The following is a 57483-nucleotide window of genomic DNA, read 5'->3' as shown; positions in this document are numbered from 1 at the left end:
AGAGCGGGCTGCTGATGAGCGTGTACGGAACGTCCGGCAGGAGGGCCAGCTGCCGGACATCGGAGACCAGCATGGACACGTCGGCGATCTTCGCCGTGGCAGCAATCAGGCTTGCTCCGTAGCGGCTGATGCCGTCGTGGTGGTCGGTGCGGGTGAAACGTGCATCGATGACAATCTTCACGCGGGGTGGTCCTCCAGGAAGCTGCGGATGTAGCGGGCGGCCGGTTCCGGCGTTTCGTAATGGATCAGGTGTCCGACGCCGGGGATCACCTTCAGTTGCCCGTCCGGCAGCAGAGCCAGGAGGCGGTGCTGGTTGGGAAGGGTGGCAATTTCGTCCTTTTCGCCGGCGATCAGCAACACAGGAAGGTCCAAGCGGTCCGCCACCTCCGCCACATGGTTGCTGACGGAGGCCGTGAAGGACTCCAGCAGGCTGTCCCGGTCGGCGAAGGAACTGAAATAGGCGTGGTGCTGTCCGTGGATGTAGGCGCGCAGCTCCCTGTCGCGCGTCTTGGCCATGGTTTCGCTCATCACCCGCACAATCAGCGGATTGCGCAAAAGCGCCAGCCCGGGCTTCCGGGGAAGCCGGGCCGCCAGCCGGTAGTAGAGCACGGCCAGCCGGGTCATCACGCCCTTGGGTCCCTCCAGCGCCGGGGCGGCGATGGGGTTGATGAGGATCAATGGGTTTACGCTGTCCGGGTTGTTGGCCACGAAGTGTGACGCCACGATGGAGCCGAAGGAATGTCCCAACAGCACGGTGTCCGGCCCCAAGCCCTGGGATGCCATGAAATCGGTGATGAACTGTCCGTAACGCTCCACCGAGTGCGGGTCGCTGGCGAAAGCGTCGGAACCGCCAAAGCCTGGCAGGTCCGGCATGATGACACGCATGTCCGGGAGCTGGTCCGCCACGCGCAGGAGCCCGTGGTGGTCGCCGCGGAACCCGTGGACCACCAGGATGGTCCGGGTATACCGCGTCTCTTGGAGGGGTTCGTAGGTCCAGAAGGCCACCGTTCCGCCGTCGAGGGTCACGGTTGAGGCGGACGTGCGGGCGGCAAGGCCGGGGCTCAGGTACGCCGGCGCAGGGGCGGTCTCCGGGTTCACAGTATTCATGCCCGGCCTAGTTGACGTTGTCCGGGTGGGACCCGGTCCGCTGCCCGCGGTCCAGCTCCTTGATGGCCGCCAGGTCACGCTCTGAAAGCTCGAAACCGAAGACGTCGAGGTTCTCCCGGATCCGCGCTTCGGAGCTGGCCTTGGGGATGGCGATGTTTCCCAGCTGCATGTGCCAGCGGAGGACCACCTGCGCCGGCGTCCTGCGGTGCTCCGCGGCGCAGGCCTGGATGACGGGGTCGGCAAGGACCTGTCCTCGGCCCAGCGGACTCCATGCCTCCGTGTGGATTCCGAGTTCCGCGTGCTTGCTGCGCAGTTCTTCCTGCTGCAGCCAGGGGTGGAGTTCGATCTGGTTGACGGCGGGGACCACTTCGGCGCTTTGCAGCAGGCGGTCGAGGTGCGCCGGCTGGAAGTTGCTCACGCCAATGGCACGGACCCTGCCTTCACGGTAAAGCGTCTCGAGCGCGCGGTAGGTTTCGGGGAACAAGCCGCGGCGGGGGCAGGGCCAGTGGATCAGGTACATGTCCACGTAGTCCAGGCCCAGGTTGACCATGGAGTCGTCGAATGCCCGCAGCGTGGCGTCGTAGCCGTGGTGGTCATTCCACACCTTTGTGGTAACGAACACGTCTTCGCGGCCCAGGGGCGGGAAGAGCTCCCCGGAACCACCGCTGCCGGCCCCGGCGCCCAGCTGGGAACTGATGCCCCTCGCCACGCCGGTTTCGTTGCCGTACATGGCGGCCGTATCGAAGTGCCGATACCCAACGGCGAGCGCGGTGGCCACCAGGCCTTCCGCGTCTGCTGCCGGCACTTTGTAGAGCCCGAAGCCGAGCTGGTCTATCAGCACGCCATTGTTCAGGCTGAGCCGGGGTGAGGTTCTCATGGCACCGACTCTACCCACTTCAGCTGGTCAGCCCCTCGTAATCGACCAGGCGGCGTGCAGTTGCTTCATCAAGGATCAGATCGGTGGCGAGCCGCGCCGCCAGGGCTCCGCGCAGGCCGTTGATCTTGGACACCCCCGACACCACGCAGATCCTGCGGCGGACCTGCCGCAGCTGGGCCAGCGCAGGGCCGGTGGACCGTTCGTTCAGGACGATCCCGTCGGAGGAACCGTCGGCCCGGAAGAAAACGGTGGCCACGTCACCCACGACGTCGGAGTTGGCGAGCGCGTTCAGGTCGTCCTCGTCCAGGTACCCGCCTGCGTAAACATGGCTGGGGTAGTCGGCGTGCACGGAACCGACACCGAAAATGGCGATGCTCATCTTGGCCTGCAGCTCCAGGACGCGCTGTACGCTGCGTTCATTCCACATGGCCGTCTTGGTGGCGGCGTGGTCAAAAAAAGCCGGGACGGGAAACTGCTCCACCCGGGCCCCGTAAGCGCTGCCGAACCTGCGCATGATGTCGCTTGCATAGGTAATGCCGGTGGTGTGCATGTTGCCGGCACCGTTGAGCTGGACGATGACGCTGTCATGCGTGATCTTCCTGGTGAGGTGCCTGCTCACCGCACTGAGGGTTGACCCCCAGGCCACCCCGATGATGGCGTTGGAGTCCACCAGGGGCCCGATGGTCCGGGCCGCCTGCATGGCTACCCGGTCCAGGGTCTCCGCCTCGTTGAGCGTCCCGAGGATCGGAACCACATGGACATCCAGGTTGTACCGGCGTCGGATCATCCCCTCCAGCTCCGGGCCGGTGTCCAGGGGGTTGCGGATTTGGATCTGCACCAGGCCGGACTCCCTGGCTGAGGACAGGAGGCGGGAAACAGTGGACCGGGAGGTGCGCAGTTCACGTGCTATCGCATCCATCGTCAGGTCCTGCAGATAATACATTTGTGCAGCTCGGAGGGCATCTTGGTCGCGGGAAAGTGCCATCTCAGTTCCGTTCTGCACGTTTGTGCATAGTCCTTGACTCCATTTTCCATTTCTCCGAACAATAGAGCAGAACGGCGGCGCCACCAAGCGGTGTCCGCATCACACAAAGCCCCAAGGGAGTAGTTTTGGGACCCAAGGATTCATCTGCTCAACCCTCTGTCAGCGCGCCCCTTCCAGGGGCCGAACGCCCCTCGGTCCACAGCCTGCGGCGCCGCCCCCACGCGAAGGTGCTGGTAGTGGGAGGTGGCATCAACGGCGTTGGCACGTTCCGTGACCTGGCCCTGCAGGGCGTGGACGTCGCACTGGTGGAGCGCGGTGACTACTGCCAGGGTGCAAGCGGCGCATCCTCGCACATGATCCACGGCGGCATCCGCTACCTCGAAAACGGTGAATTCCGCCTGGTCCGTGAGTCCGTGGTGGAACGCAACCGCCTGCTGAAGATTGCCCCGCACTACGTCAAGCCTTTGCAGACAACAATCCCGATTTTCAGCACCTTCTCCGGGATCCTGTCCGCACCGCTGCGCTTCCTGACGCACAAGCAGCAGGGCAAGCCCAAGGAGCGCGGCGCGTTCCTCATCAAGGCCGGCCTCAGCCTCTACGATTCGTTCTCCCGTGACGGCGGGACGGTGCCGCGACACCAGTTCCGCACCCACAAGGCGGCCCTCCAGGAGCTCCCGGATCTCCGCCCCGACGTCAAATACACGGCGACCTACTTCGACGCCTCCGTCCACAACCCGGAGCGGCTGACGCTCGACGTCCTGCAGGACGGCGAAAAGGCGGGCCGCGCGGGCAATGCCCAGGCCGCCGGAGCGCAGGGGAACACTGCCCGGGCCAGCAACTACCTCTCACTGCAGTCGATGTCGTCCGCACCCAACCCGGGGACTGGCCGTGGCAGCACGGTCCGGCTTCGCGACGAACTCACCGGGGAAGAATTCGACTTCACGGCTGACATCATCGTCAACACCACCGGGGCATGGGTGGACCTCACCAACGAGTCCATGGGCGCTGCATCGTCCTTCATGGGCGGCACCAAGGGCTCGCACATCGTGCTTGACCACCCCGGCCTCCTCGCGGCCTGCCGCGGACGCGAAATCTTCTTCGAGCACACCGACGGCCGGATCGTCCTCATCTACCCCATGGGCGACCGCGTACTGGTGGGCACCACCGACGTGGATGCGGACATGACGGAGGACGCCATCTGCACGGATGAGGAGATCCAGTACTTCTTCGACCTCATCGGCCACGTCTTCCCCTCGATCGCGGTGACGCCCGACGACATCGTCTACACCTTCTCCGGTGTGCGCCCCCTGCCGAGCCACGACGCCACGCAGCCCGGCTTCGTCTCCCGCGACTACCGTATTGAACGCCGCGCCTCCGGCGACAACGGAAGCGGTGCCATCGTCCTGAGCCTGGTGGGCGGCAAGTGGACCACCTTCCGTGCCCTTGCCGAGCACCTGACCAACGAGGTCCTCTCCGAACTCGGCGTACAGCGGAAAGTGTCGACGGCGCAGCTCCCCATCGGCGGCGGCGCCGGCTTCCCGGCCGATGAGGCCGGCGAACAGAAATGGATCAAGGCACACATGGGCGCCGGCCGTGACGCAGACCGCACAGCCGGACTGCTGACCCGCTACGGGACACGCGCCGAAGCAGTGATCTCGTACCTCGATGCGGAACCCGACCAGCCACTGCGCTCCACCCGCGAACTCACTGTCCGTGAACTGGGGTTCATGGCGGCAAATGAGCAGGTGGGGCACCTGGTGGATGTGTTCATCCGGCGCACCTCCCTTGCCTTCCGCGGACTGGTCACCGGCGAACTTCTCAATGAAGTGGCAGAGGTGTTGTCCGTCCCGCTCAAGTGGGACGCCGCAACCCGCGCTGCTGAGATCAAGCACGCCCAGGACGTGCTGCAGCGTTTCCACCGCGTGGAAACGCACAGCCTGGTCTCCTAAGGCCGGGCAGCCGGCCGGGACGCGCCAGCGTCCCGGCCAACGGTTCTTCACCCACGGAGAACCGACAACTAAACAAAGAAGGAGTCAAAGATGTCTCTAGGAATAGTCTTCCTCTCCGAAGTCTTTGGCACGGCAATGCTGACCCTGTTGGGTTGCGGCGTCGTTGCCAACGTGGCTTTGCGGGGGACAAAAGGCAATGGCGGCGGTTTCCTGATGGTCACGTGGGGATGGGGTATCGCCGTGTTCTGCGGCGTATTCGTTGCCGCCAAGTCGGGCGCGCACCTGAACCCGGCTGTCACTCTTGGCCTGCTGCTCAACGGCAAAGCCGAGTATGCCCCCGGCGTCGCCGTGGATTTCGCATCTACCCTCACCTACTTCGGGGGCGAGATGGTGGGCGCTTTCCTTGGCGCAGTCGTCTGCTGGCTGGCGTACAAGCAGCACTTCGATGACGAACCGGAACCCGCCGGCAAGCTTGGAACCTTTTCCACCGGCCCTGCCATCCGATCCACCTCATGGAACCTCATCACCGAGATCATCGGCACTTTCGTCCTGGTTTTCGTGATCCTCACTTTGGGCGGCACCCCCTCCGGCCTGGGCCCGCTCGCCGTCGCCCTGCTGGTGGTCGGCATCGGTGTTTCCCTTGGCGGCCCCACCGGCTACGCCATTAACCCCGCCCGTGACCTCGGCCCCCGCATCGCCCACGCTGTGCTTCCCATCAAGGGCAAGGGTTCCAGTGACTGGGCCTACTCCTGGATCCCCGTCGTCGGACCGCTGGTCGGCGGCGCGCTCGGCGGCCTGGTGGCCCGCATTGTTCCCATCATCGTCACGGCTGCTGCCTGACCCACACCCATTCCAACCAACAAAGACAAGGACGTCATCATGAACCAGTACGTAATCGCTATTGACCAGGGCACCACCAGCACGCGCGCGATCATTTTCGACCACAGCGGCGCCATTGTCTCCAGTGGACAGATGGAACACGAGCAGATCTTCCCGCAGGCCGGCTGGGTGGAACACGACGCAACGGAAATCTGGAACAACACCCGTGAGGTCATTGGCTCGGCCCTCTCCAAGGCGAACCTGACGCGGCACGATATCGCCGCCGTCGGCATCACCAACCAGCGTGAAACGGCCGTGGTGTGGGACAAGACCACGGGCAAGCCCGTGTACAACGCCATTGTCTGGCAGGACACCCGCACCCAGGACATCGTGGACCAGCTGGCCAAAGACGGCGGGGCAGACCGCTTCAAACAAAAAGTGGGCCTGCCGCTGGCCACCTACTTCTCCGGCACCAAGATCAAATGGATCCTGGACAACGTTGACGGCGCCCGGGAAAAGGCCGAGACCGGGGACCTGGTCTTCGGCAACACCGACGCCTGGGTCCTGTGGAACCTGACCGGTGGCGTTGACGGCGGCGTCCACGTCACCGACGTCACCAACGCTTCCCGCACCCTGTTCATGGACCTCGAAACCCTGCAGTGGGACGACGAAATCCTCGGCATCTTCGGCGTACCGCGCAGCATGATGCCGGAAATCAAGTCCTCCTCGGAGGTTTACGGCACCGTCCACAGCTCCCAGCTGCTCCGCGAGACGCCGGTGGCCGGCATCCTTGGCGACCAGCAGGCCGCAACGTTCGGCCAGGCCGCCTTCGACGCCGGTGAAGCCAAGAACACCTACGGCACAGGCTGCTTCCTGATCTTCAACACCGGCGAGGAAATCGTCCACTCCAAGAACGGCCTCCTCACCACCGTCGGGTACAAGCTCGGCGACGCCAAGCCGCATTACGCCCTCGAAGGGTCGATCGCGGTCACCGGCTCCCTGGTGCAGTGGCTTCGGGACAACCTGGGCATGATCAGCAGCGCACCGGAAGTGGAGACGCTGGCAGCGGCGGTCAAGGACAACGGCGGTGTCTACATCGTCCCGGCCTTCTCCGGCCTGTTCGCCCCGTACTGGCGCTCCGATGCCCGCGGCGCAATCGTCGGCCTGACCCGGTTCGTGAACAAGAACCACATTGCCCGGGCCGCGCTGGAAGCCACCGCGTTCCAGACCCGCGAGGTCCTGGATGCGGTCAACGCGGACTCAGGCGTGCCGCTGAGCGAGTTGAAGGTCGACGGCGGCATGGTGGCCAATGATGCCTTGATGCAGTTCCAGGCGGACATCCTTGGCGTCCCGGTCATCCGCCCCAAGGTCATCGAGACCACCGCGCTGGGTGCTGCCTACGCGGCAGGCCTGGCCGTCGGGTTCTGGAAGGACCTGGGCGAATGCTCCGCCAACTGGTCCGAGGACAAGCGCTGGGAACCGCAGATGGACCAGGCCGAACAGGACCGCCAGATGCGGCTCTGGAAGAAGGCGGTCACCAAGTCCATGGATTGGGTCGACGAGGACGTGAAGTAGCCCGCAGCTGGCCCTGAGAGGGGCCGGAGACTCCCGCCCGCCCGCTTCGCGGTGCCCACCACACCATGGCGGGGAGTCTCCGGCCCCTCTCTTCCGGCTGCTGCCACCTCAGCCGCTCGTTGCGACTTACGCTGAGGGGGTGTGCAGGTGCGCTAAAGTAGATTCATGCGTGCGATCCTTCTGCTTAGTTAGCCGCCGGCTCCGATTATCGGACAGCTGAGCGGCAGCCCCTCCCTTCGTGAGGGGCTTTTGTGTGTCCGGGGCTTTGCGCCGGACCGGCAGCAGGGGGATCAGGCCGTTATGGCAGCACAAATGCCGTAACAGAACAGAAGAGGGCAGCAGTGGGCGTTCAGCCGGAGACAGAGACCGGAACAGCAACAACAGTATCGGCGGAGCCTGAAGAGGGCACCTACAGTTTCACCGCCATTGAGGCCAAATGGCCCCAGGTGTGGGAGGACCTCAAGGTCTTCACCCCTGTGGACGACGGGTCCCGGGAGCGCCGCTACGTGCTTGACATGTTCCCGTACCCCTCAGGTGACCTGCACATGGGCCACGCGGAAGCGTTCGCCATGGGCGACGTGGTGGCCCGCTACCTGCGCCAGCAGGGCTACGACGTGCTGCACCCAATCGGCTGGGACTCCTTCGGCCTGCCCGCGGAAAACGCCGCCATCAAGCGCAACGCCCACCCCAGTGAGTGGACCTACGCCAACATCGACACCCAGGCAGCGTCCTTCAAGCGGTACGCCATCTCCGCCGACTGGTCGCGCCGCCTCCACACCTCCGACCCCGAGTACTACCGCTGGACCCAGTGGCTGTTCAAGCGGTTTTACGAGCGCGGACTGGCCTACCGGAAGAACTCCCCGGTGAACTGGTGCCCCAAGGACCAAACCGTCCTGGCCAACGAGCAGGTTGTCAACGGGGCCTGTGAGCGCTGCGGCACCACGGTCACCAAGAAGTCCCTGAACCAGTGGTACTTCAAGATCACTGACTACGCGGACCGCCTGCTGGACGACATGGAAGAGCTGCGCGGCCACTGGCCCGAGCGCGTCCTGGCCATGCAGAAGAACTGGATCGGCCGGTCCGAGGGTGCCCACGTCAACTTCGTGATCGAGGCCGACGGCGGCAAGCCCGCCAAGGAGGTCACGGTCTTCACCACCCGCCCGGACACCCTCTACGGGGCAACGTTCTTCGTGGTGGCAGCCGACGCGCCGCTCGCCGTCGAACTCGTTACCGACGAGCACGCCGCCGCCCTGGACGAATACCGCGAACGGGTCAAGGCACTCTCCGAAATCGAACGCCAGTCCACCGAGCGCGAAAAGACCGGCGTCTTCACCGGCCGCTACGCCGTCAATCCCCTGAACGGCGAGAAGCTGCCCGTCTGGGCCGCCGACTACGTCCTGGCGGACTATGGCACGGGCGCCATCATGGCCGTGCCGGCCCACGACCAGCGCGACCTCGACTTCGCCCGCGCCTTCGGCCTGCCCGTCCGGGCCGTCCTGGACACGGGCGAGGAGGACCCTGCTGTTTCCGGCACGGCCACCGCGGGGGAGGGCACCCTGATCAACTCCGGCGAGCTCAACGGCCTGCCCAAGGCCGAGGCCATTCCTGCCGCCATCGCCATGCTGGAGCGGCAGGGCACGGGTGAGAAGTTCGTGAACTTCCGGCTCCGCGACTGGCTGCTGAGCCGCCAGCGCTTCTGGGGCACTCCCATCCCCATCATCCACTGCCCGTCCTGCGGCGAAGTTCCGGTTCCTGATGAGCAACTGCCGGTCACCCTGCCCTCGGACCTCCGCGGCGAGGACCTGGCTCCCAAGGGCACCTCGCCGCTGGCCGCCGCTGAGTCCTGGGTCAACGTCGAGTGCCCCACCTGCCACGGCCCCGCCAAACGGGACACCGACACCATGGACACGTTCGTGGACTCGTCCTGGTACTTCCTGCGGTTCGTATCGCCGCACTACACGGAGGGCCCCTTCGATCCGCAGAAGATCAACGACTGGATGCCTGTCGGCCAGTACGTGGGCGGCGTGGAGCACGCCATCCTCCACCTGCTGTACGCGCGGTTCTTTACGAAGGTCATTCATGACCTGGGCATGATCGATGCGGACGAACCCTTCAGCGCACTCCTCAACCAGGGCCAGGTGCTCAACGGCGGCAAGGCCATGAGCAAGTCGCTGGGCAACGGTGTTGATCTCGGCGAACAGCTGGACAAGTACGGTGTGGACGCTGTCCGCCTGACCATGGTGTTCGCTTCCCCGCCCGAGGACGACGTGGACTGGGCCGACGTTTCGCCGTCGGGCTCCGCCAAGTTCCTGGCGCGGGCGTGGCGCCTGGCCCAGGACGTCACCAGCGGGCCCGGTGCCGATTTCGCCGCGGGCGACCGCGCACTGCGTTCGGTCACGCACCGCACCATCGCGGATGCAGCCGAGCTCCTGGACGCCAACAAGTTCAACGTTGTGGTGGCCAAGCTGATGGAACTGGTCAATGCCACCCGCAAGGCGATTGACTCCGGGGCAGGAGCATCCGACCCGGCAGTCCGCGAGGCGGCCGAGGCAGTGGCCGTGATCCTCAGCCTGTTCGCGCCGTACACGGCCGAAGACATGTGGAACCTGCTGGGCCACCCCGCCTCCGTTGCCAATGCGGGCTGGCCGGCGCACGATCCCGCGCTCCTGGTCCAGGAGACGGTCACTGCCGTTGTCCAGGTCCAGGGCAAGGTCCGTGACCGGCTGGAGGTTTCCCCGGATGTTTCCGAGGACCAGCTGCGCGAGCTGGCCCTGGCGTCGGAGAACGTGCAGCGTGCCCTTGACGGCCGGGGCATCAGGACAGTGATCGTCCGTGCCCCTAAGCTGGTGAACATCGTCCCGGCATAGCCGCATCCGCAGCATGGGCCGGCCGTCGGGGGTTGTCCTCCGGCGGCCGGTCCTGGCTGAGCCGGTCACCGTCTCCAGGAGGCCCTTTGCCTGACAGTAACGCCGCCGCCTGGCCGTGGGTGCGCGCACGGCTCTCCGGCCTCCGTCCCGCGGCCCGGCAGGGCACGGGACGCGGCGGAGGCGCTGTGGTCCGCACCGCCGTCGTGACCGACTCCGCTGCCGCCCTCCCTGCGGACTATCCACGCGGGCTACCGTGCGACGGGATCCTGACGGTGACGCCCATGCCCGTCATGGTGGGTGCGGAAATTTACGGCGAAGGTGAAGACGACATCCTGGAGACCATCGCCCTGGCATTGGCCGCGGGGACTCCGGTCAAAACGTCCAGGCCATCACCGGGACAATTCGAGCAGGCCTACCGCGCCGCTCAGCTTCATGGGTTCGATGCGGTCGTGTCCGTCCACATCTCCGGCGAGCTTTCGGGTACGGCAGATTCCGCACGCCTGGCTGCAGCCAGGGTAGGAATCCCCGTCGACGTAGTTGATACGCGGACCGTCGGCATGGCGCAGGGGATGGCGGTTCAAGCCGCGGTGAACTCGGCGGCCGCTGGTGCGGACCGGGCGGCGGTGGCCGCTGCGGCGGCCACCCAGGCGGACCGCACCAAGGTCTTTTTCTATGTACCCAGCCTGGAACAATTGCGGCGCGGCGGGCGGATCGGAGCCGCTGCGTCGCTGCTGGGCACCATGCTTGCCATCAAACCCATCCTGGCACTCGACGGCGGCAGGATCGTGCCGCTCGAAAAGGTGCGGTCCGCTTCCAGGGCCGTGGCGCGCCTTGAGGAAATTGTTGTGGCCGCAGCCGCACCCCATCCGGGTCAGTCCGTGCGCCTTGCCGTCCATCACTTCGGCAACCCGGAGGAGGCTAAGAGCCTGGCGGCGAGACTGGAAGCCGCTCTTCCGGATTGTCCCCCCGCGCAGATCAGCTCCCTGCCGGCGGTCCTGGCGGCCCACGCCGGGCTGGGTGTCCTGGCGGTCATTGTGGGCAGGGTGGAAATCGAGTAGCGGCCCGCAACTGACGGGCAGGCGCAGCGCCTGAAATGAGGCAGCAGTTCCGGCAGGGAATTCTTTCGTTGGGCTGTACGTTGCAGGACCGGTAACACCCATCAAGCGAAAAGAGATGTACCTTCGTGGCAACCGATTACGATGAACTCCGCACCGACGTCAAGGAATCCCAGGAAAACTCGCTGGAGGCACTGAAGTCCGCCAAAGCGCCGGACGCGCAATCCGTGGTCCAGGAGCTCGACGAGGCTGACACCCTGGACGGGCTCACCCCCGGCGGGGAGTTCATCGCCGAAGAGCTCGTCGTCCAGGTGATTCCCCAGGCTGACGACGAGTTCACCTGCTGGTCCTGCTTCCTGGTCCGCCACCGCTCCCAGAAGGCGCGGGAAAAGGACGGCCATGCCTACTGCACTGAATGTGAGGGCTGAGCGGCTCCGGTCGGAGGCCCCGCAACTTACTGGTTTTCTGTCTTCACCAAGCTTTTGTCTGCGCTTGGTCCTGGAGTAGGGCCCTCTGGCCCAGGTCCTGCGCCTCCTGTTTCCGTAGCATTGGCGGCAGCGACGTATCGGAAGGGACAGTTCGATGACCATGCAGCAGCCCCCGGACGCTTCGCGGAACGCAGTCCCGGGGCTGGATTTCCCCTACTACGGCGCTCCGCCCGTCGAGGCAGTCAAGCGTGTATTCCAGAAGTACGCCGTCTTTACCGGACGAGCCAGTCGCAGTGAGTATTGGTGGTGGTTCCTCGCCTCCGGACTGGCGTCCGCCGTGTTGAACTCGATCAGCCCGACAGTCGTCAATGGGCAAGTGACGGGGTCCAGTGCGCTCGGGGGTATCTGGTTCCTCGCCACTGTGGTCCCTTCGCTCGCTGTGGCGGTCCGGCGCCTCCACGATGCCAACCTCAGCGGCTGGTTGTTGCTCCTCGCCCTCATACCGGTGCTCGGATGGATTATCCTCATCGTGCTGCTCGCGCAGCGTGAGAACCCGCTGGGGCAACGGTTCGACAGGTACTCCCGAGCCGGGTATTGGCAGGCTCCAGCAGGACCCCGATACAACTCCCCGCCTGCGCCTCCGGGTTCTGACGGACTTACCCCCTCATAAGCTGCCCCCGCTGCACGCTGCCGTCGGCATGTTTCCACATAGGGCCACCGGTTCCTCGCCGTTTAACCGACTGGGTTCCTAAGGTGGAGCTATGTCACGCCGGGATGCTGGAACAGCAGGTCAGCAGGCGCGGCACGCACACGCCAGGCTTCAAGCGACCATCGGTAAGGCACCTCCCGGACTTCTGGAGCATGGCCCGGGTCAGACGGGTTTTGAGTTCCGGGGCTCCGGCGAGGGGGATGGAGCTGAAAGTGAATCCCGCCGGTCACCTTCCCTACGAGGGCGGGTCGGCCTGCGCGTCGCCGTGCTGCTGGCCGCGCTGGCCGCGGCGGCCGGGGCGTGGTTCTGGTGCCAGGCAGGATCGGCAGCTCCGGAGGTTTTGCCGCTGAGCGGGATGGATTCCGGGGGACTCTCAGAAGAATCCAAGGGTGACGCCGCTGCGGGTTCGGCCCCTGACCCTGCTTCAAGCCAGGGGGAGCCCAGCAGTGCGGTACTGGTGGTAGTCCATGTCGCCGGAGCTGTTGCCAAACCTGGGGTCATCCGGCTGCAGCAGGGCAGCCGCGTAGATGACGCGATTGCTGCAGCGGGTGGCGCTTTGGCTGACGGCGATGCCAACCGGCTCAACCTTGCGCTTATGGTGGAGGACGGCCAGAAGATCTACGTCCCACAGCATGGGGAACCCCTGCCCGCCGAGTCGGATGCTGCAGCTTCGGAAGGCACAGGACCGGATGGATCCGGGGCCAGCTCCTCCGGGACAAGCGGTACCGTGCAGCAGGGGACCCAGGGCGCGAAGGTCAACCTGAACACCGCCGGCGCCGCTGAACTGGACACGCTGCCAAAGGTCGGCCCGGTGCTGGCACAGCGAATCGTGGACTGGCGGAAGGAACATGGTCCTTTCAAGAGCGTCGAAGAGCTGGACGCTGTGGACGGTGTTGGCCCCAAGATGCTTGAGGCCTTGCTTCCCTTGGTCACGGTCCAGGGGTAACCGTGGCCACCAGTCCGGGCAGGAGAAATACGAACCGGCGGCGGGAGGGGACCGTCCGGAATCCCAGGAGTGGGAAAGGAATGCTGCGTCCTGAGGCGGAAAGTCAGGGAACGCGACCGTCAGTAACCCGGCGTCCAGGAGCAAAGAGCCCGTGGAGCCGGTTCATTGAGTCGGCCGTGCAGGACATGGACGCAGTGCCGGCCGCCCGGGAGACAACGCCGACATCCGGCCTGGACCGGGTGCGCGCACGGATTGTGGACGCCCGCAAGGCCCAGGAAGAAGCCGACTCAAGTCCTGGCCAACTACAGAAGCGTACTGACCTCCGGCTTGCCCTGCCGGCAGCGTCGGTGTGGGCTGCCTCGGTGGCGGGGCTTTGGCTGCCGCCCACGGAGTTGGCGGCCCTCTGCTGCGCCCTGGTGGCGCTCGGCGGCGCGTTCCTGGCCATTGCAGCCAGGGGCGGACGGAAACGCAGAGCGCATGGTGGCACCGGGCCTGCTGCAGTTCCCACCTTCCGCAGGGCGCGGGGACGCAGCTATCGGGCGGCAGCGGGCGTCTCTTTGATATTGGCTGCTGCTGCCGCAGCACATTCTGCAACAGCGTCCAGCCAACGGTCCGATGGGCCGCTCGCGGAAGCGGTTGCGGCCGGGAAATCGGCCGTTGCCGTGGTCGAGGTGGCAGGAAATCCGCGCGCCATCGGCGGCCGGGGAGGAACGGGGGAACGGTGGTCGGTGCCGGTGTTGACCCGTGAAGTGACGACGGGCGGTGTTCTGGTCCGGATACGGGCCCGGTTGGTCGTCATGGGCGGACAAGGCTGGGGGAATGTCGTTCCCGGGCAGACACTGCGGGCAACCGGCAAGCTGCGGCCCGCAGAGCCCGGTGGCCAAGAAGTGGGGAACCTCAATGCCTCGACAGGCCCTGGTAACGCTTCAGGCAGCTCGCTGTCGGATAACGGTTCCTTGTTGGAGGCGGGAGCGAGGGACCTGCGCGGGCGTTTTGTTGCCGCCTCCGCGTTCCTGCCACCCGACGCCCGCGGACTGCTTCCGGGAATGGTCACCGGCGACACCAGTGCATTGGACGAGGGCTTGGGCAACGCGATGAAGGCCGTGGGCATGACCCACCTGACAGCTGTCAGCGGCGCAAACTGCAGCCTTGTCCTGGGCGCGCTGCTGGTGATGTGCCGTCGTATCCGGCTGCCCCGCGCTCCTGCTGCTGGAGCCGCCCTCGCCGGCCTGGCCCTGTTCGTTGTCCTGGTGGGACCTGATGCGAGCGTCCTGCGCGCGGCGCTGATGGGTGCCATTGGTGTCGCGTCCCTGGCGGGCGGCCGCTCGGGACGGGGCCTGAGCTTCCTGTGCCTCGCTGTTATCGGGCTCCTGCTGTCGGACCCGGAGCTGGGCTCGAGTTTCGGATTCCTGCTGTCCGTCCTGGCCACGCTGGGCATCATCCTCCTGGGACGGCGAATCGTCGGGTGGATTCCCGCGGCAGTGCCGCGGTGGGTGGCCGCGGCAGTTGCGGTTCCGTTGTCGGCGCAGTTGCTGTGTGGGCCAGTGATCGTCTTCCTGCAGCCGCAGTTTGCAACCTATTCCTTGCTGGCCAACGTGGCCGCCTCACCTCTTGTGGCTCCCGTGACACTGCTGGGTACCGCTGCTGTACCCTTGGTGGTTCTGCTGCCGTGGCTGGCCACGGGGCTGATAGCAGTGGCAGGGATGTTCAGCGCCGGAGTAGGCGGCATCGCCCGGTGCGCGGCTCAATTGCCGGGGTCAGCCCTTCCCTGGCCGGAGGGGATACCCGGACTGTTGTCCATGGTGTTGTTGTCGGTGGTGACACTCGCCACCGTTTGGGCGGCGGCCCGGCCCCTGCAGGTCGTCCGCAAAGTTCAGGAAGCGCACGCCGCCACTGTGGTGCTGATCGGGCTGGTGGAACTGCGGCTGCAACAGTTCTGCCGCGCCTGCGGCTTGGACCGGGGGCACAGACATGGCAGGCTGGGATACTGCAATAACACCTCCGGAAGGGACCTTCGATGGCCGCTGCGCAAAAGCGAGCAACCCGCTCCCCGGCATCGAACGCGGCCTCCTGGCGGGATGTAACTCCGGACAGGATCGTCCTGGTGAGCGGGCCGGAGGAGTATCTGGGCATCAGGGCCATGGACAGGATACGTTCGCAGGTACGGGCAGCTGCACCGGACGTTGAATTGAGCCGCATGAACGCTGCCGGCTATGAGACCGGCGCCCTCACCATGCAGGTGAGTCCCTCGCTTTTCGGTGAAAACAAGCTCATCGAAGTGGAAGCAGTGGAGGGCATGAACGACGCCTTCCTCGCGGATGCCCTCGCTTACCTCCAACACCCGGAGGAGGACGCTGTCGTCGTGCTCCGGCATGCCGGGGGAGCGCGCGGCAAGAAGCTCCTCGACGCCATCAGGAAGGGCGGCTGGCCGGTGGTGGATTGCCAGCCGCTAAAGAAGGATGCGGACAAGGTCCAGTTTGTGGTCGCGGAGTTCAAGGCAGCCGGCCGGCGGATCAACCAGGATGCAGTACAGGCGTTGGTGAACGCCGTGGGTGCAGACTTGTCGGAACTTGCCGCCGCCTGCGCACAACTGATCGCGGATGCGGGAAGCACCGTCACCACGGAAACCGTGGACAAGTACTACGGTGGCCGGGTCGAAGCCACCGCTTTCAAGGTGGCCGATGCAGCAATGGCGGGAAACGCGCCGGTGGCACTGTCCACCCTCCGCCATGCCCTTGCTACCGGCGCAGACCCGGTGCCACTGGTGGCAGCCCTGGCATCCAAGCTGAGGACGGTGGCCCGGGTGGCAGGTGCTTCTGGATCACCAGCGCAGATTGCCGCGGACCTGGGAATGCAGCCCTGGCTGGTCGAGCAGGCGCAGCGGGATGTCCGGCGCTGGACGCCCGAGGGCTTGGTGCGCGCCATCCAGGCCACGGCGGAGGCTGACGCGCAGGTCAAGGGCCTCTCCCGGGACCCGGTCTACGCGGTGGAGCATGCCGTGACCGTGATTGCCATGTCCGTCCAGGGCAGGTAGCGCCGGCACGGCATCAGCTCCTGCCGCCTTATGGCCTCACGCAGCAGACGAATAAGGCGTTTCAGGTAACCGTCGACGGCGGGCTGCCGCGGCTCCCGAAGAAGACGCGTTAAAGGCGTGTGGCCGGCACCCGAGGGTACCGGCCACACCATCAGTTCGTGGGAACTGGAAACCTTAGAGTGCGTTGACCTTCTTGGAGATCGCCGACTTGCGGTTCGCTGCGTTGTTCTTGTGCAGAACACCCTTGCTGACAGCCTTGTCCAGCTTACGGCTGGCAGAAACGAGCGCAGTAGTAGCAGCTTCCTTGTCAGCGGACTCAACAGCGGTGTTGACGGCGCGGATGGCCGTCTTCAGCTCGGACTTGACTGCGTTGTTGCGCAGGCGGGCCTTTTCGTTGGTCAGGATGCGCTTCTTCTGGGACTTGATATTCGCCACGTGTGAACTCTCTTTGTAATGCGGAAATGGTCTAGAGGGCTTTCAAGCTGGCCTTGACTGAGCGGCGTGGGGATACCTATGGCGGCCAGCTATCAGTGACCGTCGACCTGCACGGACACACAGCAATAAAGAATAGCAGGTCAGCGGCGCCACTGGCCATTTGCGCCGGTCAGCTCCATCCGTGTCGCCTGCGGAGCCCGGCCGCCACTTTTTCGAAGCGCGCCCTGTCCAGTACCGCGCCTTCACGCCGGATGCCGTCGGGTCGGATCTGGAGGATGCGGTCCAGCCGCACCTCGCTCGCCCGGCCCTGCCTGTCCCAGCCGCCGGCCCCAAGGTCCACGTACTCGGCCGATGTGGAACCCGCGGGCACCCTGTCCCTGCTGGTGAGCATCAGTCCCAGGAGGTAGGGGCCGTGATGCCCCACCAAGAGGACCGGGCGGTCCTTCCCCTTGCCGTGGTCCTCTTCATAGGGGACCCAAGCCCACACCACTTCACCCGGATCCGGGTCGCCGTCCGGCTGCGGGGCGTAGCGGATGTCCGCGCGGCCGCGGAAGTCACCGGGGTAGGCGGCCGACGCTGCGGTGGCGCTGTCGGGCGCCGGACCCCCGCCGCCGGCGCTCTTGGGCGGCAGCCCGCCTGGGACCGGTGGAACGGACGATCGGTTCTGCAGCAGGCGCAGTCCGCGGCGGACGGCGTTTCCCAGGGAGCGGAGATCAATGGCCATCCCGACAGCTTATCGGCGGGGTTGAGCTCCAGAAGCGCACCGGTAGAAGGCGGTCAGGATGCGGTGGCGGGGTCCCGGACGTGGGACACTGGAGGTTCAAGATGTGCGGCTGGTCCGCGGGCGCCTTTCGCGTGCCGCCGGATGGCTGCAGAAAAGCCAACAGTAAGGACCCTGCGTGTCTCCCATGGCCCGCACCGCACCGGTGCCCGCCGCGACAGATCCGGCAATCATTCGGAACTTTTGCATCATCGCGCATATTGACCACGGCAAGTCCACCCTGGCTGACCGGATGCTGCAGTCCACCGGGGTGGTCCAGGCGCGCGACATGAAGGCCCAGTACCTGGACCGCATGGACATTGAGCGTGAACGCGGCATCACCATCAAGTCCCAGGCTGTCCGCATGCCGTGGGAGGTGGATGGTGTCAGTTACGCACTGAACATGATCGACACCCCGGGCCACGTGGACTTCACCTACGAGGTGTCCAGGTCCCTGGCCGCCTGCGAGGGCGCAATCCTGCTGGTGGACGCGGCCCAGGGCATTGAGGCCCAGACGCTGGCCAACCTGTACCTGGCCATGGAGAACAACCTCACCATCATTCCGGTGCTTAACAAGATTGACCTTCCCGCGGCGCAGCCCGAAAAGTACGCAGCTGAGCTGGCCAACCTGATCGGCGGCGACCCGGAGGATGTCCTGCGCGTGTCCGGCAAGACCGGTGTGGGCGTGGAAGCCCTCCTGGACAAGATTGTCAGGGACCTTCCGGCGCCGGAGGGTGACCCCGATGGTCCGGCCCGTGCCATGATCTTCGACTCTGTCTACGACACCTACCGCGGCGTGGTGACCTACGTTCGCGTGGTGGACGGCATGCTCCACCCGCGGGAACGCATCCAGATGATGTCCACCAGGGCCTCGCACGAGCTCCTGGAAATCGGCGTCAGCTCACCCGAACCCACACCTTCCAAGGGCCTGGGCGTCGGTGAAGTGGGCTACCTGATCACCGGCGTGAAGGACGTCCGGCAGTCCAAGGTGGGCGATACTGTCACCAACCTGGCCAAGCCGGCAGCCCAGTCGCTGCCCGGCTACGCCGATGCCAAGCCCATGGTGTTCTCCGGCCTGTACCCGCTGGACGGCGCCGACTACCCGGTACTCCGTGACGCCCTCGAAAAGCTCATGCTCAACGACGCGGCGCTGGTGTACGAACCGGAGACCTCGGCTGCGCTGGGCTTCGGTTTCCGGGTGGGCTTCCTGGGTCTCCTGCACCTCGAGATCACCCGCGAACGCCTGGAGCGCGAATACAACCTCGACCTCATCTCCACTGCGCCTAACGTGGAATACGAGGTGACCCTGGAGGACAAGAAGGTGGTCCGCGTGACCAACCCCAGCGAGTACCCCACCGGCAAGATCGCGGAAGTACGCGAACCCATGGTCTCCGCCACCATCCTGGCCCCCAACGAATTCGTCGGCGCCATCATGGAACTGTGTCAGTCACGCCGCGGCGTCATGGGCGGCATGGACTACCTCTCCGAGGACCGGGTGGAAATCCGCTACCGCCTGCCGCTGGCGGAAATCGTCTTCGACTTCTTTGACATCCTGAAGTCGAAGACCCGCGGCTACGGCTCCCTGGACTGGAAAGCCGACGGCGAGCAGGTTGCCGACCTGGTCAAGGTGGACATCATGCTCCAGGGTGAGCAGGTGGACGCCTTCAGTGCCATTACCCACCGGGACAAGGCATACGCCTACGGCGTGATGATGACCGGCAAGCTCCGCGAACTCATCCCCCGGCAGCAGTTCGAGGTGCCCATCCAGGCGGCCATCGGTTCCAGGATCATCGCCCGTGAAAGCATCCGGGCCATCCGCAAGGACGTACTGGCGAAATGCTACGGCGGTGACATCTCACGTAAGCGCAAGCTGCTGGAAAAGCAAAAAGAAGGCAAGAAGCGCATGAAGATGGTGGGCACGGTGGAAGTGCCGCAGGAGGCCTTCATCGCCGCCCTCACCACGGACGAATCGAAGGACAAGGCAAAGAAGAAGTGACCACTGCGCAGTGGGGGACGCCCTGATGCCCAGCGTCCTTCCCCTCGGCGACCCGGCGCCGTCGGACGGTCTGCTGCCTGCACAGGCAGCGGACGGTGCGGCGGGCCGGGCTTTCGGCCTTTACGTCCACATTCCCTTTTGCGCCGTGCGCTGCGGATACTGCGACTTCAACACCTACACCGCCACGGAGCTCGGCGGCGGCGCATCCCAGGATGCATATGCCCAAACTGCGGTGTCAGAAGTGGCATTGGCGGCCAAGGTGCTGGCGGGCTCGGGCATGCCGGAGCGGAAGCTCAGCACGGTCTTTTTCGGCGGCGGCACGCCCACGCTGCTTCCCGCTGAAGACCTTGCGGCGATCCTGCGCGCTGCCATCGACCAGTGGGGCATCGAGGACGGCGCCGAGGTCACCACGGAAGCCAACCCGGACTCCGTCACCCCTGAATCCCTGGCCGTCCTCAAGGAAGCCGGCTTCACCCGCGTGTCCTTTGGCATGCAGTCCGCCGTTCCGCACGTCCTCAAGGTCCTTGACCGCACCCACACGCCGAGCCGGGTTCCGCAGGTGGTGCAGTGGGCAAGGGAAGCCGGCCTGGCTGTCAGCCTGGACCTGATTTACGGCACGCCGGGGGAGTCGCTGGCCGACTGGCGGCACTCACTGGAGACCGCCCTGTCGTACCAGCCGGACCACATCAGCGCCTACGCGCTGATCGTCGAGGAGGGTACCAAGCTGGCAGCCCAGATGCGGCGCGGTGAAGTCCCGGGAATCGACGACGACGACCACGCCGACAAGTACGAGCTCGCCGACCAGTTGATCACCGAAGCAGGGCTTGGCTGGTATGAGGTCAGCAATTGGGCGCGCACTCCGGGGCAGGCGTGCCGGCACAACCTCGCATACTGGCAGGGCGACGACTGGTGGGGGATCGGGCCGGGCGCCCACTCCCACATGGGCGGGGTCCGCTGGTGGAACGTCAAGCACCCGTCCGCCTATGCCAACCGGCTGTCGCAGGGGCTGTCGCCGGCTGCCGGCAGGGAGACCCTGGATCCGGAAACCAGGCACCTGGAAAAGGTGATGCTCGAGGCGCGCCTGCAGTCAGGACTTGAGGTGTCAACGCTCAGCGCTGCCGGGCGGCACGAGGTGGCCGGGCTGATCGCGGGCGGCCTGGTGGAGCCTGCTGCTGCTTTCCGCGGACGCCTGGTGCTGACCCTCAAGGGCAGGCTGCTGGCAGACGCAGTGGTCCGCCGCATCCTCCCTGACTAATCTCAGGGAGCCGCTGGGTGCGCCCCGCAGCTTGCGAGGGCAGGGAGCCGCTGGGTGGGCCCACGCCCGTAGGGTTCCCTGGCCGAGCTTGCGAGGCTAGGGAACGGGCGGGGACTATTTGATCCAGCGCAGGTTGTACTGGTAGCGGTGCGGCTGGCCACGGTTGACGTGGATACCTGCGGCTACGGAGAAGCAGGTGAGGGCCACCCAGATCAGTGTGGCGATGACCGCGAAGATGTTTCCCACATAGGGGATGAAGACCAGGATGTTGGCCAGCACCGCGGCGATGGTGGGCGGCAGGCTGAAGTTCAGCGCTTCCTTGGATTCCTGCGCGGTGAAGGGCCCGCGGTCGCGGAAGATCAGGTAGATCAGCAGCGAGGGGATGCACCCCAGGATCCCGCCGAAGTGCGCCAGCGTGGCCCACTGGCGGTCCTCGCTGGCCGTAAGCGGCAGGGCGTTGGCGGGTACGCCATGGTACTCGGAGCGGCCCTGGCCGTCCCTGTGATCACGTGCGTTTTCTGCCACAGTCTGTGTCCTTCTGAGGTGCAAGTTAGTGCTGACTACTACCAAGAATACTGGCTTTAGGGCCGGCGCCCGCCGCCTAGGGCACGGTAAGGAAATCGATGACTTCCTCAACCCGGCCCAGCAGGGACGCTTCGAGGTCCGCGTACGTGCGTACGGCGCCCAGTAATTTCTGCCATCCGAGGCCGATGTCTTCCTTCGTGCTGTGGGGCCAGCCGAACGCTTTGAGGATCCCGGTCTTCCAGTCCTGCCCGCGGGGGATGGCGGGCCATTTTTCGATGCCCAGGACTGAAGGCCGGATTGCCTGCCAGACGTCCACGTACGGGTGGCCGACGATCAGGACGTTGCCGGCCGCGCCGGGGGACGCCATGACGGCGTCGGCGATCCGGGATTCCTTGGAATCGGGAACCAGGTGGTCCACCAGTACGCCGAGGCGGCGGCCAGGGCCGGGCTTGAAGTCCGCCACGGCTGCGGCCAGGTCGTCGATGCCGTGGAGGGGCTCGACGACGATGCCCTCCACGCGCAGGTCGTCTCCCCAGACCTTTTCCACCAGTTCGGCGTCGTGCTTGCCTTCCACCCAGATCCGGCTTGCCTTTGCGACCTGGGCGCGTTGGCCTGGGACGCGCACTGAACCGGAGGCGGTCCGGCCGGCGGGAGGACCGGCGGCGGCCTTGGGCGCGGGCGGCATCAATCGGATGGGCTGGCCCTCGAGGAGGAAACCGAATCCGAGCTTGAAGGACCGGGACTTTCCGCGGCGGTCCTCCAATGCCACGAGGTGCATTCCGCCGGACTTCTCCACGCGGGTGACAGCGCCCACCCAGCCGGACTGTACTTCCTCAAGAACCATGCCCCGCTCCACAGGGACCTCGGGCAGCTCCACCCGCTTGGGAGCGGAAATGCCCCGGGGGCCCCAGTTCTGGTAATCCATGGAATCAATCCGCCTAGCGCTAGCTCCTCAACCCGGGAATTTCGCCCGGAGCGGTACCAATGCTAACAACGGGCCGAGGCATAATAGACTGTTAGCACTTAGGCATGTCGAGTGCTAACCCTTGGGCGGCACCGGACGGGGCGGGTGCCCCGGACCATGGATGGAGGTGGAGAGTGAGCGAGCCACGCAAACTGGAAGTACTGCGGGCGATCGTGGAGGATTACGTCCACTCCCGCGAGCCGGTTGGGTCCAAAGCCCTGGTGGAGCGGCATCATCTTGGCGTTTCCAGCGCCACCATCCGCAATGACATGGCCGCGCTGGAGGACGAGGGGCTGATCACGGCCCCCCATACCAGCGCCGGCCGGATCCCTACGGACAAGGGCTACCGGCTTTTTGTCGACCAGATCTCCGCCGTCAAGCCCCTGTCGGCTCCCGAACGCCGAGCCATCCAAACCCTCCTGGAGGGTGCGGACGACCTCGACGACGTGCTGGACCGCACCGTCCGGCTGCTGTCACAACTGACCAACCAGGTAGCCGTGGTCCAGTACCCGCACCTGAGCAGGGCACTTGTCCGCCACATCGAATTCGTGCTGCTGGCACCTCGGAAGGTCCTCGTGGTCCTCATCGCGAACAGCGGCAAGGTAGAGCAGCGCGTCATCGACGTCGGGCAGGACCTCGGAGACGAAGCGCTGGCGGAGCTGCGCACCCGTTTCCTTGCCGCCCTGGGGGGAACCCGGCTGAGCCACCTCGCCCAGGCACTTCCCGCCGTCGTGGCCGCTGCGCCCCAGCCGCAGCGCCAGGCAGCCCACGCGCTTGCCCTCGGCCTGGAGGCGCTGGCCCAGAACAGCAGGGAAGACCGCATGGTCATGGCCGGCACCGCCAACCTGGCCAGGTCGAACGTTGATTTCCCCCTGAGTATTGGTCCGGTGCTGGAGGCGCTCGAGGAACAGGTGGTGATGCTGCGGCTGTTGAGCGAAATGGCCCAGGACCACCGCGGCGTGGCCGTCAGCATCGGAAGGGAGAACCCCTATGACGGCCTTGCCGAGGCCTCCGTGGTGGCCACCGGCTATGGTCCGGACAGTGCAGCCAAGGTGGGAATCCTCGGACCCACCCGAATGGACTATCCCACCACCATGGCCGCCGTCAGGGCCGTAGCCCGCTACCTTTCCAGGATTTTGGGGCCCTGACTCCTGGCCGCCGGAGTCCGCTTCGGCTGTGGACAAGAGTCCTGGCGCCCGACTGAACGCAGTACAACAAGGAAGAGACACGAATTTTGAGCAGCCACTATGACGTCCTTGGAGTCTCACCCGAAGCTACGGGCGAAGAGATCAAAAAGGCCTACCGCAAGCTGGCCCGCACCCTTCACCCGGACGTTAACCCAGGTGCCGACGCTGCCGAGCGCTTCAAGGCGGTAACGCACGCCTACGAGGTCCTTTCCGACCCCCAGAAGCGCAGGATCTACGACACCACCGGCAACGAAAACGGCACGGACAACGGTTTCGGCGGCGCCGGTTACGCAGGCCAGGGGTTCGCGTTCCAGGACATCTTCGACACCTTCTTTGGCGCGGGCGGCACGTCTGGCCCGGCGTCCCGGGTCCGCCGTGGCCAGGACGCACTCATCAGTGTCCGGATCGACCTCCGCGACGCCGTCTTTGGAGTCAACAAGAAACTCGAGGTGGACACCGCAGTGGTCTGCCCCACCTGTGATGGATCCTGCTGCCGCCCGGGCACCCACCCGGAGCGCTGTGACATCTGCGGCGGCAGCGGCCAGGTCCAGCGGGCCGTCCGGTCCATCCTTGGCCAGGTCATGACGGCAGCTCCCTGCGGCACCTGCGAAGGCTTCGGTACGGTCATCAAGGACCCCTGCAACGAATGCAGCGGCCAGGGCCGCATCCGCAGCCGCCGGTCACTGACCATCAAGGTTCCTGCCGGCGTCGCCACCGGCACCCGCATCCAGCTTTCCGGGCAGGGCGAAGCCGGCCCGGCAGGTGGGCCCGCCGGCGACCTGTACGTGGAGATCCGCGTCAACAACGACCCCACGTACGTGCGCGAAGGCGATGACCTGCACGCCACCCTGCACATCCCCATGACCGCTGCGGCCCTGGGCACGGACGTCAGCCTGGAAACCTTCGACGGTACCCAGGAGATCGATGTCAAGCCGGGCACCCAGTCCGGCGAAATCATCACCCTGCGCGGCTTGGGCGTCACGCACCTGAGGGGCTATGGCCGCGGCGACCTGAAGGTCCATCTGCAGGTGGACACCCCCGCCAAGCTCGACTCCGCGCAGGAGGACCTGCTGCGCCAGCTTGCCAAGCTCCGCGGCGAGCAGATCACCGAAGGCAAGTTGGCTGCCAGCGGCGGCATGTTCGCCAAGCTCCGGGACCGGTTCGGGAACCTGTAGCGGTGAGCAACCCGGTCTTTTTCACCTCCACCGGTTCGCTGGACGCCATGACGCCGGGCCGCATCTTTGTCCTCGAAGGGGCGGAGGCGCGCCATGCCGTCACCGTAAAGCGGCTGGCGCCGGGCGAGGCCGTGGACATTGTCGACGGCGCCGGCACCCGCATGACCGGAAGAGTCGTCTCGGCTGCACCCTCGGGCCTCGAGGTGGAGTGCGGCAGCCTGGCGGTGGAAGACAGGCCGGACGTGCGGCTGGTGCTGGTCCAGGCCCTGGCCAAGGGTGATCGCGACGAACTGGCCATTGAGACGGCCACCGAGCTGGGCGTCGACGCGGTGGTTCCCTGGCAGTCCGAACGGTCCATCGTCCGCTGGAAGGGCGACCGGGCAGCGCGGGCGCACGCCAAGTGGGAGTCAACCGTGGCGGCGGCCGCCAAGCAGGCACGGCGTGCCTGGATCCCGGAAGTGCGGGCCGCCGTCGACACCACAGGGCTCGCCACCGCGGTGAAAGCCGCGGACCTGGCGGTCATCCTGCATGAAGACGCCGTACGGCCGCTGCGTACCGTCCTTGAAGCGTGGCAGGGGAGTGCAGGCACCGGCTCCCGTGAAATCCTGCTGATCGTCGGCCCGGAGGGCGGAATCAGCCCGCGGGAAGTAACCAAACTCTGCGACAAAGGGGCTGTGACAGCCCTGTTGGGGCACCATGTCCTGCGGTCCTCCACAGCCGGGCCTGCCGCCGTCGTGCTTGCCAGCGACATTCTTGGCCGGTGGACCGTTACCGGACCTTGAAGGTCCTGGTGTCCTCGTTCTTGTCCGGCTCCCCGCCGGAGCCGGCCTGCGCCACCCGGAGTTCGTAGTCGCCTGGCGGCAGGTTCAGGGCCAGCGTGAAGACGCCCGCCTGTCCCTGCTCCGTGCCGGCCGTGGTCTCCCCGTTCAGGAAGGGCGCTTTGCTGCCCCCGTCCCCGGCCCGAAGGAGCTGCCAGTGGAGCTTCGCGCCAGGTGACGTGCTGCGCCCTGTGACTTTTACGCTGCCGCCCGGCACCTCGGCGTTTTCCTGGGGGTCGATAATCCATACCGGCGCCACCAGGCCTGCCGCGCGCGTCATGAGCGCGCCCAGCTGGATCTTTCCGAACGCCACGTAGTCCGTGTGGCCGTCCACGAGGATCCGGACCCGGACTTGCTGGCCGGTGTCGATCAGGCCCGAACTGGCGGCCGCCGCGGTGGCCGTGTAAATCAACTGCTGGATGGCCCGTGCCGCCATGTCTGCATCGAGGTTGCTGTTAAAGGCGTCGGCCGAGACGTCGACGGTGATGACATCCTTGCCGGAAATGGACGTGGCCAGCTTGTCCGGGTTCTGCCAGGGCGTGAAGAAATCAGGGTCAAGGGGCTTTTCCGACATCATGGCGCGCAGTGCCCGGGTCACCGGGTTGTCCTGCTCCGGGACGTCCCGGAATTCGCGGTAAAGGAAGATGTTCCCCCCGCTGCGGCCAATCCAGTACACCGGGGCCTTGTTGGAGGACTGCGTGGTTTCCAGCGGGGCGCTGGTGGCCGGGCCGTCCGGCATAGTGCCCCCGGAGGCGGGGACCGATGCGCTGGTGCCTGTAGGTGAAGGCCCGCCCTCGGCCGTGCAGCCTGCCAGGGCCGGCACAAGCACCAAAATTCCTGCAAGGACGGCCGGGCACAGGCGGCCCTTGGGTCGTCCTGCCCTTTTGGGCACAGAGGTTTCCGGCACTGTCCTGCCCTTGTCCTTTCCTGGCGTGGCGGGCCGATCCCCCTGGCGGCCTGACGTCCCAGCAGATGCTGGATTTCCAGCATTGCACAGCGGTGCGCACGGTCAGCCGCTCTGTGCGTCCTTCCGGCGAACTGCAACTGGAACGATATATGGCCGATATGAAGTTGATATCTAAGCCCCCTGCTCGGGAACCTTTCAGGGGTGGCGCGGCAGCTCCCATTCGGGCGGATATCCGCTCCATACCCGTGCTGGCGTAAGATAAAGGGATCGCTGGGCAGGGAGCACCGCGCGACGGGCACCGGCATCAGCCAAACGCAAAACAAGTGTTGTCGATCTTCGAGGGGACCACGGGCCTGCGGGCCAACACCATGACTGAATCAGCAAATGGTAAGCGCCGGCTCAACACGGGCGAAGGCAGTCCGGGGGAATTTCCGCACTCAATGCCCGGCACCCGGACCGAAGTTGTCCTCTTTGAGAACACCGACCAGATGGTTCAGTCACTTGGCAGCCACGACGAGGCGCTGCGCTTTATCGAAGAGCAGTTCCCGGATGTCAATTTCCACGCCCGCGGCAATGAACTGTCCATCAGCGGCCCCGTCAGTGACGTGCCCCGGATCATGCGGCTGCTCCAGGAGGTCCGTGGCCTGGTGGCCAGGGGCACTGTCATCACGCCCGCGGTGCTGCAGCAGCTGGTGTCGCTCCTGCGCACCCAGTCCCTGCAGAATCCCGTGGACGTGCTCACCCACGACATCCTCTCCAGCCGCGGCAGGACCATCCGGCCCAAGACGCTCAACCAGAAGAACTACGTTGACGCCATCGACGCCAACACGGTGATCTTCGGCATCGGGCCCGCCGGCACCGGCAAGACGTACCTGGCCATGGCGAAAGCGGTCCAGGCGCTGCAGCAAAAAGAGGTCAGCAGGATCATCCTCACCCGCCCTGCGGTGGAGGCCGGGGAGCGGCTGGGATTCCTGCCCGGAACGCTCAGCGACAAAATCGACCCCTACCTCAGGCCGCTCTACGACGCCCTGCACGACATGATGGACCCCGAGTCCATCCCGCGCCTCATGGCCGCCGGCACCATCGAGGTGGCCCCTCTGGCGTACATGCGCGGGCGAACCCTCAATGACGCCTTCATCATCCTCGACGAGGCACAAAACACCACGCCGGAACAAATGAAGATGTTCCTCACCCGGCTTGGATTCGGATCCAAGATGGTGGTCACCGGAGACATCACCCAGGTGGACCTGCCCTTCGGAACGCGTTCCGGGCTGCGGATCGTCGAGGAAATCCTGCAGGGAATCGAGGGCGTTAGTTTCTCCGTCCTGGATGCCGCTGACGTTGTACGGCACCGGCTTGTGGGGGACATCGTCAACGCCTACAGCATCTGGGACGAAACCCAGCGGAACCGGGTCAAGCACTCAGCCAGCAGGGAAAAACGGGGGGAACACGCGTGAGCATCGAGGTCAACAACGAGTCCGGCATCCAGGTGGAGGAATCGGAGCTCGTGGCCCTGTCGCGGTACATCTTTGAACAGCTCTATATCCACCCGCAGGCCGAACTTTCCATCCTCTTGGTGGACGAACCCGCCATGGAGAAGCTGCACATCGAGCTGATGGACGAACCTGGCTCCACGGACGTGCTCTCGGTCCCCATGGACGAGCTGACCCCCGGGACCCCTGACCGGCCGACGCCCCAGGGCATGCTGGGCGACATCGCCATCTGCCCGCAGGTGGCCAAGGTCCAGGCCCGGAACGCCGGCCATTCGCTCCAGGACGAGATGCTGCTGCTGACCACGCACGGCATCCTGCATCTGCTGGGCTACGACCACGCCGAGCCGGAAGAGAAAGCGGAGATGTTCGGGCTCCAGCGCGAACTCCTGTCCGGCTTCACCGGCAAAGAAGCCCCCGCCGAGACAACCCAGTGACGCAACTGCTCCTGGTCGCGGTGGCACTGGTTTTCCTTGCCGTCGCGGCCGTACTGACCGCGGCCGAGGCCGCCTTCAGTTTCCTTCCCCGCCACGACGCCGAAGAGGCACTGCACCGGAGCCGCGGCACTGCCATGCGGCGCATCCTTGCCGAACCCGTGGCCCACACCCGGGCCCTGCGGTTCTGGCGCGTCTGGTTCGAGATGGCCTCCGCCGTCGCCGTCGCGGTGCTGATCGCCAGCCTGCTGGACAACGTGTGGGTCGCCGGCCTGGTGGCGACCGGCATCATGGCGCTTCTGGGCTTCGTGATCGTGGGTGTTTCGCCCCGGCAGCTCGGCCGGCTGCATTCCACGGCTGTTGTGCGCTTCACCGCCCCGATGGTCCGGTTCCTCACCAGCGTGCTGGGACCCGTTCCGGGCTGGCTTGTTGCCATCGGTAGCGCGGCAGCCCCCGGAGCGCCCGGCGGCGACGATGCGTTTTTCAGCGAGCAGGAGTTCCGGGAGCTCGTGGACCGGGCCAGTGAATCCGACATGATCGAAGACACCGAGGCGGAGATGATCCAATCGGTATTCGACTTTGGCGACACCCTGGTGCGGGCTGTCATGGTGCCCAGGACGGACATCGTCAGCATCGACGCCGGATCCAGCCTGCACCAGGCAATGTCCCTCTTCCTGCGCTCGGGCTACTCCCGCATCCCAGTCATCAACGAGAATACGGACCACATCCTTGGCATCATCTACCTCAAGGACGTGGCCGCGGTCATCCACCAACTGGCAGCCGGCCAGGAGCCACCCCTGGTAGAGTCCCTGGCCCGCGAGGTCCGCTACGTGCCGGAGTCAAAGCCCGTCAGCGACCTCCTGCGCGAGTTGCAGAAGGAATCCACCCACGTGGCCATCGTCATCGACGAATACGGCGGTACTGCGGGGCTCGTGACTCTCGAGGACCTGATCGAGGAAATCGTGGGCGAGATCGTGGACGAATACGACACCGAGAGCGCGGAAGCCGTGGCACTGGACGACGGCTCCTACCGCGTGAGCGCCCGGATGGGCATCGATGATCTCGGCGAGCTGTTCGACCTGGAGATCGACGACGACGAAGTTGACACCGTGGGCGGCCTCCTCGCCAAGGCGCTTGGCCGCGTCCCGATCGTGGGCAGCAGCGTGGAGGTGCAGGGGGTGTCCCTGCGGGCGGAGCGGCTGGAGGGCCGGCGGAACCGGGTCAGCCACATCATTGCGGCGCCCGTACCAAGAGTAGAGACTGACCTTGAAGGCCTCCTGGAAGAGGCCGAAGCAACCCAGCAGGGAGTTCCACGTGAGCAAGAAAAATAAGGCCGAATTACCAAACGATTTTGGCGGCTTCCGCGCCGGGTTCGCGGTCCTGGTTGGCAGGCCCAACGCGGGCAAGTCCACCCTGACCAACGCCCTGGTGGGCAAGAAGGTGGCCATCACCTCCGCCAAACCGCAGACCACTCGGCACACCATCCGCGGCATCGTGCACCGTGACGACGCCCAGCTGATCCTCGTGGATACGCCGGGGCTGCACCGTCCCCGTACCCTCCTGGGAAAGCGCCTGAACGACCTTGTGGCAGACACGCTGGCCGAGGTGGACGCCATCGGTTTTTGCCTGCCGGCGAACGAAAAAATCGGTCCCGGTGACAAGTTCATCGCAGCCCAGCTTGCCGCCGTCGGCCGCCAACCGGTGGTTGCCATCGTCACCAAGGCAGACCTCGTGGACAAGCAGGCATTGACTGAACAACTCCTTGCGGTTGCGGCCCTGGGGCGCGAAGTGATGGGGGAGGACGGCTGGAAGGACATTGTTCCGGTCTCCGCTGCTGACGGCTTCCAGGTGGAAACGGTCGCCGACGTCCTGATCAGCCACATGCCGCCGTCGCCGCCCCTCTATCCCGACGGCGAACTGACGGATGAGCCCGAAGCGGTCATGGTTGCCGAACTCATCCGCGAAGCTGCCCTGGAGGGGGTCCGTGACGAGCTTCCCCACTCCCTGGCCGTGGTGGTCGAGGAGATCGTCCCCAGGGAGGACCGGCCGGACGACAACCCCCTGCTGGACGTCCGCGTTAACCTCTACGTGGAGCGGCCATCCCAGAAGGCCATCATCATCGGCAAGGGTGGCAGCCGGCTGCGGGAAGTGGGAACCAACGCCCGCAAGGGGATCGAAGCCCTCCTGGGCACCCGGATCTACCTGGATCTTCACGTCAAGGTGGCCAAAGACTGGCAGCGCGACCCGAAACAACTGGTCAAACTGGGTTTCTGACCTACGATAAAGGCGTTCGGCGGAGGGCGCCGGCAAGTTCTCCACACTGGACCACTAAAATGGACCGGATTTCGTTTTTAGAGGAAGGTTCACCAGGTGGATCGAGGCCGCGATGGACGTGACAACGAGGCTGACCTGTCAGCCGGACCGGGACCGGTATCCCGGCACGCAAACGGCGGTGCCGTTGGTGCTGCCCGCCACCTGGGCCCCCTGCGCGGGATGCCGTTGTGGCTGAAGGCCGTCACTGGCGTGGTGGCACTGGTCCTCGTGGGCGCGATCGCCTTCGGCGGGTTCTGGCTTTTCCGGCTCCAGAACAACATCTCCAAGGCGCCGCTGAACGCCGGCGGGGAGAACACCGAAGCTGCCGGTAACGATGCAACCGGCCGGCTCCAGATCCTGATTCTCGGTTCGGATACCCGCGACGGGAAGAACTCGGAGTACGGAACTTCCGACGATTCCACCGGCTACGGCAAGTCTGACGTCATGATGCTGATGGACATCTCCGAGGACAACAAGCGCGTCAACGTCATCAGCTTCCCGCGTGACCTGCTGGTGGACATCCCCGACTGCAAGGACAGGAAAACCGGCAAGGACTACCCTGCCCGCACAGGTGTGATGATCAACGAAGCCATGAGCGAGGCCGGCATCGGCTGCGCGGTGGACACCGTCAACAAGCTCACCGGCATGCAGGTGGACCACTTCATGATGGCCGACTTCAATGCCGTGAAGGAGCTGTCCAATGCAGTGGGCGGAGTAGACGTCTGCATCAGCGACGCCGTTTACGATCCCGACTCCCGGCTGCGCCTGCCCGCCGGAACATCGTCAGTGCAGGGTGAAATGGCGCTGGCGTTCCTCCGGACCCGCCACGCTTTTGCCGACGGCGGCGACCTGGGACGGATCAAGGCGCAGCAGGGCTTCCTGTCGTCACTGACGCGCAAGATCAAGGATGAGGGAACACTGTCCGACCCGGCAAAAATGCTTAAGATCGCCGACGTCGTTACCCGGAATTTGACCGTTGATGACGGGCTTGCTTCGGTTCCCACCCTCCTGACCATCGGCACCCGGCTCAAGGACATCGACATCAGCAAGGTGGCGTTCGTGGCGGTGCCCACCACGCCGGCGCCCGTTGATCCCAACCGGCTGGTCATCGCGGAGCCTGCCGGTGCGCAGCTGTTCTCTGCGTTGCGGAAGAACGTGGACCTCACCGATCCCAATGCGCCCGCTTCGCCGTCGCCCAGTGAGACGGCATCACCGTCTCCGACGCCGACTGAGACGGCTCCGCCGGTGCCGCCGTACAACAAGGGCATCCAGCCCGTCACTGTCGCCAACGGAAGCGGGGTCAGCGGCCGCGCGCAGGAAATTGTCCAGGCGTTGGTGGCAGGCGGCTTCACGCAGACCAGCCAGTTCCTCGCCCAGCCGGTGGCCAAGACAGCCGTGTATTACGGCAACGGCTTCGCCGATGTGGCGGCCGACGTCGCCGCCCTGCTGGGGATTCCGGCCACCCTCATGATTCCTGCCCCGGGGGTATCGGGCGTGCAGGTCTACGTGGGGAGCGACTTCACCAGCGGCACCACTTATGGAGGAGGAGCCAGCGGTGGGACGGCGCCGGCTTTGCCGCAGGACATCGTGAACCAGACTGCAGGAGACAAAGTCTGCCAGCAGGCCAACCCTGAGCTGATCGTGCGGTAACACCAGTGTCGTCGGCGGCAGGCCGCCGGCAAAAAATTTGGGCCCCGCCGCACAGGCGGGGCCCAATTTTAGTTTGGCTACCAGATGCTGACGCGCTCGGCGGCCGGCATCCACATGCCGTCCTCCTCGGTGACGTCGAACGCCTCGTGGAAGGAGTCCAGGTTCTTCGCAATCGCGTTGGTCCGGAACTCATTGGGGGAGTGGGGATCGGTGGCAAGCCGCCTGATCGCCTCTTCCTGCCGGATCACCTGGCGCCATCCCGCCGCCCAGGAGGCAAAGAAACGCTGCTGTCCGGTCAGCCCGTCCAAAACTTCGGCGTCCTTGCCATCGAGGCTGATCTGGTAGGCCTTGTAGGCGATGGTCAGGCCTGCCAGATCGCCGATGTTCTCACCGAGCGTGAGCCGGCCGTTGACGTGGTGGCCCGGCGCGGCGGTGGGGGACAAAGCATCAAACTGTGCCACGAGCCGTGCTGTCAGGGCCTCGAAAGCCTGGCGGTCCTGGTCCGTCCACCAGTTGCGGAGGGCGCCGCCGCCGTCGAATTGCGATCCCTGATCGTCAAAGCCGTGGCCAATCTCGTGACCGATGACGGCGCCGATACCGCCATAGTTGACGGCGTCGTCGGCGTCGGCGGTAAAGAACGGCGGCTGCAGGATGGCGGCGGGGAACACAATCTCGTTCATCATCGGGTGGTAGTAGGCGTTGACCGTCTGCGGCGTCATCAGCCACTTGGTCCGGTCCACAGGCTTGCCCACCTCGTCCAGGTGCCGGTCGACGTCGGCATTGTGCGCCCGTTCCACGTTGCCGAGGAGGTCTTGGGGGTCGATCTCCACCGCGGAGTAGTCGATCCACTTGTCCGGATAGCCGATCTTGGCCCGGAATGCCTCCAGCTTGCGCAGGGCCTCGGCCTTGGTGTCCTCGCCCATCCAGTCCACCCCGGTGATGCTGCGCCGGTAGGCCTCGATGAGGTTTGCCACCAGGGTCTGCATCCGTGCCTTGTGGGTCTCCGGGAAGTGGCGTTCCACGTAGATCTGCCCCACGGCTTCACCCAGAGCAGCCTCGATGACGGCGACGCCCCGCTTCCACCGGTCCTTGTTGCGGGGCGTGCCGCTGATGGTGGTGCCGTAGAAGGCGAAGTTGGCGTCCACGAAGGCGGAGGACAGGTAGGGGGCGGCACCGCTGATGACCCGCATGGCCAGCCACTCCTGCCAGGTCGCCACGGGGACTTCGCCCAGGAGTGCGGCTGCGCCGGTGAAGAAGTCAGGGGTGCTCACCACGATTTCCGTACGCTTGGCCTCGTCGATTCCTGCAGCGTCGAACCAGGTGTCCAGGAGCGGGAAGAGTTCGGTGGCTTCTTCAGCCGTCTTCAGGTTGTAGGTCTTCTGCGGATCACGAAGGGTGACATTGTCCCAGTGGTGGGACGCCAGCTTTCGCTCCAGCTCAACGACCCGGGCTGCTGCGCCCTGCGGATCGGCTACCCCTGCGAGTTCGAACATCTTCTGCACATGCGCGGCGTAGGCGGAGACGATGGGAGCGAACTTCTCCTCCCGGTAATACGACTCGTCGGGCAGTCCCAGGCCGCCCTGGCCGGTGTACAGCAGGACCCGGTCCGGGTTGCCGGCGTCGGGGGCAGGGTAGATGTAGAACAACCCGCCCACGTCGGCGCGGAACAGCCGGCCGGCCAGTGCAATGAGGTCCGGCACAGCGCTGGTGGCGAACACCTCGGCCAGCCGTCCGCGGATGGGCTCCATGCCCTTGGCCTCAACAGCTGCTTCGTCCATGAAGCTGTTGTAGAGGTCGCCGATCTTCCGCTCGATACCGGTGGCGTCCGCCCCCTTTGCCGCGGCTTCCTCGATGATGTCCCGGACAGCGATCTCGGACCCGTCGCGGAGTGCGGTGAAAGTGCCCTCCAGCGGCCTGTCATCGGGAATCTCGGTTGATTTAAGCCAGGCTCCGTTGATGTGCTGGTAGAGGTCGTCCTGCGGCCGGACTGTGTGATCAATGGTGGACAGATCGATCCCCGAAATGGGCACTGCAACTCCTTTGCTGGGACGCCGTTGCCGGGCGGAAAACCGGAATGCGTCTGCATGCTGGACTTTACGGACGGTAGTGCCCTTTCATCTTACGCACCCGTGTTACCCTCAAAGTGTGCGTGCAGAGCTCCTTCTCCTTAGCTGCCGCGGCGAGGCCACAGACGCTATTTAGCGCACGGCCCACCCTCGCTGCGGAGTTTGTGTTGCCCGGCCACCCTTTCACTGAAGATCGATAGAAAAGGCCACGAACGTCATGCGAAACGCACAGAAGCCCTCAGGAATGCCTGCCCACCGGTACACCCCGTTCCAGGACCAGATCAAGGTTGAACTCCCGGACCGCACGTGGCCGGACAAGGTCATCACCAAGGCCCCGCGCTGGTGCGCTGTGGACCTGCGCGACGGCAACCAGGCACTGATCGACCCCATGAGCCCGGCCCGCAAGATGAAGATGTTCGATCTGCTGGTCCGCATGGGCTACAAGGAGATCGAGGTTGGCTTCCCGTCCGCGTCCCAGACGGACTTCGATTTTGTCCGTCAGCTCATCGAGGGCAACCACATCCCGGACGACGTCACCATCCAGGTCCTGACGCAGGCGCGCGAACACCTGATCGAACGGACCTACCAGTCCCTGGTGGGCGCCAAGCAGGCCATCGTCCACCTCTACAACTCCACATCGGTGCTGCAGCGGCGCGTGGTCTTCAACCAGGACGAGGACGGCATCCTGGACATCGCCCTCCAAGGCGCCCGCCTGTGCAAAAAGTACGAGGAAACCCTCGCGGATACGCACGTGACCTATGAGTACTCGCCCGAATCCTTCACCGGCACGGAACTGGAGTACGCGGTGCGCGTGTGCAACGCCGTCGCTGACGTCTTTGAAGCCTCGGCGGACCGCCAGGTAATCATCAACCTGCCCGCCACCGTGGAGATGGCAACGCCCAATGTCTACGCCGACTCCATCGAGTGGATGAGCCGGCACCTGCACCCGCGCGAAGGCATCATCCTGTCCCTGCACCCGCACAACGACCGCGGCACCGGAGTCGCAGCCGCCGAACTGGGCTACATGGCCGGTGCAGACCGCATTGAAGGCTGCCTCTTCGGCAATGGTGAACGCACCGGCAACGTGGACCTGGTGACCCTGGGCTTGAACCTGTTCGTCCAGGGCATTGATCCCATGATCGACTTCTCCAACATCGACGACGTCCGCCGCACCGTGGAGTACTGCAACCAGCTGCCGGTCCCGGAGCGGTCGCCGTACGGTGGCGACCTGGTGTTCACTGCTTTCTCCGGTTCCCACCAGGACGCCATCAAGAAGGGGTTCGAAGCCCTGGAGCGCGATGCCGCTGCAGCCGGCAAGGCCGTGGACGACTTCACCTGGCAGGTGCCGTACCTGCCCGTGGACCCCAAGGACCTGGGCCGCAGCTACGAGGCCGTGATCCGCGTGAACTCGCAGTCCGGCAAGGGCGGCGTGGCCTACCTGCTGAAGAACGAACACAGCCTGGACCTGCCGCGCCGTGCGCAGATCGAGTTCTCCGGTGTCATCCAGCGCCGCACCGACACCGTCGGCGGGGAGGTCAGTGGCGCCCAGCTCTGGCAGATCTTCCAGGATGAATACCTGCCGTCCGGGAAGGCTGATGGGCAGTGGGGACGCTACTCCCTGGGCGGAGTCAAGACGGAAACGGATGCCGACGGCGGCATGACGCTGCACGCGTCCCTCGCCATTGATGGTGCCCAGGTGAACCGCACCGGCACCGGCAACGGTCCCATTGCGGCCCTGCTGAACATCCTCCACGAGGACGGCGTGGACGTCCGCGTGCTGGACTACAGCGAGCACGCGCTGTCCGAGGGCGGCAACGCCATGGCCGCCGCTTATGTTGAGTGCGCCGTAGGGGAGCGGGTGTTGTGGGGCGTCGGGATCGACGCCAACACCAGCATGTCCTCCCTCAAGGCCGTCATCTCGGCAGTGAACCGCGCCATCCGGGACGCCCAGGCCTGATACCTGTAGCAGGTGGCGCCGCTCTTACCGGCGGCGCCGCCACGCCTTGGCAGCATGGTGCTGTACAGGATGGGAAGATAGAGCGTGCCCCAACAGTCTTTCGCCTCCCGGGCGTACCGGGACGACGCCGTGGTGCTCCGTACCCACAAATTGGGCGAAGCGGACAGGATCATCACCCTCCTGACCAAGCACCATGGGCAGGTCCGCGCCGTCGCCAAGGGTGTGCGCCGCACCAGCAGCCGTTTCGGTGCCCGGCTTGAACCCTTCATGGTGGCGGACCTGCAACTGGTCTCCGGGCGCACCCTGGACATCGTGACCCAGGCCGTCGCCAAAGGTGCCTACGGCGGAAGCATCGCCGCGGACTACGGCAGGTACACGGTGGCCGCGGCGATGACCGAGACGGCGGAAAAACTCACGGATGTGGACGGCGAAGCGGGCACCGCGCAGTACAACCTGCTGGTAGGGGCCCTCGCCGCGTTGAGCCGGGACGAGCATGCCGCCGGCCTCATTCTGGACTCCTACCTGCTGCGCGCGCTGGCTACCGGCGGATGGGCGCCCAGCTTCACCGACTGCGCGCGCTGCGGCATGCCCGGCCCGCACTCCGCCTTTTCCGCGCCTCTGGGCGGCATGGTCTGCCCGCAATGCAGGCCGCCGGGGTCACCCGCCCCGGCGCCGGAGACCGTGGTCCTGCTGGCCGCGCTGCTGACCGGGGACTGGACGACGGCCGACGCTTCCCAGGCGCAGCACCGCAAGGAGGCGGCCGGGCTGGTGGCCGCGTACCTGCAATGGCATCTGGAACGAGTACTGAAATCCCTCAAACATGTGGAGCGTAGCTGACAGTGGCCCTGGGAAAAAAGAACAATGCAGCCCGCAGGCGCACCCATCCCGTGGTGGCCCCCTACCCGCATCCGTCCGGTGCGGTGGCGCCCTCTATTCCCGCTGAGTTCATTCCGCGGCACGTGGCCATCGTGATGGACGGCAACGGACGGTGGGCCAACCAGCGCGGCCTGCCCCGGATCGAGGGGCACAAGGCGGGGGAGCCAGCGCTGCTCGACGTCGTGGCCGGAGCCATCGAGTTGGGGATTGAGTACGTCAGCGTGTACGCCTTCTCCACCGAGAACTGGCGCCGGTCGCCCGAGGAAGTGCGCTTCCTGATGGGATTTAACAAGGATGTGCTGCGAAGGCAGCGGAACCAGCTCGATGACTGGGGAGTGCGGGTCCGCTGGGCCGGCCGCCGCCCCCGGCTCTGGGGTTCGGTGGTCCGTGAGCTGGAAGAAGCTGAGGAGTTCACGGCTGCCAACACCACCTGTAATTTGACCATGTGTGTTAATTACGGCGGCCGGGCCGAGATCACCGATGCGGTTTCCGCCATTGCCGCGGAGGTGGCAGCGGGGAAGCTGAAGCCCGGTGCCATCACGGAGCGGACCATCCAGAAATACCTCGACGAGCCTGACCTGCCGGACGTAGACCTCTTCCTGCGCAGCTCGGGGGAGCAGCGGCTGTCCAACTTCCTCCTCTGGCAGTCCGCCTACGCGGAGTTTGTCTTCATGGACACGCTCTGGCCGGACGTGGACAGGCGGACGCTTTGGGCCGCCGTCGAGGAATATGCCCGGCGGGACCGCCGGTATGGGGGCGCCGTGGATGCCGCCGCTGCTCCCGCGGACGTCAGGGATGATTCCCCGGCCGGGCTTCAGGCGGAGTAACTTCACCCATACGCACGCAGCCAGCGGGCCAGCCTTGAGTAGGCATCGGACCGGACCGGCTCGGGGGAGAGGAAGACGTCGTGCAGCGCCCCGTCGATCCGTTCGAGGGTCACGGTGCGGCCCAGGGTCAGCGCCCGGGCGCTGATGGTATTGACGTCCAGGACGGCATCGGTGCGGCGCATTTCCTCGGACCAGAGAAGCCCGTTGGCGCTCCCCTTGGAGAGCAGGACCAGGATGGGCGCTTCGATCCCCAGGCCGCGCGCCACCCGCGCATGTCCCGCGAGGACCGCCCTTAACCACCCTGCCCGGACGGGGAAAGCCATCCGGGGACGGTAGCGTTCGTCAAGGGGCCACTCGCCGTCCGCAGCGCTGCTGATGGTGCGCCAGTAATGGCCCCGTTCGGGCAGGCGGAGGACTGTTTGAGGCCGGAGGCGGGCAACCGGGCGCACCATGCCCGCCGCAGCCCGGCGCACGAGTGAGCTGCCGTGCATCTCCAGCCACGGACTGTTGAGGACCAGCAACGAAACGGCCCCGGGATGCCGGCTGGTCCAGAGGGCTGCCACCAGTCCGCCGGTGGAATGGCCCATCAAAGCCAGGGGACCGGGGGCGCCCTCGGCGCTGATGATGCGCCCTGCTTCTTCAATTTCGGCGTCATAGGCCGCGAGGTCCGCCACGTACCCACCAGGGGATTCCGGGCGCAGGCTGCGCCCGTGGTTGTGCATGTCCAAGGCGTAGAAGTCGTATCCCGCCCCAGCCCAGAACCTTGCCAGGTCGACATTGAAGAAGTAGTCGCTCCAGCCGTGCAGGAACAGTACGGCACCGCGGCGGCCGTCGCCGGCGCCCCTGTCCGGCTGAGGCCGGAGCCGTACCAGGGTTGCGGTCCGCTCCACACCGTCAGGTCCGGTGGCCACAAAGGAACCGGACTCAAAGTCCCCGCCCAGGATGTCCTGCTGCCACTGCATGACCTCATGCTAAACCGGGCCGGCGGGTGCGTCCGTTCCGGATCGGCTGCTTCTTCGTTTTGGTATGCGGCCCCAGGAAACGGGAAACTGGAGGCATGCGCGTTTACCCCACTTTCTTCAGGCTGGCCTTTTCATGGATGGACGCCGAGCGCGCCCACAAAATCGGATTCAAAGGCATCCGGCTCGCGCATGCGTCGGGCGCCGGGAGGCTCCTGCAGAAATTGACGGCGCCTGCACCGTCCCTCCAGACCACTGCCTTTGGTGTTACATTTCCTTCGCCCTTCGGGCTGGCCGCCGGCTTCGACAAGGAAGGGCTCGGCATCGAGGCCCTCACCGATCTTGGGTTCGGCCACGTGGAAGTCGGCACCATTACCGGCCAGGCCCAGCCGGGCAATGAAAAACCGCGGCTGTTCCGCCTGGTGGAGGACCGTGCGGTTATCAACCGGATGGGTTTCAATAACGACGGCGCCTCGGCCGTCGCGCCCCGGCTGAAGGCGGCGCGCGCTGCGCTCCAGCGCCGATACCCGTCGGTGCGCCCGGTCATCGGCGTCAACATTGGCAAGACCAAGGTGGTGGAGCTGGCGGACGCCGTGGACGATTACCTGGTGAGCGCCCGCAGCCTGGCTCCTGCCGCGGACTACCTCGTGGTGAATGTCAGTTCCCCCAACACGCCGGGGCTGCGGTTGCTCCAGGACGTGGAGACCCTCCGCCCTCTCCTGACGGCAGTGGGACAGGAAGCTGACCGGGCCGCCGGGCGGCACGTGCCGCTGTTGGTGAAGATCGCCCCGGACCTCAGCGACGAGGACATTGACGACGTCGCCCGCCTCGCCCTGGACCTCAAACTGGACGGGATCATCGCCACCAACACCACCATTGCCCGCTCGGGACTGACCTCGCCGGCGGACCAGGTGGCCAAGTGCGGTGCCGGCGGCCTGTCCGGAGCCCCCTTGAAAGCGCGGTCCCTCGACGTCCTCAAGCGGCTCAAGAAGGCTACCGGCGATTCCCTGACCCTGGTGGCGGTAGGCGGTGTGGAGTCGGCCCAGGACGTACAGGAAAGGCTCGACGCCGGCGCAAGCCTGGTGCAGGGCTACACGGCGTTCCTTTACGAAGGTCCGTTCTGGGCGGCACGGATCAACAGGCAATTGGCAAAGAACCGCCGCTCCTGATAGTCGGGCGGCCGGCAAGCCTGCCCCGGACAGCCACTACTTAAAACCGGAACCCCGGCGGTCATTCCGCCGGGGTTCCGGTTTTTGAAGTCGATGCCTGGTCAGGCGGGGTACTGGCCGCGCTGAACCTGGGGCTTGGGCAGCCGCAGTTTCCGGAACTGCAGGGACCGCATGGAGCCGTACCAAACGGTTCCACGCTCCACCTCGCCGAACTTCTCCGCCAGGCGCTTGCGAAGCTTGCGGGACAGGATAAAAACGTCCACGAAGACAGCCAGGAACATCACCCAGAATGCGCCCAGGACGTAGATCATCATGTCGCTGGAGGCCGGTACCACCAGTGACACCAGCACGAAGACCAGCGCGCCGAACATCAGGTACTCGCCAAGGTTGAACCGCGCGTCCACGAAATCGCGGGCAAACCGCTTCTGCGGGCCTTTGTCCCGCAGCGGCAGGAACTTCTCGTCACCGGTGTCCAGCGCCCGGCGCATTTTCAGCCGCTGGTCCTGGACGGCCTGGCGTTCGGCGGCCTTGGACGCCTTGCGGTCCTCGGGGACCAGCGGGCGTTTGCGGGCAGCCTCCTGTGCCTTCCGGGTGGGGGTTGGGGCGCCCTTGCCCACCGCGCTGTTCTGCCGCGCGGCCGCTTCCGCTGCCTGCTGGTCTATTGTTTGCTGCGCCGAGGGCGCTTCTTTTCTACGTCCGAACACCTGACCAGAATACCTTGCAGCAGCACGCCCGCCGCCTGCTCCCGCGCCCGCCCTGGCCGGGAGCAGAATGTGACGAGGGTAATGTTTTGGCCATGACCTCTTCATCCGCTGCCACCCCGCGCAGCACCACAGACATCCCCGGATCCAGCCCAGCCGGCAACGTCAGGACGGACGATCTTCGTTCAGCCGTAGACCGTTCCTTCGATCGGACTTTGGCACGGCTCAAGGAGCTTGTCGCTATCCCCGGAATCGCATGGCCCAGCTTCGACCGCGCCCCCCTGGAACGCAGCGCCGAGGCCGTCGCGGAACTTGTCCGGGGCGCCGGCCTTGGCGAAGTCCAGGTGCTGTCCGTGAACAAGGCAGACGGCACACCCGGTGGCCCGGCCGTCGTCGCCCGCCGTCCTGCCGGGGACGGAAAGCCGACTGTCCTGCTGTATGCCCACCACGATGTCCAGCCGGTGGGCGACGAATCGCTGTGGGAAACGGAGCCGTTCACTGCCGTTGAAAAGGGCGGCCGGCTGTTCGGCCGGGGCGCTGCCGATGACAAAGCCGGCATCATGACGCACGTTGCTGCCTACGCAGCCGTCTCCGAGGTCCTGGCCGACTCCCTGGATCTTGGCGTGACCTTCTTTATTGAGGGGGAGGAAGAAGCGGGGTCGCCTACGTTCCGTTCATTCCTGGAGGCCAATCGCGAACTGCTGCGTGCCGACGTCATCGTGGTGGCCGACTCAAGCAACTGGAAAGTAGGGGTACCTGCCCTGACCACCAGCCTGCGTGGATTGGTGGACGGCACTATTGAAGTGCAGGTCCTGGAACACGCAGTGCACTCCGGTATGTACGGGGGCCCGGTCCTGGATGCGCCCACGCTGCTGTCGCGCCTGATCGCCACGCTTCACGATGCCGACGGGAACGTGGCCATCGAGGGCCTGGTGGCAACCGACACGGCTGCGGTGGAGATGCCGGAGGCGGACTACCGCGCGGATGCCTCGGTGCTTGACGGGGTCCGGCTGGCCGGGTCCGGAAGCATCGCTTCCCGGCTGTGGACCAAGCCGGCCCTGTCGATCATCGGTTTCGACGCGCCCGCCGTGGATGTGGCCTCCAACACCCTCCTTCCGCGCGCGCGGGCCAAGTTCAGCCTGCGTCTGGCGCCCGGGCAGGTTCCGGCGGACGCCATGGATGCAGTTCGCCGCCACGTGGAGGCCAACGCGCCCTTCGGCGCAAAGGTTGTCTTCACTCCGGGGGAGGCCGGGAACCCGTTCCGGACGGACACCTCCTCCGCCGCTGCCTCCGTGGCCATGTGGGCCCTGGGGGAGGCGTGGGGCGTTCCTGCCGTGGAAACCGGCATCGGCGGTTCCATCCCCTTCATTGCGGACTTGACGGACCTGTATCCTGCAGCGCAGATCCTGGTAACGGGGGTGGAGGACCCTGATTCGAGGGCCCACAGTGCCAACGAATCCCTGCATATCGGTGACTTCCGCAACGCCATCGTTGCCGAAGCCCTCATGCTTGCAAGGTTGAACGGTGAGGGCCTTCCGGGGGCCGAATGACGGTCCTTTGCCGTGAAGTGGACCGGACGGGCTTCCAGGGAACAACCGGACCGCTTTGACGGTTACGACAGGAGTTAGAGCTACAGGACTGCCGCGCGTAGCATGTAGCTATAGCCCATACCGTAACCGTAGGGGCAGGCGCCGTTTCGGCGACGCCGCCAGACCGTCCTAAGAAGGTAGGCCAATGAGCACCGCAACCAACGAAAACAGCACCGCCACCACCGTGGCCAGCGATGAACTGCCCGTTCACGAGGTCAACCTGACCGACGTCGCTGCAGGCAAGGTACGCAGCCTCCTTGAGCAGGAAGGCCGCACGGACCTGCGGCTGCGCGTAGCCGTACAGCCCGGCGGGTGCTCAGGGCTGATTTACCAGCTCTACTTCGACGAACGGCTCCTTGATGGTGACGCCGTGCGCGACTTCGACGGAGTCGAGGTCGTCGTGGACAAAATGAGCGTGCCGTACCTGAGCGGCGCCAGCATCGACTTCGAAGACACCATCTCGAAGCAGGGTTTCACCATCGACAACCCGAACGCCGGAGGCTCCTGCGCCTGCGGTGATTCATTCCACTAAGCCGGTTATTTCGCCTGATGTCCGCGCCGGGTTCCCTGCCGTCCAAAACGGCACGGGGGCTCGGCGCGGACATGTGGGCGAAACGCCCGGCGGAGCGGTAAGCTCTACACCGAGTAGTAAAACTTTTTTGTGCCCGGAGCGCCTTTCTGGCTGCCCGGACAACAGCAACAAGTAGGAAGGGCCGTCTGTGAGTTCGCAGAACCGAACCGGCAGCCGACGCAAAACGATCACCACGATCTCAAGCTTGGCAATTGCCGGCGCGTTGGTTTTGACCGGATGTTCGCCAGAGGTAGAGAAAGGGTGGATGCCCACTGAACGTGGCACCACCAGCAACACCGACCGCATCATGGACCTCTGGGTCAACTCATGGATTGCTGCGCTCGTGGTGGGCACCATTACGTGGGGCCTGATCATCTGGTGCCTGGTTGCCTACCGCCGCCGCAAGGGAACCGTCGGCTTCCCCCGGCAGACCAGCTTCAACCTCCCCCTCGAGGTCTTCTACCTGACCATCCCGATCTTCATGGTCCTGGTGTTCTTCTACTTCACCGACCGTGACCAGCAGGCCATCGATGACCGCTCCCAGCCGGCCGACGTCGTAGTGGACGTCCGCGGCAAGCAGTGGGCATGGGACTTCAACTACAAGTCCGGCGACGTCATTCAGGAAGACCTCCACGAGGCAGGCGTCCAGGCGCACCTCACGGGCAACACCATCGACAAGGAACAGCTTCCCACCCTGTACTTGCCCGTCAACAAGTCCGTTGACCTCGAACTCAATGCCCGCGACGTCATCCACTCCTTCTGGGTTCCTGCCTTCCTCCAGAAGCGCGACATGATCCCGGGCAAGACCAACTACATCCGGTTCACCCCCACTAAAGAGGGCACCTACGACGGTAAGTGTGCCGAACTCTGCGGCGAGTACCACTCCGAAATGCTGTTCCGCGTAAAGGTGGTGTCGGAATCCGAATTCCAGGCCCACATGGACAAGCTCAAGGCTGACGGCAACACCGGCCTGCTCGGTGTGGAGTACGACCGCAACCCGAACCTGAACGAAACCAAGTAAGGGGAGCGACGTGGCTACGTACACCCAATCCGCACCTGCGGGAGTCCTGTCGGCTCCCGTGGTACCCAAATCCAAGGGGCGCATCGTCGTCAACTGGATCACCTCCACTGACCACAAGACCATCGGGTACATGTACCTGATCGCGTCGTTCGTGTTCTTCTGCCTCGGCGGTGTCATGGCGCTGCTGATCCGCGCCGAGCTGTTCGAACCCGGCATGCAGATCCTGCAGACCAAAGAGCAGTACAACCAGCTGTTCACCATGCACGGCACGGTCATGCTGCTGATGTTCGCCACCCCGCTGTTCGCCGGATTCGCCAACGTCATCATGCCGCTGCAGATCGGCGCCCCGGACGTTGCCTTCCCCCGCCTGAACGCGCTGGCATTCTGGTTCTTCCTGTTCGGCTCAACCATCGCGGTGTCCGGCTTCATCACTCCGCAGGGCGCCGCGTCCTTCGGCTGGTTCGCTTACGCACCGCTGTCCAACACCACCTTCACCCCCGGCATCGGCGGTGACCTGTGGGTGTTCGGCCTGGCGCTGTCGGGTTTCGGCACCATCCTGGGTGCGGTCAACTTCATCACCACCATCATCTGCATGCGCGCTCCGGGTATGACCATGTGGCGGATGCCCATCTTCACCTGGAACACCCTGATCACCGCCATCCTGGTGCTCATGGCCTTCCCGCCGCTGGCCGCCGCCCTGTTCGCGCTCGGCGCGGACCGCAAGTTCGGTGCCCACATCTTTGACCCGGAGAACGGCGGCGCTGTCCTGTGGCAGCACCTGTTCTGGTTCTTCGGCCACCCCGAGGTGTACATCATCGCGCTGCCGTTCTTCGGCATCGTCTCGGAGATCTTCCCGGTGTTCAGCCGCAAGCCGATCTTCGGTTACAAGGGCCTGGTCTACGCCACCATCGCCATCGCAGCCCTCTCCGTGACGGTGTGGGCACACCACATGTACGTCACGGGCGCCGTCCTGCTTCCGTTCTTCTCGTTCATGACCATGCTCATCGCAGTGCCTACCGGCGTGAAGTTCTTCAACTGGATCGGCACCATGTGGCGCGGGTCGCTGACGTTCGAGACGCCCATGCTGTGGAGCATCGGCTTCATGATCACCTTCCTCTTCGGTGGCCTGACCGGCATCATCCTGGCTTCCCCGCCCCTGGACTTCCACGTCTCGGACTCCTACTTCGTGGTGGCGCACTTCCACTACGTGGTGTTCGGCACCGTCGTCTTCGCCATGTTCGCCGGGTTCTACTTCTGGTGGCCCAAGTGGACCGGCAAGATGCTCAACGAGCGCCTGGGCAAGATCCACTTCTGGATGCTCTTCCTGGGCTTCCACGGCACCTTCCTGATCCAGCACTGGCTGGGCGTCGAAGGTATGCCCCGCCGCTACGCCGACTACCTCGTGGAGGACAACTTCACGTGGATGAACCAGTTCTCCACCATCGCATCGTTCGTGCTTGGTGCGTCCCTTATCCCGTTCTTCTGGAACGTCTACATCACCTGGCGCAGCGCGGAAAAGGTCCAGGTCGATGATCCGTGGGGCTTTGGTGCTTCGTTGGAATGGGCCACGTCCTGCCCGCCGCCGCGCCACAACTTCACGTCCCTGCCCCGGATCCGTTCGGAGCGTCCCGCCCTGGACCTGCACCACCCGGAACTCCGGCAGGTTCACACCGTTGAGTCGCCGGCTCCCGCAGCAGGGGTGCTCGGCAACGCCGACCAGAAGGACACCGCACAATGAAAATCGAATCCTGGATCTTTGGCTCCGGAGTTTTCTTCTTCGTTCCCGTCGCTCTGGTCTACGGTTTCCTGACCAGCTGGGGTGAATGGGTCGGCATCCTGGGCATCCTCCTCGTTGGTGGGCTGGCAGGCATGATCGGCGCCTACCTCGGCTTCACCGGCCGGCGGGTAGGCCTGCGTCCTGAAGACCGCAGTGATGCTGAAATCCACGAAGGCGCCGGCGAGCAGGGGCACTTCAGCCCCTGGAGCTGGTGGCCCCTCGTGCTGGGCATCGCCTGCGCCACCGGCTTCCTGGGCCTGGCAGTGGGTCCGTGGATCATCTTCATCGCAGCCGGTATTGCCGTTGTGGCACTCGTTGGCTGGGTCTACGAGTACAGCCGCGGAGACCACGCGCACTAGGCAAGAAAAAGAATAACGACGTCGGGCCCCACCGAAAGGTGGGGCCCGACGTCGTTAACTATCTCCAAGCGGCTCAGGCGGCTCCCTGCGACTCCAACAGGCCCCGGAGGTCCCGGAGGGCTTCCTCGGCCTTTTGCCGGCCCAAAGCGCCATCCAGGGCCGCCTCATTGACGGCCAGTTCAACGTGGCAGCCCTGCGGGAAGTCGGCAGCCATCACCTGGAGCAGGGAGCGGGCATCCACCTTGTCAGCGCCGGCCTTGCTGATAGTGACCGGCAGTCCGGTATCGGTGACCGCCCGGACAAATATCGCGGCGGAACGTGCGTGCAGGCCCACGGGCGCAGCGACCACGGCCTTCTGTACTGGCAAAGCGACTCCTACGTCACGCGACGGCCCCATCCGTCTGTCCGGCAAAATTTCCTGACCAAATATATCCGGCGGCCGGCGCTGTGCGCGACAGCGACCGAGAGTGGTACAGCAGGTGGTCTAGCCCGTCCTAAAATTGAGTGCAAACCCAACGGCAGGAGAAACATCATGGCAGCTGGCGCCACGGCAATAGCGGGGGAGATAGACCGCACCAGCGGAACCGCCATCTACGTTCAACTACGCGAGATCCTTCGGACCTATATTGCAGAGTCCTGCCCCCCGGGCTCGGCGCTTCCCTCGGAACGTGACCTTGCCGAGCGGTTTGGGCTGGCCCGGATGACCGTGCGACAGGCCATCGATGCCCTGGTGGGGGAGGAGGTCATCGAGCGTGTGGTCGGTTTGGGGACCTTTGTCCGGCGCCCGAAGCTGGACCTCCAAGTGAAGCTCACGTCCTATAGCGAGGAGATGCAGCGGCGCGGCATGGTTCCTGCAGCCAAGGTGCTGAGCTTCGAGCAGATCGGTGCCAGCGCCTTCCTGGCGCGCGAGCTCCAGCTTGATGAGGGCACTCCGCTGGTCCGGTTCCGCCGGCTTCTCCTGGCGGACGGGGAACCGATGAGCGTGGACGAAAACTTCATCCCGGCGCACCGGGTCCCAGGGCTGCTCGACGGCGAGCCGCCCACCTCGCTGTATAACGTCCTCAGCGAGCAGTTCGGCCTGGTCATGGAGTGGGGGGAGGACATGATCGAGGCCACGGCGGCGTCACCCTCCACTGCCAGGCTGCTCAACGTGGAAGTGGGGGCGCCCCTGTTGAAGATCCAGCGGCATGCGTTCGTGGCAAGGGCCATGGTGGACTACTCCGTCTCGTACTACCGGGCGGACCGGTACAAGCTCTGGGTGCCCCTCCAGCGACCCGGAGCACGGAGAGCCCGCAACCACTAGGCACGCCACTTTTGGCGCTGGTGAACGGGCCTGGAGGTACTTGCAGTCACGTGTTAAGCAGGAAAGGCCCGATCCATAACGGATCGGGCCTTTCCTTTGGGTTCTGAAGCTAGTGCGTGAGGCTCTTGCTTCCTTCTGCCGCTTCAACAGCCTCGTGGCCGTGGCCGTGGGCTGCCTCCAGCTCAGCAGGCGTTGCCGGAGCGACGCGGTCTTCAAAGAACCAGCGCGAAAGGAACGCGCGGCGCTTTTCCTTGCTGGTGACTACGCCGTGCTCGTTGGGAATGGCCGGAATCACCTGGGGTGATTCGAAACCAACCAGCTTGTAGCGCTTGTACTCATCCAGCGGGGCGTGGACCTCGATGAACTCACCGTGCGGAAGCCGGACGATGCGGCCTGTCTCCCGACCATGAAGGGCGATCTCCCGGTCCTTGCGCTGCAGCGCAAGTGCTACGCGCTTGGCGACGATGAAGCCAATGATGGGGCCGATGAAGAACAGAGCACGAAGCCAGTAGGTGACATCGTTCAGCGACACGTGGAAGTGCGTGGCGATGAGGTCGGAACCTGCAGCAGCCCACATGACGCAGTACCAGATGAACCCTGCTACGCCGATTGCCGTGCGGGTGGGGGCGTTGCGCGGACGGTCCAGCACGTGGTGTTCACGGTCATCCTTGGTGATCCACCGTTCGATCCACGGGTAGGTGAACATCACGGTGAACAGGATGCCGGCCGGCACCAGGGCGGGCAGCAGAACGTTGAAGGTGAACACGTGGCCGAACCAGACCTGCTCCACGTGCCAGTTGCCGAGCGTGCCCGGCATGAGCCGGAGCGCGCCATCAACGAAGCCGATGTACCAGTCGGGCTGCGTACCGGCGGACACGGGGGACGGGTCGTAGGGACCGTAGTTCCAGATCGGGTTGATGGTGAAGAATGCGGCCATCAGTGCGATCACACCGAAGACGATGAAGAAGAAGCCACCGGCCTTCGCTGCGTAGACAGGCCCGAGGGGGTAACCCACAACGTTGTTGTCGTTACGGCCGGGGCCAGGGTACTGGGTGTGCTTGTGGACCACCACCATGAACAGGTGGAGGACGATCATCAGCAGGATCAGGGCAGGCACCAGCAGGATGTGCAGCATGTAGAGGCGGCTGATGATGGCGGTACCGGGGAACTCGCCACCGAACAGGAAGAACGAGATGTACGTTCCGATGACCGGGATCGACTTGATGACGCCATCGATAATCCGGAGGCCGTTACCGGACAGCAGGTCGTCGGGGAGCGAGTAGCCGGTGAATCCGGCTGCCATGGCCAGGATCAGCAGTACGCTGCCGACTACCCAGTTCATCTCACGCGGGCGGCGGAACGCGCCGGTGAAGAAAACACGCAGCATGTGGACCGCAATGGACGCCACGAACAGCAGGGCCGCCCAGTGGTGCACCTGGCGCATGAAAAGGCCGCCGCGGATATCGAAGGAGATGTTCAGCGACGAGCTGTACGCCACCGACATTTCCACGCCCTTCAGAGGAACGTAGGAACCGTCGTAGTGGGTCTCCGCCATGGACGGATCGAAGAAGAACGTCAGGAAGGTGCCCGAAAGCAGCAGGATGACGAAGGAGTACAGGGCGACTTCACCGAACATGAACGACCAGTGGTCGGGGAAGACCTTGCGGCCGAATTCGCGAAGGATGCCAGAGCCGCCCACGCGGGAGTCAACGAAGTCGGTAAACCGGCCTGTCTTTGTTTTAGCGACGAAAGCGGGTTCAGCTGTTGATGTTGCGCTCATGCTCATCACGCTCCCAGTAACTTGGTCCTACGGGTTCATGGAAGTCGCTGGTAGCGACGAGGTAGCCCTCGTCATCAACTGCAATCGGCAGCTGGGGGAGAGGACGGCTGGCGGGGCCAAAGATCACCTTGCACTCTTGCGTGAGGTCGAAGGTGGACTGGTGGCACGGGCACAGAAGGTGGTGCGTCTGCTGCTCGTAGAGGGCAACGGGGCAACCGACGTGGGTGCAGATCTTGGAGTAGGCGACGATTCCGTTGTAGCCCCAGTCTTCGCGGCCCTTGGAGGGGTTCAGCGATGCTGGATCGAGGCGCATAAGCAGGACAACGGCCTTGGCCTTCTCGTTGAGCTTGCCTTCCTCAAGTTCGTTCAGCCCCTCCGGGATAACGTGGAAGGCGGAACCGATGGTGACATCCGCGGCCCTGATGGGAGTGCCATCGGGGTCCCGGGTAAGCCGCTTGAGCTTTCCGTCCTGGGGAGCCCACATGGTGTGTGCGAGCTTGTCGTCAGGCCGTGGCCCAAGGTCGCCGAAGATGGCCACAGCGGGAAGCGGAGCCAGCGCGACGGCACCCAGAAGGGTGTTGCGGATCAGCGGACGGCGCTTGATGCCGGTCTCTTCCACGATGTCGTCAACGATGCGGACGGCAGCCTGGCGGTCCTCCTCGTAACGGATCGCATGGCGTTCCTCGGAGACCTCGTGATCGGGCATAAGGGCCTTGGCCCAGTGCACGATGCCGGTACCGATACCCAACATTGCGAAGGCAGTGCCGACGCCGAGCAGGGCATTCTGGAGCCGGATAGTGGCAATGCTGGAGTCATGACCAAGATCGATGGCGAAGTACGCCACCAGGAAGATCAGGGTTCCAACAACAGAAATGCCAAATAGTAAGGCGACCTGCCGTTCTGCCCGCTTTGCGGCCTTCGGGTCCGTGTCAGCCAGGCGCAAACGATGCGGGGGAATTCCAGGATCCTGGAACCTCTCCACCTCATTCTGACCAGCCGTAGCTACGGTGCCCGAGTGGTTCGGACTGCCGTCACTATGGTTGCCCATAATTCGCCTCATCCTTCTCTCGTCCCGGCGGTTGCCGGGTTAGTTTCTAATATCAAGCTGCTGACTGGGCAGCAGAAGTGTGTTTTTCCTGCCGAAACTCAGGAAGTCCTTGAGGTCAGCCAGATGGTGAAGGCGATGATGACGCCGAGGCCGGCGACCCAGACAAACAGGCCTTCAGCAACCGGGCCAAGGGAGCCCAGGTTGGCGCCGCCCGGCGAACCGGTGGTCTCGATCTGCTTCAGGAAGGTGATGATGTCCTTCTTGCCCTCAGGGGAGATGTTGGCATCGTTGAACACGGGCATGTTCTGCGGGCCCGTGGCCATGGCTTCGTAGATGTGCTTGCCGCTGACATCGGCCAGGGCGGGAGCAAACTTGCCCCGGGTCAGGGCGCCACCGGCTGCTGCGGCGTTATGGCACATGGCGCAGTTGGTACGGAAGAGCTCGCCACCGGCGGCCGCGTCACCGCCACCGTTTGTCAGCTCTTCTGAAGGGATTGCCGGGCCGGCTCCCAGGGAAGCAACGTAGGCTGCAAGCTGGTGGGTCTGCTCGTCGTTGAACTGGACAGGCTTCTTCATGGCCTGGGGACCGTTCATCTGCATCGGCATGCGGCCGGTACCCACCTGGAAGTCAACAGCGGCGGCACCGACGCCGACCAGCGACGGACCGTCCTTGGATCCACTGGCACCCATGCCGTGGCAGGTGGCGCAGTTGGCGGCGAAGAGCTTGCCGCCTTCCTCCACGTCGCTTGCGCTTGCGGTGGTGGTGCTCGCCTTGGCCTCATTCATCGAGGTTGCTACGGCGTACAGCCCACCCGTAATGAGGAGCCCCATCAGAAGCAGCGCGATTGCTGCAAGTGGGTGACGCCGCTTTTGGGAGAGTGCCTTCACGTGGTGGTTCCTTTATTCGATCCTGCGCCGGCTCCGGGAGCCGCTACCTGAAATTCTGCCTCTTGTAGAAAAAGAATCAAAGCTGGCTACTTGAGTACGTAGATGACCAGGAAGAGGCCGATCCACACGACGTCCACGAAGTGCCAGTAGTAAGAGGTGACGATTGCGGACGTTGCTTCGAAATGTCCGAACTTCTTCGCAGCGAAGGACCGGCCCATGATGAGCAGGAAGGCAATCAGGCCGCCGATGACGTGGAGGCCGTGGAAGCCGGTGGTCATGTAGAACGCTGAGCCGTAGGCGTTGGAGGAGAGCGAGACGTGCTCGGAGACCAGCATCGCGTATTCGGTGGTCTGGCCGGCGACGAAGAACGCGCCCATGAGGAAGGTCAGGGTGAACCATTCGTTCATTCCCCAGCGGGCGAACTGCAGCACGCCACCGGAACGCCGGGGCTGCAGCCGCTCTGCGGCGAAGACGCCCATCTGGCAAGTAAAGGAACTGGCCACGAGGACGATCGTGTTGACGAGCGCAAAGGGGAAGTTGAGCTTGGCTGTCTCTTCCGCCCACATCTGCCCGCTGGTGGAGCGCAGAGTGAAGTACATGGCGAAGAGACCGGCGAAGAACATCAACTCGCTGGACAGCCACACAACGGTTCCGACAGAAACCATGTTGGGGCGGTTCAGCGTTGGGTGCGCCGGGGTACTGGGGGCATGGGTCGCAGATGTCACATAGACATTATGTCTGTAAAAGTCCGTGCTGCCCAACGCAAACCGCCTTTTCGGAGGACTTTTTCTACAAAGACGCGAAATTGGCCGGAAAAGTTCCCGGCACCGTTCACATTGGTCAGCGCCTGCCATCCCTCGATAGCATCAGCAGGTGACTTCACTGGCATCCGCAGCGTCCGGCAACACTTGGCCCCGCCTGATCTCCGCCCTTATCAAGGGGTCCGACCTCTCGGCGGAGAGCACCTCCTGGGCCATGGACACCATCATGTCCGGTGAAGCCACGCCTGCGCAGATCGCTGGATTCCTGGTGGCCCTCAGCGCCAAGGGTGAAACCGTGGATGAGCTTTCCGGCCTGGTCGAAGCGATGCTTTCCCATGCCAACCCGGTGGCAATCTCCGGCGAAAAGCTCGACATCGTCGGGACGGGTGGTGACCAACTTAACACCGTCAACATCTCCACCATGGCCGCGCTCGTCGCTGCCGGCGCCTGTGCAAAGGTGGTGAAGCACGGCAACCGGGCCGCGTCGTCGTCGTCCGGTTCTGCCGACGTGCTCGAAGCGCTGGGTGTCCGCCTTGATCTGTCCATTGCGCAGGTGGCGCGGAACGCTGAAGAGGCGGGGATCACGTTCTGTTTTGCCCAGGTGTTCCACCCCTCGTTCCGTCACACGGCCGTACCCCGCCGCGAGCTGGCAATACCTACGGCATTCAACTTCCTGGGGCCGTTGACCAACCCCGCGAACGTTCAGGCCTCGGCCGTCGGCGTCGCCAACGAGAGGATGGCGCCGCTCGTCGCGGGAGTCCTGGCCCGGCGGGGGAGCAGGGGGCTGGTGTTCCGTGGCAACGACGGGCTGGATGAGCTGACCACCACCGGTCCTTCCACGGTCTGGGAGATCCGGAATGGCGTCGTCACCGAGCTCCATTTCTCGCCCGAGGACCTCGGCATCAGCCTGGCTACCGTTGAACAGCTCCGCGGCGGCGATGCAGCTGCCAACGCGGGAGTCGTGCGGGACGTGCTTGCCGGCCAGGAGGGTCCTGCCAGGGACGCAGTGTTGGTGAATGCTGCGGCCGGCCTGGTTGCGTTCGACCTGGAAGCGGAGGGCCCGTTCCTGGACCGTATGCAGAAGGCGTTCGCCCGCGCAGCACAGTCCATTGATTCCGGTGCCGCCGCCGCCGTGCTGGACCGTTGGGTATCCCTGTCCCGCGCCTAGGGCGGCCAGGGCCTACTGTTCGAAGCCCAGGGAAAAGGCGGCGTCCAGATCGTGCTGCGAGTAGGCCCGGAACGCGATGTGAGTGGTGGTATGGACCACGGCGGGAACTTTGGAGAGGCGGTCGGCGATGACGTCCGCCAGATCCTCGTGCCGGTGCACGCGCGCCACCGCTATGAGGTCCCATTCCCCGGTGACCGAGTAAACCTCGCTGATGCCTTCGATGGCGGAGATCTCCTCCGCCGTCTCGGGAATGCGGGCGGCGTCAGTCTTGATCAGAACAAATGCGGTAACCACGTTTGTACCCCTTCAATCAGTTCCGCCGCGGCAGGGCCCGGCAGGTTTCTTCTCTGCTGCCAGCCTATTACACGGTCGGCGTTTCCCCGGCTGCCGCGTCCTGTACTTATCGACTGCGGAGCTTTCCAGCGCCGGTGATCAGCAGGCGGTAGCCCACCAGGAAAACGGCAAGCGCCAGCGTGGCCACGATGACGAAGGGAATCACGACTGTTTGGCCAGTGAGGGCGCGCAGGACCATGCCCCCTGCCAGGCTGCCCAGCCAGACGGGAACACCTGCCCCCAGGACGGATAAGGGTCTCCGCCATACCCTGGCAGCTGCCCAGCCCGCGGCTGCGCCGGCGAGGAAGGGCCATGCGGTGAGGAGCACGCCGAGGACCGGCTCCTCACGGTGGTGCGCGTCCCGGCCTATCGCGGCGAATGCGAGAATCAACACGATGTCAGCTGCTGCCGCCGCCAGGACTACTCTCGCGGAAGCTGTCTTGGCCGGCTTCGTTTTCAACGAACTCATGGTTTCGAGCTTAGCCGCCTGCAGAGAGGGTTGACGCGGGCATGTACATGCCCGGCGTCGGGATCGGCAGGGGACCGGCATCCTGCCGGCCGTTGCTGTCTGGCGGCGCTTCAACCTTGCGGACCAGCCAGCTTGCCTCCCACCGGAGCTGGTATCCGCCGCTTCCGTCCCACTCAACCAGGACGTCCGTCACGGTATAGGCGACGGCGGTCCCCGGGTGGGCCCGAACCGTGACCGGTGCGGGCTTCAGGAGGATGATGGGCCGTCCGGGTGCCTGCCGCAGCGCGTCCTCACGCATCAATGAACGGCACGCGTGGCAGGTGCTGACCGAATGTGTGCACGCTTGGGGTCGGGGAAGTTCCTGCATGGAGGCGTCCTTGTGAATGGAAGGAGGATGGTGCGCGGTCGCCGTCTGCATGAACAAGAGAGCCGCCCCGGGGGACCGCTCCATCGCGCTGGCGGAGGACCGGCCGGCCTGCCGCCATGTCCAAAAGGTTAGGACGCCCGGCTGTAGCGCGCATGGGGAGGAACTACCCAACTTCCATGCGGGGGCTCCCCGTTTTGAGCGGCGTAGGGGATAGGGATGCAGTAGGGTCACAGCAGGAACCAAGGAGCCCAGCACTACTGGAGACACAGTGAACAAAGCCTTGTGGATATGCAGCCTGGTTGGTGCGGCCTTGGGCATCAGCCTTGGCCTGGCAATGTTTCAGTCGCCGTTCTGGGGCTTTGCATTGGGACTGGGACTTGGAGCCGTGGTGGGCGCTTCGATCCGGCGGCGTCACTGACAAGTATCAAAACCGGCCCGTTGGCCGGCCAGTCCCACCAGCCCACCAGCTATCCAGCCGAACAGACTTGATAGCCGTGGCAGGAGGGGGATGCATGTCTCAGCCAGAGGCCAAGCCATCGGACTGCTTCATCAACTTTACTGGCATCCCTGCGGATCAAATGTGAGCGTATTCGCCACGAAAGCCTGCGTCGTGCAAGTCCTCCGCTAGAACACGGAATGTCTACCTTTGCTGCCAAGGCTTTCCCTGTTGGTCTAGTTCGTGCCAGCATTTGCACAACTGCTCGGGGAGGAGTGCGATGACGGGTCGAAAGCAGAAAGCCTTCGTTTTGGTAGTCACAGCGATGTTGGTTGTTGGCATTGCCGTCTGGATCCAGGTTGCAACGGGCTCCCCGGCTGTGACGGCGGTGGGTTTCGCGTTAGCTGGGCTTCTTGGGTCCTACTTTGGTTGGCGATGGTCTCGAAAGAAGTCTGCTGAAGTTGAGGGTTATCGTCAGGAGCTCATTGGGAAGAGACCGATTGAGGATCTGCGCTCAGACAGGCGAGAAGACCTTGATGAGTGAGAGTTAGATGTCACTGTCGAAGTGTTCGCAAGGACGCTTCAAGGCCCGGTTCTTAGGTTGACGTAGCGGGACCAGGCGTCGCCTGCCGCGTCGGCGTGGAGGAAGGCTACTTGGTGGCTGTATCCGAGTGCGTCGGCGACCAGTGGCGGTGGTGAGACTAAAAGGTGTTCGTCGAGGGCCGTGTTTCGTGCGCCGCGCAGGTCGATGCCCAGGCTTCGGAGCCTATCCATGATGCCGTTTGGGTGAAGTGGTTGTCCGGCCCGGGTCCCCGGGAAGAGCCAGGGGTGTTAGCGGCCATGAAAAACTGCCCATAGGCGGCCACGAAAGTGCCCGCTGGCGGCCAGCAGAACTGCCCGCCGGTGGCCATGAGATCTGCCCACTTCCTTACTTGTTCCTGCCGCGTCTTTAAGCGGTGGGGGCCTCTCCCTGCGGTTTGATGACGGTGTCTAAGCGCACCAAAAGCGAACCAGGAAGAGGCCCTGTATGAAGTCTGACGGAGAAATCATGGAAATTCTTGCTGCCTACGATCTGACCGGATCGTTGCGCGCCACCGCGGAGCTCACGGGCTGCTCGCACCACACCGTTGCTAAACACGTCACCGCCCGTGACGCGGGCCGGCCGATCGGGGAACCCGCGGCCCGCGGCCGGGTCACCGACGCGTTCCTGCCCAAGATCGAGGAATGGATCGAAGCCTCCAAGGGCCGGATCCGGGCCGACAAGGCCCACGAAAAGCTCCTCGCTCTGGGCTACACCGGTTCGGAACGGTCTACCCGCCGGGCGATCGCGCAGGTCAAAGCCGCGTGGCGGCTGGGCCACACCCGCGTCCACCGGCCGTGGATCACAGAACCGGGGATGTGGTTGCAGTACGACTTCGGCGACGGGCCCCGGATCGGCGGGGTGAAGACCATCCTTTTCGTGGCCTGGCTGGCGTTCTCACGCTTCCGCATCGTGATCCCGCTCAGGGACAGGACCGCGCCGAGCGTGTTCGCGGCCCTGGACCGGTGCTTCCGGATCCTCGGAGGGGCGCCGACCTATGTCCTCACGGACAACGAGAAGACCGTCACCACCGCCCACGTCGCCGGGGTCCCGGTGCGCAACCAGCAGACCCTGGACTTCGCCCGGCACTACGGGGTGACCGTGCTGACCTGCCAACCGGCGGACCCGGCCACCAAAGGCGGAGTCGAAGCGTCCGTGAAACTCGCCAAGGCCGACCTCGTGCCCAAAGACACCAACCTCCGCGATGACTACCGCACCTTCGCCGAGCTCGAGGCCGCCTGCACGGCGTTCATGGACGAGGTCAATCACCGTGAGCACCGGACGACGCGGCGGAAACCCGCGGCCATGCTCGCCGAGGAAGCCCCGCGGCTGCACCGGATCCCGGACACCGCCCACACGGTCGCGTTCGGCCTGGCCCGCGGCGTTCCGGAGAACACCCCAATGGTCACCTTCGAAAACGCCCAGTACTCCGTCCCGGCCCACCTGCTCGGAGCCCGGGTGTTCGTCCGCACCCACGGCACCGGGCCCGGCGAGCAGGTCATCATCGTCCACCACGGCACGACCGGGCCCGTCGAAGTCGCCCGCCACGAACGGGCACGGCCCGGCAGCCCCGCCATCAACGACGAACACTTCCCCGGAACCCGGGCGAAGCTCCCCGGCGACTACGAGGTGAGGGCCCGCAGCGCGGACGAGGCCGCGTTCCTGGCCATCGGCGAAGGCGCCAGAACCTGGCTCGTCGAGGCCGCCGCGGCCGGGACCGCAAGGATGAACGTGAAAATGGCCGAAGCCGTTACGCTGGCCAAAATCGCCGGCACTGATCAGGTCGACCGGGCCCTGGGCGACGCCGCCCTGCACGGCCGGTTCGCGCACCCGGACCTCGCCTCGATCTTGAACGCCAACATCCGCCGCACTACCACCCACGCCGCCAACGAAGCCACCTCCCTCACCCAAGGAACAGGGGCGTGGGCCGCGATCGGCAACCCCGCAACCATCACCACGCCGGAGGAGGCCCGATGAGCCCCGTCACCACGACCAATACCGTGGCTCCGCCGCTACCGGCGGACCTGGAGGCCCTGATGCGGTCCCTGAAAATGCCCCACGCCCGGGCGCTGGCCCCGGACCTGATCGCGACCGCCCGCGCCCAGCGGTGGGAACCGGCCGAGGTCATCAAGGCCCTCTTCACGGAGGAAGCCGCCGGCCGGGCCCGGTCCATGCTCGCTTCCCGCCGCAAAGCAGCCGGGTTCCCGACCGGGAAGACC

At 65.1% G+C, this 57483-nt stretch carries 53 protein-coding genes and 1 pseudogene (1 of these 54 only partly in view); 33 read left to right on the top strand and 21 right to left on the bottom strand.

The window, feature by feature from the left end:
- The 4 genes in view from ACETK3_RS09905 to ACETK3_RS09890 are tightly spaced (at most 19 nt apart) and all read right to left on the bottom strand, a layout consistent with a single transcriptional unit that may run on beyond the window.
- Positions 1–181, bottom strand: the 5' portion of a protein-coding gene (locus tag ACETK3_RS09905; RefSeq protein ID WP_236798448.1) for a glycosyltransferase family 1 protein. Its footprint begins 899 nt before the window's first position; 181 of the gene's 1080 nt are visible here — the first part of the coding sequence; the start codon lies at positions 179–181; its stop codon lies off the left edge, out of view.
- Positions 178–1107, bottom strand: coding sequence for an alpha/beta fold hydrolase (locus ACETK3_RS09900; RefSeq protein ID WP_237428217.1), 930 nt, complete (start codon positions 1105–1107; stop codon positions 178–180). Before ACETK3_RS09900 ends, ACETK3_RS09905 begins: the two co-directional genes overlap by 4 nt.
- A 7-nt stretch (positions 1108–1114) precedes the next feature.
- A complete protein-coding gene (locus ACETK3_RS09895; RefSeq protein WP_236819570.1) occupies positions 1115–1984 on the bottom strand; it encodes an aldo/keto reductase in 870 nt (289 codons plus the stop codon).
- 19 nt (positions 1985–2003) lie between these two features.
- A complete protein-coding gene (locus ACETK3_RS09890) occupies positions 2004–2969 on the bottom strand; it encodes a sugar-binding transcriptional regulator (RefSeq protein WP_236802862.1) in 966 nt (321 codons plus the stop codon).
- A gap of 125 nt (positions 2970–3094) precedes the next feature.
- Between ACETK3_RS09890 and ACETK3_RS09885 the strand changes: the two genes are divergently transcribed.
- The 10 genes from ACETK3_RS09885 (at position 3095) to holA (ending at position 16351) form a co-directional block, all read left to right on the top strand.
- Positions 3095–4918 (top strand): glycerol-3-phosphate dehydrogenase/oxidase, encoded by a 1824-nt coding sequence (locus tag ACETK3_RS09885; protein ID WP_373992809.1) that lies wholly within the window; start codon positions 3095–3097, stop codon positions 4916–4918.
- Positions 4919–5008: 90 nt separating this feature from the next.
- Positions 5009–5758: an MIP/aquaporin family protein gene (locus ACETK3_RS09880; RefSeq protein ID WP_236798444.1), complete on the top strand. Its 750-nt coding sequence runs from the start codon at positions 5009–5011 to the stop codon at positions 5756–5758.
- Between the two features lie 39 nt (positions 5759–5797).
- The gene (gene glpK / locus ACETK3_RS09875; RefSeq protein ID WP_373992808.1) at positions 5798–7312 is read left to right on the top strand and encodes a glycerol kinase GlpK; all 1515 of its coding nucleotides are present in this window, start codon (positions 5798–5800) and stop codon (positions 7310–7312) included.
- 341 nt (positions 7313–7653) lie between these two features.
- Positions 7654–10179 carry a leucine--tRNA ligase gene (leuS, locus tag ACETK3_RS09870; protein WP_237428215.1) on the top strand — a complete coding sequence of 842 codons (2526 nt, stop codon included), beginning with the start codon at positions 7654–7656 and terminating at the stop codon, positions 10177–10179.
- A gap of 86 nt (positions 10180–10265) precedes the next feature.
- Positions 10266–11237: a DegV family protein gene (locus ACETK3_RS09865; RefSeq protein ID WP_237428214.1), complete on the top strand. Its 972-nt coding sequence runs from the start codon at positions 10266–10268 to the stop codon at positions 11235–11237.
- A 125-nt stretch (positions 11238–11362) separates the two neighbouring features.
- Positions 11363–11662, top strand: a complete 300-nt coding sequence (locus ACETK3_RS09860; protein ID WP_236798440.1) for a DUF4193 domain-containing protein — start codon at positions 11363–11365, stop codon at positions 11660–11662.
- A 154-nt stretch (positions 11663–11816) separates the two neighbouring features.
- Positions 11817–12332, top strand: coding sequence for a DUF805 domain-containing protein (locus ACETK3_RS09855; protein ID WP_237428213.1), 516 nt, complete (start codon positions 11817–11819; stop codon positions 12330–12332).
- A gap of 91 nt (positions 12333–12423) precedes the next feature.
- On the top strand, positions 12424–13317 hold the full coding sequence (locus tag ACETK3_RS09850; protein WP_373992807.1) for a ComEA family DNA-binding protein: 894 nt from the start codon (positions 12424–12426) through the stop codon (positions 13315–13317).
- 185 nt (positions 13318–13502) lie between these two features.
- Positions 13503–15401: a ComEC/Rec2 family competence protein gene (locus tag ACETK3_RS09845; RefSeq protein ID WP_373992846.1), complete on the top strand. Its 1899-nt coding sequence runs from the start codon at positions 13503–13505 to the stop codon at positions 15399–15401.
- Positions 15335–16351 (top strand): DNA polymerase III subunit delta, encoded by a 1017-nt coding sequence (gene holA, locus ACETK3_RS09840; RefSeq protein WP_373992806.1) that lies wholly within the window; start codon positions 15335–15337, stop codon positions 16349–16351. The genes ACETK3_RS09845 and holA overlap by 67 nt, the downstream gene beginning before the upstream one ends.
- A 174-nt stretch (positions 16352–16525) precedes the next feature.
- On the opposite strand, the gene rpsT is transcribed toward holA, so the two are convergent.
- Together rpsT and ACETK3_RS09830 are read right to left on the bottom strand one after the other, a co-directional pair.
- A complete protein-coding gene (rpsT, locus tag ACETK3_RS09835; protein WP_018761400.1) occupies positions 16526–16786 on the bottom strand; it encodes a 30S ribosomal protein S20 in 261 nt (86 codons plus the stop codon).
- 169 nt (positions 16787–16955) lie between these two features.
- Positions 16956–17510: a type II toxin-antitoxin system PemK/MazF family toxin gene (locus ACETK3_RS09830; protein ID WP_373992805.1), complete on the bottom strand. Its 555-nt coding sequence runs from the start codon at positions 17508–17510 to the stop codon at positions 16956–16958.
- 175 nt (positions 17511–17685) lie between these two features.
- Between ACETK3_RS09830 and lepA the strand changes: the two genes are divergently transcribed.
- Both lepA and hemW read left to right on the top strand, forming a co-directional pair.
- On the top strand, positions 17686–19542 hold the full coding sequence (lepA, locus tag ACETK3_RS09825) for a translation elongation factor 4 (RefSeq protein WP_236798435.1): 1857 nt from the start codon (positions 17686–17688) through the stop codon (positions 19540–19542).
- Positions 19543–19567: 25 nt separating this feature from the next.
- The gene (gene hemW, locus ACETK3_RS09820) at positions 19568–20797 is read left to right on the top strand and encodes a radical SAM family heme chaperone HemW (protein ID WP_373992804.1); all 1230 of its coding nucleotides are present in this window, start codon (positions 19568–19570) and stop codon (positions 20795–20797) included.
- A gap of 114 nt (positions 20798–20911) precedes the next feature.
- Here the strand turns inward: hemW and ACETK3_RS09815 are convergent, their stop codons facing one another.
- Together ACETK3_RS09815 and ACETK3_RS09810 are read right to left on the bottom strand one after the other, a co-directional pair.
- A complete protein-coding gene (locus ACETK3_RS09815; RefSeq protein ID WP_056336732.1) occupies positions 20912–21322 on the bottom strand; it encodes a DUF4870 domain-containing protein in 411 nt (136 codons plus the stop codon).
- A gap of 76 nt (positions 21323–21398) precedes the next feature.
- The gene (locus tag ACETK3_RS09810; protein ID WP_373992803.1) at positions 21399–22247 is read right to left on the bottom strand and encodes a DUF3097 domain-containing protein; all 849 of its coding nucleotides are present in this window, start codon (positions 22245–22247) and stop codon (positions 21399–21401) included.
- Between the two features lie 173 nt (positions 22248–22420).
- Here ACETK3_RS09810 and hrcA point away from each other — a divergent pair, with 173 nt between their 5' ends.
- From hrcA to ACETK3_RS09795, 3 genes are all read left to right on the top strand, one after another.
- Positions 22421–23434 (top strand): heat-inducible transcriptional repressor HrcA, encoded by a 1014-nt coding sequence (hrcA, locus tag ACETK3_RS09805; protein WP_236798432.1) that lies wholly within the window; start codon positions 22421–22423, stop codon positions 23432–23434.
- Between the two features lie 86 nt (positions 23435–23520).
- Positions 23521–24648, top strand: coding sequence for a molecular chaperone DnaJ (gene dnaJ / locus ACETK3_RS09800; protein WP_236819541.1), 1128 nt, complete (start codon positions 23521–23523; stop codon positions 24646–24648).
- 2 nt (positions 24649–24650) lie between these two features.
- Positions 24651–25430 (top strand): 16S rRNA (uracil(1498)-N(3))-methyltransferase, encoded by a 780-nt coding sequence (locus tag ACETK3_RS09795; protein WP_373992802.1) that lies wholly within the window; start codon positions 24651–24653, stop codon positions 25428–25430.
- On the opposite strand, the gene ACETK3_RS09790 is transcribed toward ACETK3_RS09795, so the two are convergent.
- Positions 25417–26373: a GerMN domain-containing protein gene (locus ACETK3_RS09790; protein WP_236819537.1), complete on the bottom strand. Its 957-nt coding sequence runs from the start codon at positions 26371–26373 to the stop codon at positions 25417–25419. The genes ACETK3_RS09795 and ACETK3_RS09790 overlap by 14 nt on opposite strands.
- A gap of 368 nt (positions 26374–26741) precedes the next feature.
- Here ACETK3_RS09790 and ACETK3_RS09785 point away from each other — a divergent pair, with 368 nt between their 5' ends.
- The 5 genes from ACETK3_RS09785 (at position 26742) to ACETK3_RS09765 (ending at position 32260) form a co-directional block, all read left to right on the top strand.
- Positions 26742–27830, top strand: a complete 1089-nt coding sequence (locus ACETK3_RS09785) for a PhoH family protein (RefSeq protein WP_236798428.1) — start codon at positions 26742–26744, stop codon at positions 27828–27830.
- Entirely contained in the window at positions 27827–28300 is a 474-nt protein-coding gene (gene ybeY, locus ACETK3_RS09780; RefSeq protein WP_236798427.1) for an rRNA maturation RNase YbeY, read from the top strand. The genes ACETK3_RS09785 and ybeY overlap by 4 nt, the downstream gene beginning before the upstream one ends.
- Positions 28297–29628, top strand: coding sequence for a hemolysin family protein (locus ACETK3_RS09775; RefSeq protein WP_373992801.1), 1332 nt, complete (start codon positions 28297–28299; stop codon positions 29626–29628). Before ybeY ends, ACETK3_RS09775 begins: the two co-directional genes overlap by 4 nt.
- Positions 29612–30571, top strand: a complete 960-nt coding sequence (gene era, locus ACETK3_RS09770; RefSeq protein WP_236798425.1) for a GTPase Era — start codon at positions 29612–29614, stop codon at positions 30569–30571. Before ACETK3_RS09775 ends, era begins: the two co-directional genes overlap by 17 nt.
- A 96-nt stretch (positions 30572–30667) precedes the next feature.
- Positions 30668–32260 (top strand): LCP family protein, encoded by a 1593-nt coding sequence (locus ACETK3_RS09765; RefSeq protein ID WP_373992800.1) that lies wholly within the window; start codon positions 30668–30670, stop codon positions 32258–32260.
- Between the two features lie 77 nt (positions 32261–32337).
- Here the strand turns inward: ACETK3_RS09765 and ACETK3_RS09760 are convergent, their stop codons facing one another.
- Positions 32338–34290 carry a M13 family metallopeptidase gene (locus ACETK3_RS09760; protein ID WP_237428205.1) on the bottom strand — a complete coding sequence of 651 codons (1953 nt, stop codon included), beginning with the start codon at positions 34288–34290 and terminating at the stop codon, positions 32338–32340.
- A gap of 253 nt (positions 34291–34543) precedes the next feature.
- Between ACETK3_RS09760 and leuA the strand changes: the two genes are divergently transcribed.
- The 3 genes from leuA (at position 34544) to ACETK3_RS09745 (ending at position 37986) form a co-directional block, all read left to right on the top strand.
- Positions 34544–36283: a 2-isopropylmalate synthase gene (gene leuA, locus ACETK3_RS09755; RefSeq protein ID WP_237428204.1), complete on the top strand. Its 1740-nt coding sequence runs from the start codon at positions 34544–34546 to the stop codon at positions 36281–36283.
- Between the two features lie 84 nt (positions 36284–36367).
- The gene (gene recO, locus ACETK3_RS09750; protein ID WP_236798421.1) at positions 36368–37120 is read left to right on the top strand and encodes a DNA repair protein RecO; all 753 of its coding nucleotides are present in this window, start codon (positions 36368–36370) and stop codon (positions 37118–37120) included.
- Between the two features lie 2 nt (positions 37121–37122).
- On the top strand, positions 37123–37986 hold the full coding sequence (locus ACETK3_RS09745) for an isoprenyl transferase (protein ID WP_306969072.1): 864 nt from the start codon (positions 37123–37125) through the stop codon (positions 37984–37986).
- Between the two features lie 2 nt (positions 37987–37988).
- Here the strand turns inward: ACETK3_RS09745 and ACETK3_RS09740 are convergent, their stop codons facing one another.
- On the bottom strand, positions 37989–38948 hold the full coding sequence (locus ACETK3_RS09740) for an alpha/beta hydrolase (protein WP_236819529.1): 960 nt from the start codon (positions 38946–38948) through the stop codon (positions 37989–37991).
- A 95-nt stretch (positions 38949–39043) separates the two neighbouring features.
- Between ACETK3_RS09740 and ACETK3_RS09735 the strand changes: the two genes are divergently transcribed.
- The gene (locus tag ACETK3_RS09735) at positions 39044–40114 is read left to right on the top strand and encodes a quinone-dependent dihydroorotate dehydrogenase (protein WP_236798418.1); all 1071 of its coding nucleotides are present in this window, start codon (positions 39044–39046) and stop codon (positions 40112–40114) included.
- 101 nt (positions 40115–40215) lie between these two features.
- Here ACETK3_RS09735 and ACETK3_RS09730 read toward each other — a convergent pair whose 3' ends face one another.
- Positions 40216–40818 carry a DUF3043 domain-containing protein gene (locus ACETK3_RS09730; protein WP_236798417.1) on the bottom strand — a complete coding sequence of 201 codons (603 nt, stop codon included), beginning with the start codon at positions 40816–40818 and terminating at the stop codon, positions 40216–40218.
- Between the two features lie 92 nt (positions 40819–40910).
- Here ACETK3_RS09730 and ACETK3_RS09725 point away from each other — a divergent pair, with 92 nt between their 5' ends.
- From ACETK3_RS09725 to ACETK3_RS09705, 5 genes are all read left to right on the top strand, one after another.
- On the top strand, positions 40911–42365 hold the full coding sequence (locus tag ACETK3_RS09725) for a dipeptidase (RefSeq protein WP_237428202.1): 1455 nt from the start codon (positions 40911–40913) through the stop codon (positions 42363–42365).
- A 184-nt stretch (positions 42366–42549) separates the two neighbouring features.
- On the top strand, positions 42550–42936 hold the full coding sequence (locus ACETK3_RS09720) for an iron-sulfur cluster assembly accessory protein (RefSeq protein WP_236798415.1): 387 nt from the start codon (positions 42550–42552) through the stop codon (positions 42934–42936).
- Positions 42937–43123: 187 nt separating this feature from the next.
- Positions 43124–43996 carry a cytochrome c oxidase subunit II gene (gene coxB, locus ACETK3_RS09715; RefSeq protein WP_236798414.1) on the top strand — a complete coding sequence of 291 codons (873 nt, stop codon included), beginning with the start codon at positions 43124–43126 and terminating at the stop codon, positions 43994–43996.
- A gap of 10 nt (positions 43997–44006) precedes the next feature.
- On the top strand, positions 44007–45734 hold the full coding sequence (gene ctaD, locus ACETK3_RS09710) for a cytochrome c oxidase subunit I (RefSeq protein ID WP_236798413.1): 1728 nt from the start codon (positions 44007–44009) through the stop codon (positions 45732–45734).
- Positions 45731–46132, top strand: coding sequence for a cytochrome c oxidase subunit 4 (locus ACETK3_RS09705; protein ID WP_236798412.1), 402 nt, complete (start codon positions 45731–45733; stop codon positions 46130–46132). The genes ctaD and ACETK3_RS09705 overlap by 4 nt, the downstream gene beginning before the upstream one ends.
- A 73-nt stretch (positions 46133–46205) precedes the next feature.
- Here the strand turns inward: ACETK3_RS09705 and ACETK3_RS09700 are convergent, their stop codons facing one another.
- Entirely contained in the window at positions 46206–46499 is a 294-nt protein-coding gene (locus tag ACETK3_RS09700) for an HPr family phosphocarrier protein (protein ID WP_237428201.1), read from the bottom strand.
- A 165-nt stretch (positions 46500–46664) separates the two neighbouring features.
- Between ACETK3_RS09700 and ACETK3_RS09695 the strand changes: the two genes are divergently transcribed.
- Positions 46665–47435 carry a GntR family transcriptional regulator gene (locus ACETK3_RS09695; protein WP_237428200.1) on the top strand — a complete coding sequence of 257 codons (771 nt, stop codon included), beginning with the start codon at positions 46665–46667 and terminating at the stop codon, positions 47433–47435.
- A 109-nt stretch (positions 47436–47544) separates the two neighbouring features.
- Here the strand turns inward: ACETK3_RS09695 and ACETK3_RS09690 are convergent, their stop codons facing one another.
- The 4 genes from ACETK3_RS09690 to ACETK3_RS09675 form a co-directional block, all read right to left on the bottom strand.
- Entirely contained in the window at positions 47545–49215 is a 1671-nt protein-coding gene (locus ACETK3_RS09690; RefSeq protein WP_236798409.1) for a ubiquinol-cytochrome c reductase cytochrome b subunit, read from the bottom strand.
- The gene (locus ACETK3_RS09685; protein WP_236798408.1) at positions 49193–50263 is read right to left on the bottom strand and encodes a ubiquinol-cytochrome c reductase iron-sulfur subunit; all 1071 of its coding nucleotides are present in this window, start codon (positions 50261–50263) and stop codon (positions 49193–49195) included. Before ACETK3_RS09685 ends, ACETK3_RS09690 begins: the two co-directional genes overlap by 23 nt.
- A gap of 98 nt (positions 50264–50361) precedes the next feature.
- Complete coding sequence (locus ACETK3_RS09680; RefSeq protein ID WP_236798407.1) at positions 50362–51150, bottom strand: cytochrome c; 789 nt, start codon at positions 51148–51150, stop codon at positions 50362–50364.
- An 86-nt stretch (positions 51151–51236) separates the two neighbouring features.
- Complete coding sequence (locus ACETK3_RS09675) at positions 51237–51911, bottom strand: heme-copper oxidase subunit III (protein ID WP_306969060.1); 675 nt, start codon at positions 51909–51911, stop codon at positions 51237–51239.
- A 112-nt stretch (positions 51912–52023) separates the two neighbouring features.
- On the opposite strand from ACETK3_RS09675, the gene trpD reads away from it, so the two are divergent.
- Positions 52024–53079, top strand: coding sequence for an anthranilate phosphoribosyltransferase (trpD, locus tag ACETK3_RS09670; RefSeq protein WP_237428199.1), 1056 nt, complete (start codon positions 52024–52026; stop codon positions 53077–53079).
- A 12-nt stretch (positions 53080–53091) separates the two neighbouring features.
- Here trpD and ACETK3_RS09665 read toward each other — a convergent pair whose 3' ends face one another.
- The 4 genes from ACETK3_RS09665 to ACETK3_RS09650 form a co-directional block, all read right to left on the bottom strand.
- Positions 53092–53373, bottom strand: a complete 282-nt coding sequence (locus ACETK3_RS09665; RefSeq protein ID WP_043456257.1) for an Lrp/AsnC family transcriptional regulator — start codon at positions 53371–53373, stop codon at positions 53092–53094.
- A 106-nt stretch (positions 53374–53479) separates the two neighbouring features.
- Positions 53480–53881, bottom strand: a complete 402-nt coding sequence (locus ACETK3_RS09660; RefSeq protein WP_236798405.1) for a DUF3054 domain-containing protein — start codon at positions 53879–53881, stop codon at positions 53480–53482.
- Between the two features lie 10 nt (positions 53882–53891).
- Positions 53892–54179, bottom strand: a complete 288-nt coding sequence (locus ACETK3_RS09655) for a hypothetical protein (RefSeq protein WP_237428198.1) — start codon at positions 54177–54179, stop codon at positions 53892–53894.
- Positions 54180–55266: 1087 nt separating this feature from the next.
- Positions 55267–55458, bottom strand: coding sequence for a hypothetical protein (locus tag ACETK3_RS09650; RefSeq protein WP_237428197.1), 192 nt, complete (start codon positions 55456–55458; stop codon positions 55267–55269).
- 253 nt (positions 55459–55711) lie between these two features.
- On the opposite strand from ACETK3_RS09650, the gene istA reads away from it, so the two are divergent.
- Both istA and ACETK3_RS09640 read left to right on the top strand, forming a co-directional pair.
- Positions 55712–57241: an IS21 family transposase gene (gene istA, locus ACETK3_RS09645; protein ID WP_237428196.1), complete on the top strand. Its 1530-nt coding sequence runs from the start codon at positions 55712–55714 to the stop codon at positions 57239–57241.
- Positions 57238–57483, top strand: a pseudogene (locus ACETK3_RS09640) (ATP-binding protein); the annotation flags it as partial. The gene istA and the pseudogene ACETK3_RS09640, both read left to right, overlap by 4 nt.

It is taken from the genome of Arthrobacter sp. E44 (assembly GCF_041877125.1).
In the GTDB taxonomy this organism is placed as follows: Bacteria; Actinomycetota; Actinomycetes; order Actinomycetales; family Micrococcaceae; genus Arthrobacter.
This window is presented reverse-complemented; position numbering and strand designations above follow the sequence as displayed.

Bases quoted from the DNA above. Each gene is read 5' to 3' on its own strand.
- ACETK3_RS09900 (WP_237428217.1), bottom strand. From the start codon at position 1,107: ATGAATACTGTGAACCCGGAGACCGCCCCTGCGCCGGCGTACCTGAGC.
- ACETK3_RS09895 (WP_236819570.1), bottom strand. From the start codon at position 1,984: ATGAGAACCTCACCCCGGCTCAGCCTGAACAATGGCGTGCTGATAGAC.
- ACETK3_RS09890 (WP_236802862.1), bottom strand. From the start codon at position 2,969: ATGGCACTTTCCCGCGACCAAGATGCCCTCCGAGCTGCACAAATGTAT.
- ACETK3_RS09880 (WP_236798444.1), top strand. From the start codon at position 5,009: ATGTCTCTAGGAATAGTCTTCCTCTCCGAAGTCTTTGGCACGGCAATG.
- glpK (WP_373992808.1), top strand. From the start codon at position 5,798: ATGAACCAGTACGTAATCGCTATTGACCAGGGCACCACCAGCACGCGC.
- ACETK3_RS09855 (WP_237428213.1), top strand. From the start codon at position 11,817: ATGACCATGCAGCAGCCCCCGGACGCTTCGCGGAACGCAGTCCCGGGG.
- ACETK3_RS09850 (WP_373992807.1), top strand. From the start codon at position 12,424: ATGTCACGCCGGGATGCTGGAACAGCAGGTCAGCAGGCGCGGCACGCA.
- ACETK3_RS09845 (WP_373992846.1), top strand. From the start codon at position 13,503: ATGGACGCAGTGCCGGCCGCCCGGGAGACAACGCCGACATCCGGCCTG.
- holA (WP_373992806.1), top strand. From the start codon at position 15,335: ATGGCCGCTGCGCAAAAGCGAGCAACCCGCTCCCCGGCATCGAACGCG.
- ACETK3_RS09830 (WP_373992805.1), bottom strand. From the start codon at position 17,510: ATGGCCATTGATCTCCGCTCCCTGGGAAACGCCGTCCGCCGCGGACTG.
- hemW (WP_373992804.1), top strand. From the start codon at position 19,568: ATGCCCAGCGTCCTTCCCCTCGGCGACCCGGCGCCGTCGGACGGTCTG.
- ACETK3_RS09810 (WP_373992803.1), bottom strand. From the start codon at position 22,247: ATGGATTACCAGAACTGGGGCCCCCGGGGCATTTCCGCTCCCAAGCGG.
- ACETK3_RS09785 (WP_236798428.1), top strand. From the start codon at position 26,742: ATGACTGAATCAGCAAATGGTAAGCGCCGGCTCAACACGGGCGAAGGC.
- leuA (WP_237428204.1), top strand. From the start codon at position 34,544: ATGCGAAACGCACAGAAGCCCTCAGGAATGCCTGCCCACCGGTACACC.
- ACETK3_RS09740 (WP_236819529.1), bottom strand. From the start codon at position 38,948: ATGCAGTGGCAGCAGGACATCCTGGGCGGGGACTTTGAGTCCGGTTCC.
- ACETK3_RS09735 (WP_236798418.1), top strand. From the start codon at position 39,044: ATGCGCGTTTACCCCACTTTCTTCAGGCTGGCCTTTTCATGGATGGAC.
- ACETK3_RS09725 (WP_237428202.1), top strand. From the start codon at position 40,911: ATGACCTCTTCATCCGCTGCCACCCCGCGCAGCACCACAGACATCCCC.
- ACETK3_RS09720 (WP_236798415.1), top strand. From the start codon at position 42,550: ATGAGCACCGCAACCAACGAAAACAGCACCGCCACCACCGTGGCCAGC.
- ACETK3_RS09705 (WP_236798412.1), top strand. From the start codon at position 45,731: ATGAAAATCGAATCCTGGATCTTTGGCTCCGGAGTTTTCTTCTTCGTT.
- ACETK3_RS09695 (WP_237428200.1), top strand. From the start codon at position 46,665: ATGGCAGCTGGCGCCACGGCAATAGCGGGGGAGATAGACCGCACCAGC.
- ACETK3_RS09690 (WP_236798409.1), bottom strand. From the start codon at position 49,215: ATGAGCGCAACATCAACAGCTGAACCCGCTTTCGTCGCTAAAACAAAG.
- ACETK3_RS09685 (WP_236798408.1), bottom strand. From the start codon at position 50,263: ATGGGCAACCATAGTGACGGCAGTCCGAACCACTCGGGCACCGTAGCT.
- ACETK3_RS09660 (WP_236798405.1), bottom strand. From the start codon at position 53,881: ATGAGTTCGTTGAAAACGAAGCCGGCCAAGACAGCTTCCGCGAGAGTA.
- ACETK3_RS09655 (WP_237428198.1), bottom strand. From the start codon at position 54,179: ATGCGTGAGGACGCGCTGCGGCAGGCACCCGGACGGCCCATCATCCTC.
- ACETK3_RS09650 (WP_237428197.1), bottom strand. From the start codon at position 55,458: ATGGATAGGCTCCGAAGCCTGGGCATCGACCTGCGCGGCGCACGAAAC.
- istA (WP_237428196.1), top strand. From the start codon at position 55,712: ATGAAGTCTGACGGAGAAATCATGGAAATTCTTGCTGCCTACGATCTG.